The 55023-nt window shown below is 63.9% G+C and carries 57 protein-coding genes, 1 pseudogene and 2 riboswitches; of the genes and pseudogenes, 28 read left to right on the forward strand and 30 right to left on the reverse strand.

Annotated features, from left to right (window positions below):
• Nucleotides 1-105: 105 nt before the first annotated feature.
• Both AC50YM_RS10325 and AC50YM_RS10330 read right to left on the reverse strand, forming a co-directional pair.
• The gene (locus AC50YM_RS10325) at nt 106-633 is read right to left on the reverse strand and encodes a hypothetical protein (protein WP_494956857.1); all 528 of its coding nucleotides are present in this window, start codon (nt 631-633) and stop codon (nt 106-108) included.
• A 41-nt stretch (nt 634-674) separates the two neighbouring features.
• On the reverse strand, nt 675-1232 hold the full coding sequence (locus tag AC50YM_RS10330) for a hypothetical protein (protein WP_494956858.1): 558 nt from the start codon (nt 1230-1232) through the stop codon (nt 675-677).
• Between the two features lie 256 nt (nt 1233-1488).
• Between AC50YM_RS10330 and AC50YM_RS10335 the strand changes: the two genes are divergently transcribed.
• The 4 genes from AC50YM_RS10335 (at nt 1489) to AC50YM_RS10350 (ending at nt 4273) form a co-directional block, all read left to right on the forward strand.
• Nucleotides 1489-1950 (forward strand): universal stress protein, encoded by a 462-nt coding sequence (locus AC50YM_RS10335; protein ID WP_494956859.1) that lies wholly within the window; start codon nt 1489-1491, stop codon nt 1948-1950.
• A 207-nt stretch (nt 1951-2157) separates the two neighbouring features.
• Nucleotides 2158-2478: a GYD domain-containing protein gene (locus tag AC50YM_RS10340; protein ID WP_494956860.1), complete on the forward strand. Its 321-nt coding sequence runs from the start codon at nt 2158-2160 to the stop codon at nt 2476-2478.
• Between the two features lie 347 nt (nt 2479-2825).
• A complete protein-coding gene (locus tag AC50YM_RS10345; RefSeq protein WP_494956861.1) occupies nt 2826-3479 on the forward strand; it encodes a DNA alkylation repair protein in 654 nt (217 codons plus the stop codon).
• A gap of 47 nt (nt 3480-3526) precedes the next feature.
• Nucleotides 3527-4273 carry an alpha/beta fold hydrolase gene (locus AC50YM_RS10350; RefSeq protein WP_494956862.1) on the forward strand — a complete coding sequence of 249 codons (747 nt, stop codon included), beginning with the start codon at nt 3527-3529 and terminating at the stop codon, nt 4271-4273.
• Nucleotides 4274-4424: 151 nt separating this feature from the next.
• Here AC50YM_RS10350 and AC50YM_RS10355 read toward each other — a convergent pair whose 3' ends face one another.
• Nucleotides 4425-5414, reverse strand: coding sequence for a hypothetical protein (locus tag AC50YM_RS10355; protein WP_494956863.1), 990 nt, complete (start codon nt 5412-5414; stop codon nt 4425-4427).
• A gap of 35 nt (nt 5415-5449) precedes the next feature.
• Complete coding sequence (locus AC50YM_RS10360; RefSeq protein WP_494956864.1) at nt 5450-5722, reverse strand: hypothetical protein; 273 nt, start codon at nt 5720-5722, stop codon at nt 5450-5452.
• Nucleotides 5723-5923: 201 nt separating this feature from the next.
• A riboswitch (cyclic di-AMP (ydaO/yuaA leader) is annotated at nt 5924-6093 on the forward strand.
• Nucleotides 6094-6097: 4 nt separating this feature from the next.
• Between AC50YM_RS10360 and AC50YM_RS10365 the strand changes: the two genes are divergently transcribed.
• Complete coding sequence (locus tag AC50YM_RS10365; RefSeq protein WP_494956865.1) at nt 6098-6847, forward strand: hypothetical protein; 750 nt, start codon at nt 6098-6100, stop codon at nt 6845-6847.
• A gap of 68 nt (nt 6848-6915) precedes the next feature.
• Here the strand turns inward: AC50YM_RS10365 and AC50YM_RS10370 are convergent, their stop codons facing one another.
• Nucleotides 6916-7503 (reverse strand): dihydrofolate reductase family protein, encoded by a 588-nt coding sequence (locus AC50YM_RS10370; RefSeq protein ID WP_494956866.1) that lies wholly within the window; start codon nt 7501-7503, stop codon nt 6916-6918.
• Nucleotides 7504-7913: 410 nt separating this feature from the next.
• On the opposite strand from AC50YM_RS10370, the gene AC50YM_RS10375 reads away from it, so the two are divergent.
• Nucleotides 7914-8873, forward strand: a complete 960-nt coding sequence (locus AC50YM_RS10375) for a serine hydrolase (protein ID WP_494956867.1) — start codon at nt 7914-7916, stop codon at nt 8871-8873.
• A 56-nt stretch (nt 8874-8929) separates the two neighbouring features.
• Complete coding sequence (locus AC50YM_RS10380; RefSeq protein ID WP_494956868.1) at nt 8930-9130, forward strand: DUF1918 domain-containing protein; 201 nt, start codon at nt 8930-8932, stop codon at nt 9128-9130.
• On the opposite strand, the gene AC50YM_RS10385 is transcribed toward AC50YM_RS10380, so the two are convergent.
• Nucleotides 9127-10590 (reverse strand): DUF5129 domain-containing protein, encoded by a 1464-nt coding sequence (locus AC50YM_RS10385; RefSeq protein WP_494956869.1) that lies wholly within the window; start codon nt 10588-10590, stop codon nt 9127-9129. The genes AC50YM_RS10380 and AC50YM_RS10385 overlap by 4 nt on opposite strands.
• Before the next feature lie 134 nt (nt 10591-10724).
• On the opposite strand from AC50YM_RS10385, the gene AC50YM_RS10390 reads away from it, so the two are divergent.
• From AC50YM_RS10390 to AC50YM_RS10410, 5 genes are all read left to right on the forward strand, one after another.
• Entirely contained in the window at nt 10725-11381 is a 657-nt protein-coding gene (locus AC50YM_RS10390) for a DedA family protein (protein WP_494956870.1), read from the forward strand.
• Nucleotides 11382-11423: 42 nt separating this feature from the next.
• Complete coding sequence (locus tag AC50YM_RS10395) at nt 11424-12020, forward strand: LpqB family beta-propeller domain-containing protein (RefSeq protein WP_494956871.1); 597 nt, start codon at nt 11424-11426, stop codon at nt 12018-12020.
• Nucleotides 12020-13726, forward strand: a complete 1707-nt coding sequence (locus AC50YM_RS10400) for a DUF5671 domain-containing protein (protein ID WP_494956872.1) — start codon at nt 12020-12022, stop codon at nt 13724-13726. The genes AC50YM_RS10395 and AC50YM_RS10400 overlap by 1 nt, the downstream gene beginning before the upstream one ends.
• Nucleotides 13727-13994: 268 nt before the next feature.
• Nucleotides 13995-14198, forward strand: coding sequence for a PLDc N-terminal domain-containing protein (locus tag AC50YM_RS10405; protein WP_494956873.1), 204 nt, complete (start codon nt 13995-13997; stop codon nt 14196-14198).
• A gap of 436 nt (nt 14199-14634) precedes the next feature.
• The gene (locus AC50YM_RS10410; RefSeq protein WP_494956874.1) at nt 14635-14895 is read left to right on the forward strand and encodes a hypothetical protein; all 261 of its coding nucleotides are present in this window, start codon (nt 14635-14637) and stop codon (nt 14893-14895) included.
• A gap of 270 nt (nt 14896-15165) precedes the next feature.
• Here AC50YM_RS10410 and AC50YM_RS10415 read toward each other — a convergent pair whose 3' ends face one another.
• Nucleotides 15166-15678: a hypothetical protein gene (locus tag AC50YM_RS10415; protein WP_494956875.1), complete on the reverse strand. Its 513-nt coding sequence runs from the start codon at nt 15676-15678 to the stop codon at nt 15166-15168.
• A gap of 270 nt (nt 15679-15948) precedes the next feature.
• On the opposite strand from AC50YM_RS10415, the gene AC50YM_RS10420 reads away from it, so the two are divergent.
• A complete protein-coding gene (locus tag AC50YM_RS10420; protein ID WP_494956876.1) occupies nt 15949-16425 on the forward strand; it encodes an SRPBCC domain-containing protein in 477 nt (158 codons plus the stop codon).
• A gap of 141 nt (nt 16426-16566) precedes the next feature.
• Here AC50YM_RS10420 and AC50YM_RS10425 read toward each other — a convergent pair whose 3' ends face one another.
• A complete protein-coding gene (locus AC50YM_RS10425; RefSeq protein ID WP_494956877.1) occupies nt 16567-17031 on the reverse strand; it encodes a DUF4304 domain-containing protein in 465 nt (154 codons plus the stop codon).
• Between the two features lie 304 nt (nt 17032-17335).
• Between AC50YM_RS10425 and AC50YM_RS10430 the strand changes: the two genes are divergently transcribed.
• From AC50YM_RS10430 to AC50YM_RS10445, 4 genes are all read left to right on the forward strand, one after another.
• Nucleotides 17336-17605 (forward strand): hypothetical protein, encoded by a 270-nt coding sequence (locus AC50YM_RS10430; RefSeq protein WP_494956878.1) that lies wholly within the window; start codon nt 17336-17338, stop codon nt 17603-17605.
• Nucleotides 17606-17832: 227 nt separating this feature from the next.
• Nucleotides 17833-18381 carry a hypothetical protein gene (locus tag AC50YM_RS10435; RefSeq protein ID WP_494956879.1) on the forward strand — a complete coding sequence of 183 codons (549 nt, stop codon included), beginning with the start codon at nt 17833-17835 and terminating at the stop codon, nt 18379-18381.
• A gap of 219 nt (nt 18382-18600) precedes the next feature.
• A complete protein-coding gene (locus AC50YM_RS10440) occupies nt 18601-19230 on the forward strand; it encodes a nucleotidyltransferase family protein (RefSeq protein WP_494956880.1) in 630 nt (209 codons plus the stop codon).
• 134 nt (nt 19231-19364) lie between these two features.
• On the forward strand, nt 19365-19799 hold the full coding sequence (locus AC50YM_RS10445) for a GNAT family N-acetyltransferase (protein WP_494956881.1): 435 nt from the start codon (nt 19365-19367) through the stop codon (nt 19797-19799).
• 91 nt (nt 19800-19890) lie between these two features.
• Here the strand turns inward: AC50YM_RS10445 and AC50YM_RS10450 are convergent, their stop codons facing one another.
• From AC50YM_RS10450 to AC50YM_RS10465, 4 genes are read right to left on the reverse strand one after another with little or no spacing between them, the layout of a single operon-like run.
• Nucleotides 19891-20223: an ArsR/SmtB family transcription factor gene (locus tag AC50YM_RS10450; protein WP_494956882.1), complete on the reverse strand. Its 333-nt coding sequence runs from the start codon at nt 20221-20223 to the stop codon at nt 19891-19893.
• 50 nt (nt 20224-20273) lie between these two features.
• Complete coding sequence (locus AC50YM_RS10455) at nt 20274-20423, reverse strand: zinc-binding dehydrogenase (RefSeq protein WP_494956883.1); 150 nt, start codon at nt 20421-20423, stop codon at nt 20274-20276.
• A complete protein-coding gene (locus AC50YM_RS10460) occupies nt 20362-20694 on the reverse strand; it encodes a zinc-binding dehydrogenase (protein WP_494956980.1) in 333 nt (110 codons plus the stop codon). Before AC50YM_RS10460 ends, AC50YM_RS10455 begins: the two co-directional genes overlap by 62 nt.
• Nucleotides 20613-21275, reverse strand: a complete 663-nt coding sequence (locus tag AC50YM_RS10465) for a zinc-dependent alcohol dehydrogenase family protein (RefSeq protein WP_494956884.1) — start codon at nt 21273-21275, stop codon at nt 20613-20615. The genes AC50YM_RS10460 and AC50YM_RS10465 overlap by 82 nt, the downstream gene beginning before the upstream one ends.
• Before the next feature lie 869 nt (nt 21276-22144).
• On the opposite strand from AC50YM_RS10465, the gene AC50YM_RS10470 reads away from it, so the two are divergent.
• The gene (locus AC50YM_RS10470) at nt 22145-22459 is read left to right on the forward strand and encodes a hypothetical protein (protein WP_494956885.1); all 315 of its coding nucleotides are present in this window, start codon (nt 22145-22147) and stop codon (nt 22457-22459) included.
• A 405-nt stretch (nt 22460-22864) separates the two neighbouring features.
• Nucleotides 22865-24538, forward strand: a complete 1674-nt coding sequence (locus tag AC50YM_RS10475) for a GAF domain-containing sensor histidine kinase (RefSeq protein ID WP_494956886.1) — start codon at nt 22865-22867, stop codon at nt 24536-24538.
• Between the two features lie 56 nt (nt 24539-24594).
• Here AC50YM_RS10475 and AC50YM_RS10480 read toward each other — a convergent pair whose 3' ends face one another.
• A complete protein-coding gene (locus AC50YM_RS10480) occupies nt 24595-25281 on the reverse strand; it encodes a response regulator (protein WP_494956887.1) in 687 nt (228 codons plus the stop codon).
• Between the two features lie 1022 nt (nt 25282-26303).
• On the opposite strand from AC50YM_RS10480, the gene AC50YM_RS10485 reads away from it, so the two are divergent.
• Nucleotides 26304-26618 carry a hypothetical protein gene (locus AC50YM_RS10485; protein ID WP_494956888.1) on the forward strand — a complete coding sequence of 105 codons (315 nt, stop codon included), beginning with the start codon at nt 26304-26306 and terminating at the stop codon, nt 26616-26618.
• A gap of 121 nt (nt 26619-26739) precedes the next feature.
• On the opposite strand, the gene AC50YM_RS10490 is transcribed toward AC50YM_RS10485, so the two are convergent.
• A complete protein-coding gene (locus AC50YM_RS10490; protein ID WP_494956889.1) occupies nt 26740-26967 on the reverse strand; it encodes a hypothetical protein in 228 nt (75 codons plus the stop codon).
• Nucleotides 26968-27816: 849 nt separating this feature from the next.
• Here AC50YM_RS10490 and AC50YM_RS10495 point away from each other — a divergent pair.
• Nucleotides 27817-28533, forward strand: a complete 717-nt coding sequence (locus tag AC50YM_RS10495) for a PAS and ANTAR domain-containing protein (RefSeq protein ID WP_494956890.1) — start codon at nt 27817-27819, stop codon at nt 28531-28533.
• Nucleotides 28534-29413: 880 nt separating this feature from the next.
• Here AC50YM_RS10495 and AC50YM_RS10500 read toward each other — a convergent pair.
• From AC50YM_RS10500 to AC50YM_RS10540, 9 genes and pseudogenes are all read right to left on the reverse strand, one after another.
• On the reverse strand, nt 29414-29806 hold the full coding sequence (locus AC50YM_RS10500; protein ID WP_494956891.1) for a hypothetical protein: 393 nt from the start codon (nt 29804-29806) through the stop codon (nt 29414-29416).
• Nucleotides 29807-30103: 297 nt separating this feature from the next.
• Nucleotides 30104-30781: a class F sortase gene (locus AC50YM_RS10505; protein ID WP_494956892.1), complete on the reverse strand. Its 678-nt coding sequence runs from the start codon at nt 30779-30781 to the stop codon at nt 30104-30106.
• 33 nt (nt 30782-30814) lie between these two features.
• Nucleotides 30815-31585 carry a hypothetical protein gene (locus AC50YM_RS10510; RefSeq protein WP_494956893.1) on the reverse strand — a complete coding sequence of 257 codons (771 nt, stop codon included), beginning with the start codon at nt 31583-31585 and terminating at the stop codon, nt 30815-30817.
• Nucleotides 31586-31764: 179 nt separating this feature from the next.
• Entirely contained in the window at nt 31765-32238 is a 474-nt protein-coding gene (locus tag AC50YM_RS10515) for a hypothetical protein (protein ID WP_494956894.1), read from the reverse strand.
• On the reverse strand, nt 32235-32609 hold the full coding sequence (locus AC50YM_RS10520) for a cupredoxin domain-containing protein (protein ID WP_494956895.1): 375 nt from the start codon (nt 32607-32609) through the stop codon (nt 32235-32237). Before AC50YM_RS10520 ends, AC50YM_RS10515 begins: the two co-directional genes overlap by 4 nt.
• Before the next feature lie 613 nt (nt 32610-33222).
• On the reverse strand, nt 33223-34059 hold the full coding sequence (locus AC50YM_RS10525) for an alpha/beta fold hydrolase (protein ID WP_494956896.1): 837 nt from the start codon (nt 34057-34059) through the stop codon (nt 33223-33225).
• 583 nt (nt 34060-34642) lie between these two features.
• Nucleotides 34643-35791: pseudogene (locus AC50YM_RS10530) on the reverse strand (trans-sulfuration enzyme family protein); the annotation flags it as partial.
• 186 nt (nt 35792-35977) lie between these two features.
• A complete protein-coding gene (locus AC50YM_RS10535; protein WP_494956897.1) occupies nt 35978-37213 on the reverse strand; it encodes an MFS transporter in 1236 nt (411 codons plus the stop codon).
• Between the two features lie 29 nt (nt 37214-37242).
• Nucleotides 37243-38130, reverse strand: a complete 888-nt coding sequence (locus AC50YM_RS10540; RefSeq protein ID WP_494956898.1) for a dihydrodipicolinate synthase family protein — start codon at nt 38128-38130, stop codon at nt 37243-37245.
• A 125-nt stretch (nt 38131-38255) separates the two neighbouring features.
• Here AC50YM_RS10540 and pdxR point away from each other — a divergent pair, with 125 nt between their 5' ends.
• The 4 genes from pdxR (at nt 38256) to AC50YM_RS10560 (ending at nt 41433) form a co-directional block, all read left to right on the forward strand.
• Nucleotides 38256-39653 (forward strand): MocR-like pyridoxine biosynthesis transcription factor PdxR, encoded by a 1398-nt coding sequence (pdxR, locus tag AC50YM_RS10545; protein WP_494956899.1) that lies wholly within the window; start codon nt 38256-38258, stop codon nt 39651-39653.
• Nucleotides 39654-39880: 227 nt separating this feature from the next.
• Nucleotides 39881-40087, forward strand: coding sequence for a hypothetical protein (locus AC50YM_RS10550; protein WP_494956900.1), 207 nt, complete (start codon nt 39881-39883; stop codon nt 40085-40087).
• 725 nt (nt 40088-40812) lie between these two features.
• Nucleotides 40813-41019: an ANTAR domain-containing protein gene (locus AC50YM_RS10555; RefSeq protein ID WP_494956901.1), complete on the forward strand. Its 207-nt coding sequence runs from the start codon at nt 40813-40815 to the stop codon at nt 41017-41019.
• A complete protein-coding gene (locus AC50YM_RS10560; protein ID WP_494956902.1) occupies nt 41020-41433 on the forward strand; it encodes a hypothetical protein in 414 nt (137 codons plus the stop codon). It abuts the gene before it with no gap.
• Nucleotides 41434-41756: 323 nt separating this feature from the next.
• On the opposite strand, the gene thiC is transcribed toward AC50YM_RS10560, so the two are convergent.
• On the reverse strand, nt 41757-43487 hold the full coding sequence (thiC, locus tag AC50YM_RS10565; protein ID WP_494956903.1) for a phosphomethylpyrimidine synthase ThiC: 1731 nt from the start codon (nt 43485-43487) through the stop codon (nt 41757-41759).
• A riboswitch (TPP riboswitch) is annotated at nt 43486-43593 on the reverse strand. It overlaps the preceding gene by 2 nt.
• A gap of 234 nt (nt 43594-43827) precedes the next feature.
• On the opposite strand from thiC, the gene AC50YM_RS10570 reads away from it, so the two are divergent.
• Both AC50YM_RS10570 and AC50YM_RS10575 read left to right on the forward strand, forming a co-directional pair.
• Complete coding sequence (locus AC50YM_RS10570) at nt 43828-45057, forward strand: MFS transporter (RefSeq protein ID WP_494956904.1); 1230 nt, start codon at nt 43828-43830, stop codon at nt 45055-45057.
• A gap of 4 nt (nt 45058-45061) precedes the next feature.
• Nucleotides 45062-45421, forward strand: coding sequence for an ArsR/SmtB family transcription factor (locus tag AC50YM_RS10575; RefSeq protein ID WP_494956905.1), 360 nt, complete (start codon nt 45062-45064; stop codon nt 45419-45421).
• 412 nt (nt 45422-45833) lie between these two features.
• Here AC50YM_RS10575 and AC50YM_RS10580 read toward each other — a convergent pair whose 3' ends face one another.
• From AC50YM_RS10580 to AC50YM_RS10595, 4 genes are all read right to left on the reverse strand, one after another.
• Nucleotides 45834-46250: an ester cyclase gene (locus tag AC50YM_RS10580; protein WP_494956906.1), complete on the reverse strand. Its 417-nt coding sequence runs from the start codon at nt 46248-46250 to the stop codon at nt 45834-45836.
• Nucleotides 46251-46329: 79 nt separating this feature from the next.
• Nucleotides 46330-47202 (reverse strand): DUF2182 domain-containing protein, encoded by an 873-nt coding sequence (locus tag AC50YM_RS10585; protein WP_494956907.1) that lies wholly within the window; start codon nt 47200-47202, stop codon nt 46330-46332.
• 13 nt (nt 47203-47215) lie between these two features.
• Nucleotides 47216-47833, reverse strand: a complete 618-nt coding sequence (locus AC50YM_RS10590) for a DUF1326 domain-containing protein (RefSeq protein WP_494956908.1) — start codon at nt 47831-47833, stop codon at nt 47216-47218.
• Between the two features lie 434 nt (nt 47834-48267).
• Nucleotides 48268-48948 carry a haloacid dehalogenase type II gene (locus AC50YM_RS10595; RefSeq protein WP_494956909.1) on the reverse strand — a complete coding sequence of 227 codons (681 nt, stop codon included), beginning with the start codon at nt 48946-48948 and terminating at the stop codon, nt 48268-48270.
• Between the two features lie 334 nt (nt 48949-49282).
• On the opposite strand from AC50YM_RS10595, the gene AC50YM_RS10600 reads away from it, so the two are divergent.
• Nucleotides 49283-49831, forward strand: coding sequence for a recombinase family protein (locus AC50YM_RS10600; protein ID WP_494956910.1), 549 nt, complete (start codon nt 49283-49285; stop codon nt 49829-49831).
• Nucleotides 49832-50551: 720 nt separating this feature from the next.
• Here the strand turns inward: AC50YM_RS10600 and AC50YM_RS10605 are convergent.
• Complete coding sequence (locus AC50YM_RS10605; protein WP_494956911.1) at nt 50552-50791, reverse strand: hypothetical protein; 240 nt, start codon at nt 50789-50791, stop codon at nt 50552-50554.
• Nucleotides 50792-51404: 613 nt separating this feature from the next.
• Nucleotides 51405-54974: a beta strand repeat-containing protein gene (locus AC50YM_RS10610; RefSeq protein WP_494956912.1), complete on the reverse strand. Its 3570-nt coding sequence runs from the start codon at nt 54972-54974 to the stop codon at nt 51405-51407.
• Nucleotides 54975-55023: the final 49 nt, after the last annotated feature.

Here is a 55023-nt window from a genome sequence, read left to right on the forward strand (position 1 = left end):
CAGGGCGCCTCTGTCCCCGTCACGCAACTCCAATGCCTTCGCCAGATAAACCATGAATCAAGTCTGACAAACAATCAGACCCAAAGGAATCAACGACACGCTACACTAGGAGGAAATGGAGCCGGGACCGGTGTCGGGGGAGCCGGAGCCGGGCCCGGCGTCGATGGCTGCAGCAACCAGCCGATCGAAACTTGCGGCCCCGTTCTCGGGCGGGACCACTGTGAAGACGGCCAACCATTTCTGTGGGGCTTTTCCGTCAGCCACGGCAAGCCGCTCCACCTGAAGGTTCAGCCCGGGCACCCCGCCGACCAGGAGCGGCAGCCGTTCACCGCTCTTGATCAGGCGCTGGAAGTCCCGGACCGACAATGGATCGCCTGGCGTGTCCGTCACCTCTGCGATGGTGTCGTTGACCCGCTGGGTCAGCCCCCGCATGAAGGTCCGCTGGCCGGTGACAGTGGGGATCGTGAGCAGCGCCGCGAAGGAGACCGTGAACAAGGCGGCGGCGCCGACGCTCCTGAGGCCGGGCATAAAGATCATGAGGAACAGGCACAGGACCAACCCGAAGGCGCTCAGGATACAGAACTTGATCCCCGGATTCTCGCCTGGCCGCTTTGTCCAACGAACGAGGGCCACAGAGTTCCTACGGGGCTGGGCGTGCGGTGAACTTTCCATAGTCAGTACCCCTTCACTTCGATCAGCGCTTCGGCCAGGATGACTGCCTCGCGCGCGTCCTTGAGATCGTTCAGCAGACCCAGGTCCGGCAGTGCCGAGATGGTAGCGGTGGAGCCGTTGAAGGCAGCAAAGATGCCGCTTAACTTTTCGCGGTCCTGTGCCAGCAGCCGGGACGCATTGAGTTTGACCTTGCTCAGCTCAAGCTCCAGCAGGGAGTTGTCGATCGCCTCCCGACGGCCCTGCATGACCGACAACTTTTCCGTCACGCGCTGCACGCGGCCGCGGAGCATCGATTCCATCTTGGCTGCCACGTCGTGGAGGTCGCTCAGCGCGGTGTACGACTGCGCCGCCGCGGAGTGCCGGGCGAGCTGCCCGCTGACGTAATGCCGCCGTCGTTCCCATTTCCGTACTGCGGATTCGTACGGTCCTAACAGCAACGCGACGGCTGCCACCGCCCGGTCCAGCGACGCCGCCCGCGTGCTCAGGATCGTTGTTGCAGCGTCCAGCCTCGCAAGGAACGCGTCGTAGTTGTCTCCTGCCGGTGCGCCGGAGTCATTCATGGGGCAGCCGCACACGGTGGCGCTGCCCAGCGCGGACGGTCCAGGCCCGGCTGCTGCGGCTCACTCGCCGAAATGCGCCCCCATCTCTCATGGCAAGAGAATAGTGGCTGGCGGCGCCTTGTCATAGGGTCTGGCTGTCGTCTTCTCCCGGGATTGGGAGTGCCGGGTAGGCCGGACGGTCCTTGACACTCACTTTCACGGGCACAGACACTGAAGAATCCAGGCGGCCCCGCTGAAGCTAGGGAATGGAAAGACAATGACCGGTTCAGGATCGTTCGTGATTGTGGTGGGTTTTGACGGTTCCGAAAATGCTCAGCATGCCCTGAAATGGGCTGTGGACGAGGCCAAACTGCGGGACGGCCAGATTCGTCTCATAACGTCCTGGAGCAAGCCGCCGCTCGCGTGGTATCCGGCAATGCTGGAAACTGCAGTCGGCGAAAAGACCGTGCGAGAGGATTCGCCCCAACAAGTGGCAGAGAAGACACAGGCTGCCGCTCTGGCGATCATCGCGGATGAGGGGGTGGCGGCCACTGGCCGGGTGGTGCAAAGTGATTCGGCGGCGTCTGCAGTGCTCGACGCCGCCACGGGTGCGGATCTTGTAGTCGTTGGCTCCCGCGGACACGGGGGATTCCCCGGCCTCCACCTGGGTTCGGTCTCCGCCCAGGTCAGCGGCCATGCCGCGTGCCCGGTTGTGGTCGTCCCGCCCAGGGACGCTTAGGCGTTTCGCCCAGGGCCGCTCGGGGTGGGTGCGCCAGCGCAATCCCAGTTCGGCATCCGGCTCTGCAGCAGCCGTTGTCAGCGTGTTGCGGAACGCCTACGATGTGCCCACAGCCCCACTCTGGGGACCAACTCCGGGACGTGCCCCTAAGGGTTTCGAAGACACCGTTGTGTGCCCGAGTCCTGGACATCACAGGACGGGAAGACCATGGCCAAATATCTGTTCGAAGCGAACTACGTCGGAGAAGGCATTAAGGGCCTCATGCGCGAAGGGGGCACGAAGCGCCGTGACGCGCTGGTCGAAGCCCTCAAGTCTGTGGGCGGCTCACTCGAGTGCTTCTACTACGCTTTTGGCGAGACCGACGTGCTGGGGGTCTTCGAGGTACCGGGGCCGGCCGACGCGGCGGCGCTTTCCCTCATGATCAATTCCACTGGCTCCGTGAACGTGCGCCTGAAACCGCTTATGGCTCCAGAAGAACTTGACGAAGCAGCCAAGAAGACACCGTCCTACCGGGCACCAGGTCAGTAAAGCGCGAACAGCTGCCGGCCACTCCGCCTGTTTAGGCTGCCAACGGTCTCCTGGAGCGCGAGTGGTGGAGCAGCTTCAGGTGATGAAGGAGCTCCCGACGCTCGCGACTGAGGATCTGTGTGCGCCGGTCCGGGGGCTTGTCGGCACCCCTTGTTCCGGGAATCTTTCCGGACGTCGTTCCGGGCAGGGGTGGTGCGGTGGAGCGGCCAGGGAACGGGCCACCTCGGTGACCACGCCCCTGCCAGCTGCTGCCGGAGCCACGTCGGGCCCCTGATTGCCGTCCACAAAAACAGGCTATCGGGCACCTGCGACAAATACCGGTCCCGGCCATGCGAAAGAATGACCCCATGAGCGTTGCCGGAGAATTCATTGACGAGGCACTCCATCGGGAGTCGTCCTGGAGCCGCGCCGAGGAATCCGAAGCACGGCACGGCAGCGATCACCGCTACTACGGAGCGTCTGTCGGTGCCGTGCGGGGAACGATCCGGGACGCCCTCCGCCGGCACCCGGAACTGACGCACGATGACGTCACAGCGCTGAGCTCCGAGTTGTGGGAGGTGCCCGTCTTCGAACGCCGCCTCGCCGCCGTCGTGCTCCTGCAGTCGAGCGTCGGGCTGCTCACCAACACGGACCTCACCCGGATCGAAGGCTTCGTGCGGAGCGCACGGGTGGGCGTGCTGGTCGATCCGCTCGCCGTCGACGTCATCGGCCCGCTGATTGCCCGGCTCGACGTCGTGGCCCGGGTGCGTGCCGACAGTGTCCTGGACCGGTGGATCCGGGATCCCGACAACTGGCTGCGCCGGGCTGCCCTGCTTTCCCCGCTCCGCGAGCTCCGTACCGGCGCCGGGGACTGGCCCCGGTTCGTGCGCCATGCCCGTCTCGTGCTGAGGGAGTCGCCCCAAACGGAAGCGCCGGCGGGCGACGGCGGCGAGGTTGCCGCCGAAGCGGTCTCCCGGGTGCTCACCGAGCTGGCCAGGCACCGGCCGGAATTGGAATTCTGACCGCCCGGGGAGGAATCGTGATCGTCCCGTTCTGGAAGACTGGCGTTATGAAGGCAGCGTCCGACGGGAAAAGTGCCACGCTCGTGTTCATTCACGGCGGCGGCGTAGGACCCTGGATGTGGGCGGAGCAAATTGCCTACTTCGCTCGTTATTTCACCGTCCTGACCCCTACCCTTCCGGGGCATCATCCGCAGCGCCAAGGCAGGTTTTCCACCCATGTTCAGGCGGCAGCCGCAGTCGCAGAGGAGACCGGCCTTCTGGAACAACCCGGGCCCGTCACCGTCATTGGACATTCCCTCGGCGGTCAAACGGCGATTCAACTGGCGGCGTCCTACCCCGGCCATGTCGAGCGCCTCGTGGTGGTCAGCTCTCTTTTGAGCCCGTGGCGCGGAGCGACGGCGCTCAGCCTGCTCGCCGCGGGGTCCGCACCGCTGTCGAGGAACCGTCGCTTCGCTCACGCCCAGGCGGCGCAACTCGGCATCCCCTCATCGATGTTCGAGGACTACTTCGCCCTGTCCCGGGCCGTGTCCGCCGGAACGCTCAGGCGCTTAATCCTGGCAAATTTCTCGTTCGCCGTTCCTCCTGAGGTCCTGGGATCCTCCCGGCCGGTCCTCCTCATGGCGGGGGACAAGGAGGAACACAGACTCTTACGCGTCATGGAACACTACCAATCGAAATTCCGGAACTGCAGCTTCGAGATCCACCAGCGTGTAGGGCATGGAATGCCTTTCACTCAACCCGGGCGGTTCAACGCCGCCCTTCACGACTGGCTGGACTCCGCCCGGCCGGCCTAGTATTGCCGTCATAACGCCGGCCGCAGCCCTGCCCCTGACAAGCGCTTCCAAGACGAGACGAAGAGCGCGGCCGCGGCCGGTGGTGCAATGAAAGCGGCCATCGTCACCAGCTGGAGTCCGACAATTGAACCGGCGAGACCGAACAGCGCTGTCACGCCGACGCGGAGCAAGGCCCCCCGGGAATGAGCCGTCCGAAAGGCAGCGAGACCGCGAAGCCCATCAGGGTTGCTGCAGCAAGGATGAGCGGCCACTGTGTGGGATGCCCGGCCCCAAGAAATTGAGCGGCCGCCTCCACGACAAGACTCGCGCAACACAGCACTACCGACCACCGCATGATGCCGCCGAAACGCGGGGCGAGCACAATCCCGGCCGCGAGGGTCGCAGGAATGGCCGCCAGCGCGCCGGCGGCCAGACCGAGGTTCATGGCGTGGGTGGAATCGCTAACCATCGGCGCCCAGCTACGCCCGGAGAAGGCAAACACAGCGCAGCCCAGGCCCGCAACCAGCGTCACCAGCGCGGCCGCGCATGCTGCAGCGTCCCTCCGCCGAGTCCAAGCCGCCACCGGCATCAGCGGGGACGGTCGCACTGCTGCCCGGACGGCGTCGCGCCGTGCTGCGGGAGGCTTCGCACTGTCCCATCGCAGAGCGATGACAAGCAGCACGACGGCGCCCAGTGCGCTGGCCAGGGGAGCCATCAGCGTTAGTGCGCCGAGGAGAAGCGCAAAAGGCGCTGCCAGGACTGTACTTTGCACGAGGCGGATGGGCAGGGAGCGCCGCCTGCTCAGCGCCGAGCCGACCGGTGCCACAAGACAGATCGTGCCAGCAATCCACGCGAGAATCAGGAACAGCAGGGTCGACGAACCAAACCAGCTGCGGCCCAGACCCGCATCAGCTTCGTCGAAACCGACCGACCAACTCTTTGCCGTCAGTGCCGCCAAACCACACGCCAGGAAGGCACTAGCCGCAGTGAACGATGCCGCCGGGGCGGAGAGCCGCCCCGCTCGATGCAGGAGCACGACGGCGGAGAGGGCTGCAGCCAGCGGGCCGATGAAGACGGCCAACAAGAGCCGAACCAGGCCGGCTCCGGGGAGCATCATCGCGTTGGTCAACAAGAGCGCGGTGGAAACACTGAACGCGGTCACGGCTGCCGCTGCGAAACCCGCGGACCAGCGATCGATCATCGCTTGCCGGGGCGGGGCTCCACCACGGCGTAGGCCCTTTCATCGAAGAACTCCCAACCGGTGACGACCATAAAGCCCAGGGCATCCACCCGGTCGTTCAGGACATGGACGTCGAAGCCGCCGTCGCGGGGTTCGGCGTCCCACGTGGACACGTGAACTTCCCCGGTGTCGAGCACCAGCAGTTCGGTATTGACGTTGAAGTCCTCCGGCGGCTGAATGCTCAGCTGGCAGATGGCAACACAGTGCCTGGGCACGTCGGGGCTGTTCATTGTCTGGCCTCCGTTTCGGCGGAACGGTGATGGCATCATCCTATGCCTGGGGACCCGTCGACGAAGGGCATTCCTGGCCCGCCAGCGCCCGCATGTGATACCTCGATGTGACTTGTCGTAATCATTCCGTTACCGTTGATGGGTGCCTGTTGTTTCCGAGACAGGTTCTCCCCTGCCGATTGCCTAACTCTGCCGCGGCGTGGGGATAACTCGCAGCAACGTCCGGCAGAGACGGGGAAACCAATTTTGACCCGCTGTTCTCCAGGGGTCTTGGGGTGAAGCCGCACGGCCCGCTATGTCGGGCCCGCGTGCGGCCGGGTGCCTCCCATCCGAATCCGACAGCTCACCTCGCAGGCATTGGGAGAGGCTTTTTCAATGACTTTTAGCAATACCCGTGCGCCCAAACACGCCGCCCTACGCAACAACCGCCGCACCGCCGGCACCGTCGGCCGCCAGGCCGCAGTCCTCGTCGCCGCTTCCGGAATGGTGCTTAGCGGCGCCATGGCCGCCAACGCCGCCGAGGCGCCGGCCCAGCGCGACTCTGCACCCGCAACGTCCGTTGACGTGCAGGGCCAGGTCTCCGCGCCGGTGCTGGCCGACTCGGCCGTCCAGATCACGTTCGAACGCCCGGCCGTTGAGACGTCGCCTGCTCCCGTGGTGGAGGCACCCAAGCCCGTAGCCGCTCCGAAGGCGGCAGCTGCTGTTGCCGCTCCGAAGGCACCGGCAGCAGCTGTGGCCCCCGCGGCCGCTAAAGCAACCGTCAAGGTCCAGGCAGCCCCGGCCCCCGCCGCGGCTCCGGCAGCCGGTGGAGTCAACGCCACGCTGCTGGCCGTGGCCTACGGCCAGATCGGCATCACGCAGGACTGCACCGCGATGGTCGAGAAGGCCCTGAACGCGGCCGGCATCCCGGTCGGTGACATCGGCCCGCAGGCTTTCCTGAAATACGGCTCGGTCGTCGCCACGCCCCAGCCCGGCGACATCATCGTCCAGTCCGGCCACGTTGCCATCTACGCCGGCAACGGCCAGGCCATCAGCGGCGGCATGAACGGCGTCAACGCCACCATGACGCACCCGCTTTCCTGGCTGACCGCCACCGGCCCGGTGACGTTCGTCCGCGCAGGCTAGCACCACCAGCGCCTAGCACCACCCAGCGCACAGTCGGCCGGTCGATCAGTTGCCTTGGGGGCAGCGGATCACCGGCCGTCTGCGTCGCCGGACTCCGACTCTAGTGCGTAGCGAAGCAGCACCACACCGTTGCCAAACGTACGGCTCGCCAGCAGACGGAGCGGCGTCATCGCATCCGTTTCCGGAAAAAGGGGCTTTCCCCGACCGATGAGGACCGGGTGCACATAGATCCGGTACTCGTCGATCAGACCTAGCCGCCTGAAAGCCGCTGCGAGTTCGGCGCCACCGAGTGCGAGGTCACCGCCAGGCTGTTCCTTGAGCCGCACCACGTCCTCGGCGACGACCTCGTGCACCACGTCGGTGTTCCAGTCCGCCGTGGCCAGGGTCCGGGAATAGACGATCTTGGGCTTGTCCCGCCAGATCCCCGCGAACTCAACCTCCGCAGGAGCGCTCGAAGGGTCCTCGTCCGCTGTCGGCCAGTAGTCGGCCATCAGCTCATAGGTGACGCGGCCGTCCAGGAAGGCGCCCATGGTCCGCAGCTCATCGTTGAAGTGGGTGTGCAGTTCGTCATCGACCCGGTGCCAGCTCAGATCGTGCTGCGGACCTTCGAAATAGCCGTCCAGGGATACTTGCATCATAAAGATGACCTTGCGCATGCGGGCTCCTTTGCCGGGCTGCCGGGGTTCCAGCGTACGACGCGGACCGCGGCAGTGGGAGGGCGCCCGACGCCAGGCGGTACGTCTCGCCGCACAACGGCTTTGGCGGTTTTGGGGGCCCGCGGGCCCGCCGCCCCCGGGGGCCGGAAGGCAAATCCGGGATCACTTGGGCGCGGCCGCTTGCGCTAGGCTGAGCCCGGGGCAGAATAAGGAAATCTGAAGCCGCGCCGCGGTTCTGAATCAAGCGCGGTCCCTAGGTCAAGAAGGACAAGCATGCCAGCGAACCAGCCTGCGACGTCAGCCGACGTTGCGCTTCCGTCGATGCTGCGGCAATAGGCCGGATGGATTCCTGGGGTCCCGGCCGACACTACAGCAGCGGCCGTCATACAGCTGAATTCAACCGGAGTCCCTTGCGGGGCCTGCCGGGTTTTCCGGGCGGGATTAGACCGAAGTTCCTGATCGCGCTCGTCACAGTCCTCGGCCTGGTCTCGGCCGCGGGCGTCTACGCCACCGTCCGGGACGGCGTTCCACGCGATGCCGGTGTTGCGCCGGCGACGTCGGCATCCGCGCCAGCGAATGCCGGACCGGCCGACCCGCTGTCCGCCACCGGCGCGACACCCTCCGCGGTAGCCACCGCCACACCGCCGGCCCCGACACCCGCCGTCGCTCCGTCCGACCCGACCATCAGTGCGCTACTCGACGCGGAGATCGACGGCGTCATCAAGGCCAACAGCGCCTACCGGCTGGGCGTGGCCCTGATCGACATGCGCGACGGGGACGTGCACGAGTACGGGGTGAAGACGAAGTTTGTGGCCGCCAGTACGGGCAAGATTCTCGCCGCTGCCGCCTACTACCATCTGGTGGAAACCGGCAAGGCCTCGCTGACGTCCCGGATGGGGCCGTCCACCGCCGGCCAACAGATCCGGCAGATGGTCCAGCAGAGCAACAACGAGTCGTGGGCGTTGATCCTTGCCGCCGTCGGACAGAAGGGCCTGACCGAATACGCCGCCGACCTCGGCATCCCCTATGACCGCACGGTGAACGGCCTGACTCCCGCCGAGATGGGGCGGACCCTGTCCGAGCTGTACAGCGGCCGGCTCCTCAACGCCACCAACACCGCCCAGTTGCTGTCCTATATGCAGCAGACCAATTACGAACTGCTGATCCCGGCCGCCACGCCCCCAGAGGTCAGCGTCTTCCACAAATATGGGCTGCTCGAGGGTTACCTGCATGACGCAAGCGTCCTGGTCCAGGGCGACCGGGCCTACGTGTTTGTGGTCTACACGCTGGGCGTGGGACCGTCGGATATGGCGGCCCGAACCCGCGTCATCCACCAGCTCACCGAAACCGTCACCGCCAGACTCTTCTAGCCGGCCGTTCCCCAAATGGTCACAAAACCGTACGCTGGTGAGCGGAGGTGTAGGCCATGAAAGCAACCCAGGGAGACCGCATCATTATCCGTGGCACCACGGTCGAGTCATCGGACCGTCACGGGGAAATCCTCGAGGTCAAGGGTGCCGACGGCGCCCCGCCGTATCACGTCAGGTTCGACGACGGCCACGAGACAATTCTGTTCCCCGGCGGCGATTTCGTCGTCGAACACAGCAAGAGCGCCGAGACCCGCTAGAAGCTCGACGAACTGCCGGAGCCGGAGAAGCTGCCGCCGCTGCTGCCGTAGCCGGTGGTGCCGCCACCGCCGCCGCCTCCCCGGGCACTGCTCACGCTGCTGACGCTGCTGTTTAGGCCGGAGTTGAAGGTCGGCACGGAGAAGAAGTAGTACGCGGGGTAGACGGTGCCCAGGATGCTGGGCTCGTATGTGCGCCCGTACTTGGCTTTGCTTCCGGCCTGCGCGCTTTCCATCTCCTGGCGCATCAAGGAGGCTTCCTTTTCGTTTTTGGCGAAGCTCTCGATGACCGTATCGGCGTGGTTCTTGAGCAGCTCGGACAGCTGGGTTCGGGCATCCCGAAGCCGGTCCAGGGCGGTCTCCGGCGTGATCGAGCCGTCCGCGAGTTCCGTGGTCCACTGTTCGATGTCGCGATGGCTTTGGTCCCGGAAGGAGCGCAGGGCCGCCGCGGTCGCGGAGTCCCCCTCGGCATTGCGCTTGCTGAGCATTTGTTCGATCGCGGCCAGGTCGGCCCGGAACGGGGCCAGCTGCCGGTCCCAGGCGGGAGCCCAGGCGGAGCCCCGGTTGAGCAGGGCATTGGTGTCGGCAATGACGTCGTCGAGGGCGTCCAGCTCTGTGGCGGCCTCCGCGTAGCTCCTGATCAGCCTCATGTTCACCCGCTTGCTGAGTTCCTTGGGCGACAGGGCATGGACCCGGTTGGCGAGGGCCGTGGCCTTGTTGTACTTCGCCAGGAATGTCCGGTGCTTCTCCAGCACGGTACTGCCATAGCGCGAGGCGTCCGGGATGGTGCTGGCGTTGAGCTCGGTGACCTCGAGATCCATGCTCACGTTGGAGTAGCTGACGTCGCCGCGGGCCAATTCCTTGCGGCTGCTGACTCTGGTCCGCCAGCGGACGATCAGCCAGCCTGCGGCGCCTGCGATGGCGGCACCCGCTGCGCTGAAGGCAGGGACGAGGAAGGCCGCGGACCGGTACCAGGGCTGGTTGATCAGTTCCGCGCCGCGTTGGATCCCGGCGATGGTGCCGTCCGTCCATTGGGCGTCCCGCAGCAGTTCCTTGGCGGCGTTCTGGATGTCCTCGCGCTGTTCCAGCGAGACCTTCCGGTCCTCACCCATATACGTCCCGACGTGCCGGCCCAGCGGGTCCAGAGCGAAAATGAACAGCCCGTCCGCCCACTTCTGCCCGTCCCCGCTGATCCACTCCGGATGCTCGGCCCGGGCGAAACGGAGGACCTCCTCGTTCAGATTGTCCGCGGCCGAGCCGTTGTAGGTGTACACAGCCACCTTCGTGGGCTGGTAAAACTCAAGCGACTGCACTGCCGGCCGAAGGGTTTTTTGGTCCAACACCCCGGCCCGGTCCTCCACCACGATGTCGACCGGCGCGGCGGCAACGGCTGCCGGCCCCGAACCCAGCAGCCCGATCAACATCAGGACGAGGAGGCCTACGACTTTCCGCACAATTCCCATTTCCTGAGCCTAATGCCTCCCGGTCGGAGCCGGCGCGAGCGCACCGATCCGCGCACCTGTTTCGGTTAGGCTGGCCACAAACGACGGGGAAGGGGAGCGACAGTGACCGAGGATCCTCAACGGCCCGGGCAGCCATGACTGCCGCAAGCCCGGTGGACGACATGAGCGGTGTGGCCGGTTTTGCCGCGCGGGCCGTCGACGCCCTGGGCGAATGGGGCGTGGGACTCTTCACCCTGGCGGAAACGGTGTTCCCGCCCATACCCAGCGAGGTCATTCTTCCCCTAGCCGGTTTCCTGACGAGGCAGGGGACCATGAACCTGGTCCTTGTCCTGGTCACCAGCACGCTGGGCGCCTACCTTGGCGCGATGCTGCTCTACTGGCTCGGGGCGCGGCTCGGCCTCGAGCGGTCGATCCGCTGGCTGTCTAGGCTTCCATTGATGGACCGCGAAGACTTTGAAAAGGCCGCCGGCTGGTTCAGCCGCCACGGCCGGTCGGCTGTCTTTTTCGGCAGGCTGCTGCCGGGCGTGCGCAGCCTGATCTCGTTACCCGCCGGCGCCCAAAGGATGAACCTGGGAACGTTCAGCGCATTCACACTGGCGGGCAGCGGCATCTGGAACGGGCTGCTGATCAGCCTGGGCGCACTGCTCGGGACACAGTACCGGCTGATCGACGAATACTCCCGCTTCCTCAACTTCGCCGTCTATGGCGCCCTGGCCGTTGTCGCGGCCTCGCTGATCATCAGAGGCGTCCGACGGCGGCGAAACAGCAGGTCAGGGGCGGATGAGGTCTAAAGACATCGTGACGGCGGCCCCGGTCTGCCACATACTGACGACATGAGTCCAGAGTCAGAGCCCGCGCCGAACGAACCACAGCCGAACGAACCACGGCCGGCCGCTTCAGAGACACCCGCGACCCAGCCGTCCGCGACCCGGCCGTCCGCGGCGTCGGACGCTGAACCAGCCGCTGAAACATCCGCACCGCGTCGGCCGGACCGAACCCTGCTCGCCATCCTCGCCGCCATCGCGGTCCTGGTGATCGTTGCCCTGATTGTCGTGTTCACCCGCGGCGAGCCAGCGCCGTTGGATGAGGCCACCCCCGCCGGGGTAGTCCAGCGGTATTCTGCCGCCGTGATTGCCGGCGACGAGGCGGCTGCGAGGGCCTACCTCTCGGATGCCGCCACAGCAGGCTGCATCAAAGCGATGCCGGGGATGGGAACGGACAACCTCCGCGTCACGCTCGTCTCGACGACCGAGCGGGCGGCGTCCGCGGACGTCAGGGTGCTGATCACCGTCTCCCAGGACGGTGGGCCGTTTGGAAGCTCCGAGTATCAGATGGAGGATTCCTTTGATCTGGTCAAGGCCGGGGACAAGTGGCTGATTGAAAGAGCCCCCTGGCAACTGACGGTGTGCCAGCCCACGGTGGTGAAGTGATGAGTATCGACTCCGTCGTGGGTTCGGCGCAGCGGACGGTCCGCCGCCTGATCACTTATCTGTTGCTCTTCGCGCTCGTTATCGTGGCCGCCATCGGACTGAGCGGGCTGCTGGAACGACTGCTGGTGGCGGGCACCGAACTGGCCTCGGGGGACGTGGCCGGGCTGGCGCGCTCGCTGGCGTTCGCGCTGATCGGCGGGCCGCTCGCTGCGCTGCTCTGGTGGGTGGTCTGGCGGCGCCTGGGTGAGGAAACAGAACGGGCGTCGGTGGGCTGGGGCCTGTACCTGACCGGTGCCTACGTGCTCTCCCTGATCCTGGCGGTAAGCAACCTGCTGAGCACCCTGAACACGCTGATCGGCGGCCAGTCGTTGCAGTGGCGCTCCTCGCTGGCCACAGGGCTGGTGTGGGCTGTCGTGTGGGTCTGGCACCGGTGGATGGGGCGGCATCCCCGCAAGCGGCCCCTGGATCTGGCCGAGGTCCCAACAGTTCTCGGCAGCTACATCGGCCTGGTGATGGGAGTCAGCGGTGCTATCACCGCGCTGTCCATCCTGCTCGACGTTGCACTCCGGGGGGAATTGGCTGCCGGGACAGTGGGCAAGCCGTGGTGGGTTTCGGCGCTGCAGTCACTCGTCTGGGCGGCGGGCGGCGGGCTGGTCTGGTGGTGGCACTGGAAACGCGACGGCGGCCGGCTGCTGCGCGGCGGGCTCGCCAGCGTCGGGCTGATCACCGTAGGAGTCCTGGGCGCCGGGGTGCTGACCCTCGGCGGTGCGGGCGTTACGGTGTTCGTCCTGCTGCGGCTGGCCTTCGACCGCGGCGAACCGATGGCGCAGCTGCTGGAGCCGCTGGCCGTGGCAATCGCCGCCGCCGCGATCGGCTCACTCGTCTGGGTCTACCACCGGGGGCTGGCGCGCGGAAGCTCGGAAACTGTCCGGCAGGGCAGCCGGCTGGTGACGTCCGGCGTCGCGCTGGTTGCAGCTGCCTCCGGGGTTGGCGTGATCGTCAACGCCACCCTCGCCATGGCGGCCACCCCCTTTGTGGGATCCGGGACACGCACGCTCCTGCTCGGCGGCATCAGTTCGCTCCTGGTCGGCGGCCCGGTCTGGTGGCTCGCGTGGAAGCCGCTGGACCGCTCACCCGCGGTTCAGCCCGGCCCGGCCGCTGTGTCCGGGACCTGGCAGGGCGCCCGCCGGGTCTACCTGATTGTGGTGTTCGGGCTCAGCGCCGTGGCTGCCGTCATCACCCTGCTGGTCATCGGGTTCCGGATGTTCGAGTTCTTTCTGGACGACCGCTCGGGCGGGAGCCTGGTGGAGAGGGTCCGTGCCCCGCTGGGGGTGCTCGTGGCCACGGGCCTTGTGGCGGGCTACCACTTTGCGGTCTGGCGCCACGAGCGTGCCATCCTCGCGGCGGCCGCACCTGCCCGGAGGCGGACCATCGGTCATGTCATCCTGGTGACCGGCTCCGATCCTTCACCGCTGCACCGGGTCATTGACGAAGTCACTGGAGCCGGCGTGACGGTCTGGCGCAGGGCCGACGGCGGCGCGCGCCCCGCTGCAGGTGCGGGCCCCGCCGCTGGTGCGGGCCCCGCCGCCGACGCCGGCCAGCTGGCCGGCCAACTGGCGGGGAAACTCGAGGGGGTGACCGGAGCGCGCGTGCTCGTGACGGTCGGCCCGGACGGCAGGATCGAGGTGATTCCGCTGCTGGGTTGAGCATCTGCGCTGTACCGGTCAGGCCTGCCCTCGCTGTCAGTTTCCGAAGTCGCCTGCACGGAATGTCCACACTCGTCTGCACGGCCCACGACATGTCCGTAAGGGGAACCCCTTGAACGGGACGCCGTTGCCAGAGAAGTCCGGCCGGGGTGCGGCCGAAATCCTTTTGCCTCCCTGTCCGGACGAGTACGGTGAGAATGAACGCTGAGGGGCCGACGGTAGCAAAACTTTTTGGGGGAGACATGAGATTAGGTTTGACGAGGTACCCATGTGGCCATTCTTGGTAGGCGTCCTGGGGCTCGCGTTGACGGCGCTGATTATTACCGCCCTCATGCAGATTGCAGAGCACCCGACGATTGACCCTACGGCGCGGGCTGTGTGGATTCTCATCGTCCTGGTTGCGCCTGTGCTCGGGGCAATTGCATGGTTCTGGGTCGGGCCAGAAGAAATCGGCGACCTTTCCCCAAAGTAATCGACATCCTGCTATGTATCGCCGGTGAGTCCGGGGGCCACGCAGTTGCAGATCCTGCTCGGAAAGTTCTGCAAGGGGAACCCTCTACGGGACACTCGGCCGTCTGCGTATAGGCTCCCATCAACGTCCACCTTCAGGGGAGCACAATGAAGCGTAATCGATTGTGGCAATTCACGGTTCCCTTCCTACTTCTCGGCATGCTGTTGACATCTTGCGGAGACACGAAAACGGGCGAACCGGGAACTGTCATACCCACGCCCAGCTCCACCAGCTCGGCTACGTCCACCAGCTCAACCCTTGGCTTGACCAGCACCAGGCCACCCCAAGAAACATGTGCGGCGTTCCTACCAACGACCCAGTGCTCCCGATACGCCAGTGTTTCTGGCACGGCCGGCGGCAATGATCTACCCTGGGTGGCATCCGGCGGCGTCAAGGCATGGTTTACTTCAATCAGCCAACCGGGGCGGACGTGCACGAGATCGGGTTCATATCCGCGGCGGAGGCGGGCAATTACCGGGCCCGGCTCTGCGCAGCAGGCAGGGACGCGGATTACGACGCCGTGGTGGACACGTCGAAGGAACGGCACCTGGTGCAGTTCTGGAAGGCTCCACCCGCGGACACGGCAGTACTGGCTGAGACCTCGTCCGCGGGGAAGGGCCTGTCTCGGCTTGTGAACTTGTGGCAAAGCAACCTCTGACCGGTCCAGGGACATGCAAAAAGGACCCGCAGAGAACACGCTGAACTCCGCCGATCCGGCCCTCAACTCTTCTTGAGTTCCTCGGCGAGCATCACGATGATGCCGCTGGGACCTCGGTCTCGCCAACCAGGATGCTCGAACAAAGCGTAACGAAGGATCTTTTGACCTGTCTCAGTAGCCGGTCCGTTAGAGGAACGTCTAAGGGGCCGTCATTCGTATTGGCGCCATTCCTTCTCGTCTTAATCCATGAAACGTTGGGGTGGGGGTCAGCTACCGGCGATTAACTACCTCGGCGTGCCAGTACCGACCGTCCTCGCTCCCAGTGCGCACAATGGCGTCTGACTGGGGAGGTGCGGGCCACATCTGGAGGAGATAGGCATCGACCGGGTCTTCGGACAACTCGCCTGCTTGCCCCTGATCTCGTCCCCTGGCGCTCACTCGCATCCTGTAGCTGCCCGGTGGGAGGCCGCCCAGTATTCCGCCGTTCTCGCCCGCCCAGGTTTTCCAACGCATTTCGTGGCCTTCGGGGAGAACGAACGATACCTCGACGATGTCCTCCCAAGCGGCGTCATCGCCGGCGGGTGGCGCGCCGATCAGAACGATGCGTACGGGGGACCCACCTGACCGGCGGGCAAGGTTGATGTACACCCCATCGGGGTCGGAAGCGCCGGCCAAACCGTTGACTTGACCAGCGAAGAAGCGGTCGAAGTCTCCGTCGAATCCGCCGTTCTCAGTCCACACGAGGTCGAACTGCCCGTAGTCAGTGTCGATAACTTGGTCCATAAGCACTCGTTCCACAGCAACAGGATACGGCCGCGCTCAGAGTTGCCGGTCAGTAACGGACAACCGCCACGCCGAGGTTGGACGATGAGATGTCCGGAATGGCGGGCCCCCTACGGGACATGTTCTCCCAAGACCCTCGAAATGGGATCGCCGACGAATAACTAGCGAGGTTCCTCTTACCCATCCTTCATCGGACACGATCGTCGTGATTAAACCCCATGCCTTAGCTATATCGGGCAAGATGTCTCCGTAGGGCATTAGGGTCTGGTCATGCCTCTCATAGATTGTTCAATTCAGACGGCAACTAATCGTGTCTTGCACACCTGGTCGATAGCCGTGCCGTCGGATCGCCTTTGGTGGGGCCTCACCGACTCGGAGGCGTTGCCGCAATGGTTAGGGAAACTGAGTTCTGGAAGCTTCGTCATGGGAGATGTCATCAGAATCGAGCATGCAGAAAACTACTTCTGCACCAGTCGTATCAAGGAGTGCCAATCGGGACGCCGGCTGGGCATGACGTGGGAGTTTCCGGACGAACCACTCTCGACAGTCCTCATAACGCTTTCTCCCGAACTAAAGGCGACTCGCCTGACGTTGACGCACGAAGGACTCGGAGACGAAGCACCCAACTACCTGCCCGGGTGGCACACTCACCTTCTGTATCTCGAAGCGCTGCTCCTGGGCCGGCCTCGATCCATGACCAACTTTTGGTCGACATACGACGAGCTCGCCGCAGCTCAGGCCAACTAGCCTCAAAACATCTGCGATAGGGCCTGTCTGAATACCTAAACCGATCTCTCCCTTAAGCCTCGGACGGCTGCCCGTAAGCCGGTCCGTTAGAGGAATGCTCGGCGAACGCCACCGGCGGCTGGAAATCCGTGCGTTTATGAGCTAGCGGAGCGCCAGGAATCGTTGCCCGTCGCCGTCGATCAGTGATTTTGTCAGGAAGCGCTGACCCGCCTCGGTTGCGAGACCACCCAAGGACGTGCCTGTCTCAATCAATGGTTCAAGCTGGACAGCAAGAACACCCTGCAGTTGGGTCCGTCGCTCTTCGTCTTCAACTGCTTGATCAAGGTCGAGCAAGGCCTCCAGATTCAGGCGGAGATCCGATGGGACCAATGCCTCAAGACGGCTCTGAACGTGACAGTGCATTGGCTTGGGGTTTGTTGCGGCGCCGACGCCCAAGAGCCAAAGGCCGACGTTGACGTAGTAACGCGGACCGTATTGGGACTTCTGGAGGTTGAGGACGGCGATGGCTTCAGGCCCCGTGACATACCACGAACCAGACTTCTTCGATCCTCCGAGAGACCTGCCGAACTCGTCGAAGGTCGTCTGGATGACGTTGCACATGCTCATGGGTTGTAGGTTACCGCTCTTCCATTCCAAGGCTCGGCCGGGACGCCTCCCGCCTGAAAAAGGAACCAAGTTGGCATGACACAGCACCCATGGGCTTTTAGGATCGCAATTTCGAGGGGGGTCTTGAGATCCCCGTTTGAGGAACCCCCTGCGGGACGCCCCCGTGTTGGGAACTGAGAATACTGCCGTCAGGTGTCTGATCTCCCAGCATGATCACGTTGATCATGCTCGAGCAGGTGGGACTGTCCAGGATTTTCAGGATGCCGTCCCAGACCAATTGGTCCCGACCTATAGGATCGAGACCATGAAAATCCGTTCGCTGGCAGCAACCCTAATGGGATGTGTTTTTCTACTTCTCTTGGCTGTATTCCTCAGCGCCTGTACGAGCGGACCGGCACCTGATCCCGGTAAACGCGATGCGGTGGTCGCATCGGTTATGCAGGCACTGAATGCTCAAGACAAAGAGCAATTGGTCAAACTTGCACAACCCGGCCCGCAGACTGCGGACTCTAACGCCCAGCTGATGCTTTCGCAGTGGGGCGGGGTCAAAGACTCTGGATACGCCACTGCCTGACATCGCTGGGGTGCGAGTAAGCACCAAGGACCGGTCCGGAAACCCTGTGGACGTTCAATTTTCACTCAGATGGAATGACAATTCCTGGTTGTTGAACCTCGGCCCCGATTTCCGCGGATGAAGTGAGCAGGCGGGAACGGGTGCCAGTCCGACCCCGCCTGGTAAAGGATCCCTCACCGGGGCATCAAGTTCTTCGTCTGATATTTGAAGCGGCGTAAGGTGCAGCTATGGATTTGCCCTTAAAACACATTGATCCCCTCGATCCGTCTTCGGGTGCCATCGTGAAATTCGTTCAGGAGGTTACGGAGAAGACCTGGCCCTCGGTCGCCAGCCGCTACGGAGTGTACTTTGGGGACCTCAAGTGTGATTTCGGCACGTCAGGTGAACTTGATCATGAGGCCTCATCGGGCGTGACGCGGGGAATCTTCGCTCCAACCAGCATTAAGACGGAGAGTGCTTCCTGGGTTGCTTTGGACGGGTCATTATTCAGCCTCAACTTCTTCATCCGAGGAAAGGCTAAGGACGTATCCGCTGCTGTACTTTCCGGATACGACAGCGTGAGGTCCAGTCTCATTGGCTCGTACGGGCCCCCGCCCGATGAGGGGATAGATGAACGTGGCAATCGTGCCTCTACCTGGCTGGTCGGAGACACTCGGATCGAGCTGTACGCACACGTGACAGAGCCCCCCGCATTGCAGGTCGGTCTTAGCCACAACGAACGCAATGCCAGTTATGAACATCGACTGGCCCAGATCGCAGCCAAACCGAAGGCCTAATCCGCGTTCTCGCGGCTGACACAAGTGCCCGTAGGCGGAACCTCTTACGGAACTTTCGCGGACGTCTATATGGGACGTCCCTTGCTGGACGACACCGCAGCCACGTACTCAAGACCTCGCTAAATTTGCGGCCGAGTACCGACCGTACCTAGGCCGGACGGGGTGAAGCGAACCCCGACGCTCAACGGGGTGGGGCCCAGGGTGGGGCAGGATGATCCTGTGACCACAAGTGACGAGCAGCTCTTTCTGGCCTATATCCACAAGAACCCGATCAACGGGCAAATACTTGATCTGGCGCCACTTCTTGGCGTCGCTGACTGGTGGTTGACTGCCGGGGCCTTGTTCCAAACCGTTTGGAACGTGCTGGAAGGCAAAGACCCCCGAGCTGGCATCCGGGACTACGACCTGTTCTACTTCGACGAGGACACCTCTTACGAGGCGGAAAACGCGGTGATTCTGCGGGCGCGCGAGCTATTCAAGGACCTGGGAGTCGACGTCGAAGTCCGCAACGAAGCCCGCGTGCACGTTTGGTACGAGGAGCACTTCGGCGTTCCGGCCATCCCCTTCACCAGCACCACTGATGCGATCGATCATTTCGCCGCGAAGACCTGCTGCTTCGCCGTCACCTCAGATGAGGCGGGCACCCCCATAACGTACGCCCCACACGGCTACGAGGACGTGTTCGCGCGAAAGATAGTGCCGAACCCGGTGCTTGCTCCCCAGGATGTGTACGAGGCGAAGACCAGAAGGTGGAGCGCGCAATGGCCTACGCTGACAGTGCTGCCATGGCCCACAGACAGCTCCTGCAATGAACTACCGCTGCCGTCCACAATGACGGGAAGATTGTGACCACGCCGGGTGTCCTTCAAATGCGGTGGCTGACCACCCCGGTTATGGCCGACCCCATTGTCCGGCAGCAAATTCTGGAATGCTGGCGGGACGTATCCAACGCCGGCGGTGCCGTGGGGTTCCCGTTTCCACCGGTGACTGACGAGCAAGTCCGGTCTTCCCTGGAACGCATGGTCCAGTCACTCGACGAACCGGCCAATCGACTACTGCTGGCCGCTCTCAACGATCAGCTGGCAGGGTGGCTGTTCCTGGCCGGCAATTCCAGCGAGCTCACCGCACACTGGGCACGAATACTTCGTGTCCAGACAGCACTTGGCTTCAGAAAACGCGGCGTCGGGCGTGCACTCATGACCGAGGTAGCCCGTGCAGCCGCCGAAGACCTGGCCCTTGACCATCTGCGCCTTGAATTGCGTTCAGGCATGGGCCTTGAAGACTTCTACAAGTCATGCGGTTGGCGGGAAATCGGGCGTTGGCCAGGAGCTCTCCGGTTCCCGGAGGGTGACCAAGACGAGGTCCTCATGGGCCTGCCCCTAAGCAAGGCCCCCGAACCGGCCGCCAGCGCCCGGTAAGCGATCGGCTAACGAAATCGCCTTCGCTTTACTCTTTCTTAGCATCGGCCCTTGACCGCCGGGCGATCCACTCGTTGGTCGTTAGCCGGTGTTACTTGGGGGTCGTGGTCGCCAGGCCGGCGATGACGGACGGCAGGAAGCCGGGGTAGGCCCGTTCCATATCGTCGATTCGCAGGAGGTTCATCCTGGAGGTGCCGACGTAGTACTGGTGCAGGACACCGGCCTGTCGCAGGGCCGTGAAGTGGTGTGTTGCCGTGGAAGCCTTGACGGGTAGATCGATGGCTCCGCAAGTGAGTGCATCCTGCGCGTTGGCCAGTTGCTTGAGGATGCTCATGCGCACAGGGTCTGCGACGGCGGCGAGGATACGGGCGAAATCGAAGTCGGCGATGTCCGGTTCATCCGTCATCGTGGTAGTTCTTGCCATGGTTGTCCTTCTGTCAGCCTTCGATCCTACTATTCGCCGCCGTCCGCCAGTTAGCTGATCTGGATGACGACCTTCCCGAATGCCCCGCGGGCGAGCTGGTCGTAGGCCGCATGGGCTTCCTCGAAGGGGTAGACGGTGTCAATGACCGGGTGGATGGTGTGTTCGTCGAGGAACGTGACCAGGTCGCGGAAGGCGCGCAAGTGCCCGACCGCTATCCCCCTGGATCTGGGCCTGGTGCCAGATCACGTCCATCAGGTCCAGGGTGGTGCTCTGGCCTTGAAGGAAACCGATGACCGCGACCAGGCCATTGCCCTTGGTGGCGCGCACCGAATCTCGCAACCCGTCGCCACCGACGACGTCGAGCACGACGTCCACACCCTGACCCTCGGTCATCTCCAGGACGGCTGCGGCCCAGTCGGGGGTGGTGCGGTAGTTAATGGTGTCGGTTGCCCCCAGCTCTCGGGCGCGCAGGAGCTGCTGGAGGTCACGATGACCCGGGCGCCGAGGGCCGAGGCGAGCTGGATGGCAAAAATGGAGACACCGCCGGTGCCCTGGATCAAGACAGAGTCGCCAGGCTTCACCTTGCGGTACTCGCACATGACGAACCATGGAGTGAGCGCGGCGATTGGCAGGGGCGATGCTTCGACGTCGGTCATGTCCCGGGGAGTGGGGACGACATTGTCCTCGCCAAGGATCTGGTATTCCGCAAGCCCGCCATTAATGGGCCCGCCGGTCTGGAAGTCGGCGTATTCGTTCAGCCACGGCCCATCGTGCCAGGTGGAGTAGAAGTGCGAGGTCACGCGGTCCCCTACCTTGTATTTCGTCACTCCTGTGCCGACGGCGGCCACGACTCCTGCGGAGTCGGCCACAGGGATCAGCCCCTTGGGCATCTTTTCCGGCGCGTAGATGCCGTCCACCAGGGCCTTGTCCCGGTAGTTCAGCGAGACGGCCGATACCTTGACCAGAAGTTCGCCGGCGGCCGGTTGGGGTGTCGGGATCTCGTGCAGGTTCAGATTCTCAAGGCCGAAGTCGTCTAGCATCCAGGCGCGCATATGTGTCCTTCCGTGGGGCGGGGCACCGTGCCACGCTTCTTCCATCCTGAACGCTATTTCGATCTACGTCAAATATGATGATGGTCGAACAATAGCTGTTCCGCCGCCTGCCCGGTCCTGACGGGCGCCCCTGGAAGGCCTCCATAATCCACTGCGTCGCAATGCTCCTTCTTTGCCGCTGGAGCTGTCAAGGGGTGTCCCACATACACGTAGGCGCGCCGTCCCATAAGCCGGTCCTCCACCGGTCGCACACGCCGTTGAACTGCATCATTGTGTGACTGTTAGCCCGGAATGGCGGTTAAGTCGCAGCTTGAAATGGCGGTTTTGCCGTTCCGTGTGGGGAACCCTGACCGGGACAGCGCAGACGCACGTGGGATCTGGTGGCGCGTCACACTTCAAGGTGCCGTATCTGCCGGTGCTGCTGTCTAGGCTCCCGTGATTGTCAGTACCGCACCCCAGAGAACCAAGAGCAAACCAAGCGAAGTTATGGCGAGGGAGATTTTGCGCCTCGTATCAAAAGGTTCTCCTCTTCGGCGCGGCTTCCTCGCCCCATACGCGGCAGCACTAACTCCGACTACAACGCCTATGACCACCAGTATCAGGTTCATGGTTTGCAGCATTCCACAGACGTCGACGGCTGTGTTCGAAATACTCTTGTTGTCCTGCAGCCTCCCAAGGAAGAGGACCAAAAGGAGCAACCCTGCCGGCGTGTCTGGCGCTTCGTTTGCGGTCCACTCCCCAAACTCCCAGCCCGACCAGTGCCGTAGGCTCGCACCGCAACTTTCCGTGGTTCCGTTTCAGGAACCCTTAAGGAGCTGAGTGCACGGACGGGCCTATCGAACTCCTGCTTTTCGTGCTTCAGTTCAGTCATGACGTCGCAATTCTCGAAAAAGCCGTCGGCAGGCCAGTTGCACGTCAGTGCGAAGCATGAGGCTGAGCGAAGGCTCAAGCTCATCACTTACTACGGCGGCGCCTTAGCCTTAGCCATGATCACCCTGAATTTTCTGCCGATCGAAACCGAGCCGTGGGTTTGGGTGAAGCTTGCCTTCCTTGCCTTGGGAGCTACGGTATTTGTCATCTTGGTGACGTGGTTCTCGCTGTGGCAGCGGCAGGAGTACTGGCGAGAACGTGGCAGGGACCCCAAACATCCTGAGCGTTTTCCCGAAAGTAGAACCCGAGATTGACGATGCCCCCTTTTTCAGTCCTAACTCTCGCTAGCCCCGACCGTTTTCGGCCTGGCTTTTTGGGGAACCTATTTCTAGGCCAGTAGGCGGTCGCTAACCAGGGCGGGGGTGCCCGGCGATGGACATGTGTGCCCGTATTCATGCTTGTAGCAGTGAGCGCGCCTGCCTGAAACCGGTGGCACCTCAGAACCGTGCCCGTTTTGGGCCTTCCCGTAGGGTTGGGAGCAGCATCAGCCTGGGGCTGACCCACAATGAGCCTTCCAGGCCGCCCGGAAAAATTCCGGAGACCCTAGGAGATTCCCGTGAACACCCCTCCACCAGCCCCGCAGCCTCCGCCGAGGCTCCTTCGTCCGGTGTCGGTTCCCGCCCACCGAATCGCTGGCGGCGTTCGGCGGGTGGGCACGGATGTGGCGTGAGTCCAGGAGCCGGCGGATGCATGAACTGGTCGGGGAGTTCACCAACGGGGCCGAGGCGCTGATGCAAACCCAGGAACACATGGAAGGCCTTCTGACCGCGGTTGTCTCGCTCGCGGAGGACCTTAGCCTTGAGGCCGTGCTGGACCGGGTTGTGCAGTCGGGGTGTGACCTGCTCGGTGCCCGGTACGGGGCGCTCGGCGTCATCGGCGAGGACGGCCTGCTGAGCCATTTCATTACGGTCGGCATTGATCGGGACGGCATTGACCTTATCGGTGATCTTCCAACCGGACACGGGGTCCTGGGACATGTGATCCGCGAACCCAAACCGCTGCGTCTTCATGACCTGGGCCAGCACCCAGGGGCCGCCGGGTTCCCGGCAGGGCACCCACCGATGAAGTCGTTCCTGGGTGTCCCGGTCCGCGTGCGCGGCGCGGTCTTCGGAAACCTTTATCTGACGGAGAAATCCGATGGGCAGGACTTCACGGAGGAGGACGAGGACCTGGCGGTCGCCCTGGCCGCGGCCGCTGGCGTTGCGGTCCAGAATGCCCGCTTGTTTGAAGACGGCGCACGGCGCCAGCGCTGGTTGGAGGCGGGAATGGAGATCAGTGAGCGGCTGATCACCGCCTCCCACCCGAGGCCGCCGGACAGCCTCGATCTCATTGCTGAACGTGCCCTGCTCACCTCCGATTCGGTGCTGGCTGTGATCGCTTCCTCCGGGATCGATGGTGCGCTCCGGTGCGGGACCTCGGTCGGTGCGCAGTCACTGCCTGCGGGCCAGGACCTGTCCTCCTCGGCGCTGGCGTCCTCGGTCCTGGAAACAGGGGAGTCTGCCACGGCCCGCGATCCGAGGGAAGTTTTCGGACCCGACGCTGCCGAGAAGCTGGGCCCTGTCCTGGTCAGCGCCCTCGGGCATAAGGGCGCCGGCCACGGCATCCTTGTCCTGGCCCGCGCCGAAGGCGCAGCCGGCTATACACAGTCCGATCTGAGATCAGGTACCGTTTTCGGTGCGCAGGTCGGCCTGGCACTGGACCTGGTGCGGGCCAACCGGCTCCGGGAAGAGCAAGTGCTCTCCACTGACAGGGACCGGATCGCACGGGACCTCCACGACCTGGTGATCCAGCGCCTTTTCGCCGCAGGTCTGAGCCTGCAGACCCTGCGCCGCTACACTGCGGATCCGGCCGCCCACGAACGGATCACAGGCGTGACCCAAGAACTCGACGGGACGATCCGGGATCTTCGGAACACGATTTATTCGCTTCATTCCGCCCGTACGGGCACGGAACGCCTGACTGATCACGTGCTGCGTACGGTGCAGGAAGCGGCCAGGGGAGTAGTCGTCTCGCCTGATCTGCAGCTGACCGGGCCGGTCGATGACGCCGTGCCCGAGGCCGTGGCCAATCAGCTGTTGGCCGTGCTTGCCGAGGCTCTGAGTAACGCAGTCAGACATTCCGGGGCCGATCAAATCAGCATCTCGCTGACGGCACGCGAGGGCGCCGTGGAACTGCTGATTACCGACAACGGCTGCGGATTCGGAAAACCCGCCCGGCTCAGCGGCCTGGCAAACATCAGGCACCGGGCCGAGAAACTGGGCGGAAATTGCGTCATCGACAGTTCCCCGGGTAACGGTACCCGGGTGAGCTGGACGGTACCGACAACCGGCTGAGTCAGTGAAGCGCTGTGCGGCGGACCCCCGGTCGAAGGCCTCCTTCGGTGTGCCCGCTACCTTCCGGGGCGCGGTGTGTCCGTCGAGTTGGCGTATATCGCGGCCTGGGTGCGCCGTTCAAAGCCGAGTTTGGCCAGCAGGGAAGACACGTAATTTTTCACGGTCTTCTCGGCCAGGAACATCTCCTCGCTGATCTGCCGGTTCGTCATGCCCCGGGCGACCAGGCTGAGGACCTTCTTCTCCTTCGCGGTCAGAACCCCCAGCCGCGGATCGGCCGGTGCCTCGGGAATCGCTTCAAGCATGCGTTCTACGACCCCGGGGGCAAAAAGTTTCTCGCCGGCGGCGGCACGCCGGATTTCCTCGACGAGGTCGTTGTTGCCGATCTGCTTGAGAAGATAGCCCGACGCGCCGGCCAGAACGGCTCCGCGGAGTGCGTGGTCGTCGTCATAACTGGTCAGGATCAGGCATTTGAGGTCGGGGTCAATGGAGCGGACGTCCCGGCAGACCTCAATGCCCGTGCCATCGGGCAACCGTCCGTCCAGGACCACGACGTCGGGCTTGAGCGCCGGGATACGGCGGGTTGCCTCGACCGCGGATCCGCTTGCGCCCACGACGTCGAAGCCCGCGTGCTCGAGCAGGTCCGTGAGGCCCTGTCGGACGAGCTCATGGTCATCGAGGATAAAGACCCGCACCGGTGCCGGTGAAAGCCGTTCCGTGCAGGGATCTGTTACCGATGTGGTCATGCAGCTACTCCTTGGATCAGTATCTTCCCGGTCCGCGCCGTGCGGCCGTCCCTGGCGGAAGTCACGGGAGATAATGATCCTCCATCAGGGCGCGGGACAACAGGGACCAAAGACCGCACCCGTCAGGACTCTCAAATGGCGGTCGGCGAGTTGGGCAGCGCAGCTGCAGCCAGAGGACTAAAGATATCGGTCGTATTTGAGATGCCCTGGGGAGGCGACCACAATCGGCTTCTTCCGATGGTCACATGCTGTACGCGGTGTTCATGCTGAACTTCTCTCGGTCCCAGCGAATCTGTTGGGTTTGCTGGGCACATTTTGTCTTGAAGCGTCTACCGAACAGTCCGAACGTCGCAGCAATGATCACGGGAGCTGTCTCTGGAAGAGATTTGGCTGTTGTATTTCAGCGTTGGCGGTACCGCCGGGCTCTTGGAGCTGGAGGCCTTCATCTACGGGATAGAGCTACTGAGTCCGTTCGACCTTCTCCTGCTTGAATGTGCCCTTCATGATGCGCCCGCACCGTAATTACCGCAGCGGATGCGGGGAACCGATCCCAGAGAAGTGGTTCCGGGTCTGGGAACGATGAGGGCGGACTGCCAGATTCTCTCGACACGGGTGGGTGCCGTAGGTAAATTCGAGGTGAGCCCGATCGCGTGTAGATCGGAGCCAGCCTTGCCGGTCGCTTGCAGGACCGTCAAGATGCGCCGCTGTAGCCGAACGGCGGCACCCACTGCAGCTGGCGGAAGGTTGCCCCTGATGGCCGCCTCGCACCCGAACAATTTCTCGATGAAACAACAGCCCCCGGTTTTGACAGGAACTGCACGGACCCGTGGGGTCGGCGTGCTAGAGGCCTATCGTCGGATGAGAGGCCTGGCGTTGGCCGGCTTCCTCCGTGCAGGCCGTCCGGCGGCATAGACATGTCGAAAAAACCAGGACGTCGTCGACCTCTCGGCCCGGATCCCCGGGAGCACCCACTGTGGTGCCTCCATTGCGGCACGTACCGTCAGTTGTTCATCAGTTCCGTCGTGCCTTTATGGCCGGTATCAGAGGGTGCACTGCAGGTGTCCTATACCTGCACCGCGTGCGGCCTGTCCTATGACCACGTAGCCGATGTCAGCCAGTTCGCCGGCATCGCGAACCTCGCTGCAGGACGAGACGATGTCATCATCTTCAGCGGTGAGTACATCCATTGCGGGCAGTCGATGGAACAAACCGCGGCGGGAGGGATCCGGCTGGACAGCCCTGCCGCCGGCGACGAAGAGTCCGGGACCTTGAGCGTGTACCTCGAAATCCGGGTTCTGGAGTGTCCCTGTGGTTTCCGGCTGATGCTCCCGGGCTAGAAGCGGCCGATGGTTTCCGGTAGCCGCCGTCGGCGGATTGCTGCGCCGGCACGGCATGCTTGTCCTGCAAGTCTTATTTCTTGTCCCGCGGAGTTCCCGACGGCTGAGACGGGGATCCGGATCAGACGTCCGGGTGTACCTGGTCCTGTTCCTGCGCGAACGCGGACACGGCTCGCACCGTTAGTCCGGTCGCCGCCGCGACCTCCTCAACAGGAACGCCCGAGGCCAGGGCGGCAGTGATCTGCAGGTCACACGCCGCTTTCGCCTGGTCAAGTGCCCATTCCGCGGCCTCGACCTCGCCGCTGCTGATCACCGCCGCGGCCAGCAGCCGCTCGCGAACCTCCGACATGTCCGCGGTCACCTCAGGGGCGCGCACAGAGGCAAGCCGCGGATCTTTGTCCAGGACCGGATTAACCGGTGCGACAGGCAGAGGGAGGGTGCTTGAATCGGTTAAGTCTTCCACGAAGCCTGCCTTTGAACTGTCCACGGAATACTCCCGGTCATGAACTAACGGTGGTTTCCGGGGGTGAGGAGGTCCCGTTGCTCGATCTACTAGGGTCAGAGGCTACCGCAGTCTTCGGAACCGGGAACAGGCTCAGAGTTCGAAAGCGGGCCTATGGCCCGTGGCCGGGGGACTCGCCCGAGCGCGGCGGGCAGAAGGCGTCCTCGTCAATGAAGCCCCTCCGGTTGGTATCGGCCGGCCGTTTCCGCGCCCGGTTCGCTAAATTCTGCTGCAGCAGCTTTCGGGTCATCAGCTATGTGCGACCAGCGGGAAGGTGTAACTGGCGAGAAGAGGGTGCGTCCGAGCCTGTCGCTTACTCGCCCGTACGCGGCCTCGTCCCTACTGTTAGGGGTGGGTGTGGCTGGGGTCACAGGGGGTACGCCCTCTCCCGTTACCGGGCCAGCCGGGACGCAGCGCTGCGTTTTGGATGTTGATGAGGTCGCCCCGGGTTTTCCGCCGGGCGTGCAGAGGGGTAACTATGACCGGAGCGTTCGAGCTTTTTCACGACGGGAACCTGTCGTTCGGGTTTAGGCTGATGGATCCTGACGGGGCGGTTGTGGCGGTATCGGGCCCGTTCCCGGACAAAGTGTCGGCTGTGGAGGGTATCCGTGTCGTCCGTGAGTGCGCCGGAATGGGTTTGGTCACCGATCTTTGCCCTCTTCCGGGGGATTCCCACGAAGGTTTGGTGCGAACGGTATGAGTCCTTTGGACAGCATGTTCACGTACTCCAGCGCGCTGGAGGCCAGTGATTGCACCGCGGGGGCGTTTCTCATCGATGCTGTGACCGGGGTGATGGTGTGGTCCGATGCGCTCTACCGGATCCACGGATACCAGCGTGGAGAGGTCGTGCCCACCGTTGAGCTGGTCCTGGCCCATAAGCACCCCGGCGACAGGGCGAAATTGTTGGACTTGCACGCCGGCCTGGCCGAGGTCGGGGGGTACTTCTCCAGCTACCACCGCCTGATTGACTCCCACCAGCGCGAACACAGGGTACTGACTACCGGGGAGTCCGTCCTCGACGCGAACGGCAGGCTCGTCTCCATCACGGGAATCATGGTCGACTTGACCTCAACCGTCAACGCCGAAACCGAACGGGCCGCCAGGGATGCCGTCGCTGGAGCCGTCCGCGCCCGCGCCGTCATCGAAAGAGCCCGGGGCATTCTTATGGGACGGCTCAGCATCGGTGCCGATGCAGCTTTCGCTTTGCTCTGTGTTCATAGCAACCACACCAACAAGAAACTGGCCGTCATCGCCTCCCACCTTGTCGGCCTCGCCGAAGACGCCCGCAACGCGCCCGCGCTCACTGTGTTCATCCATGACCTTCAACGCCACACAGTTCATGCCACTGCAGTACGCCAGGACACACCCCGTGAGGATTTAGCTCAGGTATGGGAACCGCAGTCTAGTGGTTAGTGGAGAAGGCTTGTATAGGCGTATAGGCGTATAGGCGACGCAGGGAGAAGTCCCCGGCAACCCGACGACGAGAGGGCCGAGTGTGTGCAAGGCAAGCCAGATACTTCTGTGATCCACAGTCGAGGCCTTGGAGTGTCTCGGCGATCAGTCTTGCAATACACCGCTTGCGAGACATGCCTGTCGGAGTGGATCCGCTTACCCGGTCGGCTTCGGTGGCTTGGGTCCTAGATAGGTCAGCAGCGGGGTGTGGTGCGTGACCGGCGAGGACACACATGGCTGAGCGTGCCGGGTGGGAAGGAACGGAGGTATATGGCAGCTTGGTTCCTCCGTGGAGCTGGTTCATGGATAGTGGCTATCTGATTAGACGGTGCATGGGGACCCGCCGCGGCGTCCGCCGGCGCCGCACTTCTAGTCTTCCCGGGGTTCCGGTCCCATGCTTCCGCCCGTTAGCATCCGCACTTTTACGTGGAGCTCTCAGCCCTGCCCGTCGTTCAGAGCGAGCGAGATGGGCAAGCATGCCGCAGACAAAAGCCATCAAGAGAACTGCCGGAATGAGAACGATATAAATCAGGGTCAGAGGATGCACGTGAGTCCCTCCCCAGGACTTCTCTGTGGGACGGAACGCAGCCGGCCCGGTTGTTTTGGTCCCTCATTCAGGAGGCCTGCTTGAAGGATCTCAGGTTCGTCCCTGCTCCGGAAGTAACCACGTCCAGGTCATTGAAGGCGAGCTCGGCCCATTGCTTCCCGTGCGCATGCCCTTGCGAGCTGCCAGGCCGCCAACCACGGGAAGACCTGATGGGAATGCAGCCGCTCCAGGTCCTTGAGAATCTGCGTCGCTCGGTTGTTTGAGGTGTGTTGAGTGGCGTGCTGAGCATGTGGGTCAGGGGTGTTCGATCCAGCAGGCGAGGATGGTGGTGGAGAGCTGGTAGGCCAGGGCGTTCCTGCTGATGTTGTCCGGTCCCAGGGCCGCCGGCAGGTCGGTGGCGTCCACGTGCAGGACGAAGTTGTCTTTTTGGAACACGGCTGAACCGTCGGCGGTTTCGTAGGCAGGGAAGCCCAGGTTCGCGAGGCCTTCGATGGGTTTGGCGTCTTGCGCGAGGGCCTGCATGGCGTCGAAGTATGTCAGTGCGGAGGCCTGGTCCTTCGCTTCTTGGACGGAGATTTCCAGTGCTCCTTCGGCCAGGTGGTAGGTGCAGGTGAAGGTATTGTCGGCCCAGTCGTTGACGGTGTGCGGGTCTGAGTTCAGGTCCAGGATGGATGTGAGCCTGTCCATTGGCTGGTCCCCGCATACCATCAGGGCAGCGGCGCTGGGACCGTCCGCCGTCGCACCCGGCGGCGCCGATGCCGATGCCGGTGCCTGACTGTGATGCCCGCTGCCGTGGCTGCCGGTGTGACCGGCTTCAGATGAAGCTGCGGGTGAGCTCGCCTGGGCGTTCGATGGCACGGACACGGACGTGGCGCAGCCGGAGAGCAGCAGTGCGGACAGGGCCAAGGAGGCCACTAGTGGCTTGCCGTATTTCACAGCTCTTCCATCCTGGCCGCCGCCGCACTTCCGGGTCAGCGGCCGTTGTCAGGTTTTGAGTTTGGCGTAGATGACGTAGTTGTCATCGAAGAGCCCGGTGGCGGGGTCGTAGCCGTCGCACGTGATGAGCCGGAGCTCAGCTCCCGGGGTGTTGCCGTAGACCTCGAGGGTTGGAAAGTTGTTTTTGCTGTACTGGGCGCCGCGGTCAACGGTGAACACGGCGATGCTGCCGTCGGTTCGGGAGACATTGATCTCAGTGCCGGGTGTGAGTTTGCGGAGGTCAGCGAAAATTCCGGTGGCGCCGCCGAGTGCGTTGACGTGGCCCAGCATGACGGAGGGGCCGCGTTCCCCGGGCGTGGGGGAGCCGTCGTACCAGCTGGCGGGCGCTCCGCTTCCGGTGGGCGGTACATCCAGGGAGCCGTTCTCCCGGAGTCCAAGTTTCAGGAGGTCGGTCCGCACGCCGATCGCCGGGATTTCCAGGATCACCGGCGCGGACCGGGTCAGCACCGCGGGCTCTGCTACGGCAGGGCCAGCAGCTGCACTCGACGAGGGAGGTGCCGGTACGGCGGGACCGGGTGCGGCGGGGGTTGTTGCGGCGGAAACGAAGGGTGGGGAGCCGACGTCCAGCGTTCCGTTGTTTCCTGCACTGCAGCCAGCCAGGGTCAGCAGGAGCAGAACCCCGGCCGCCGTGGCGGCGCGGAGGCCCCCGCGGCGGCCGGAATTCATGAGTATCACAATAGTGATCCGGTCAGCCGGTGCCTAAGCTGCTGCGCCGGCGGTGCGGCGGCGGACAACGTAGGCTCCGCCGGCGAGGGCGATCAGGGCCAGGCCGCCACCGACAGCGAGGGCGCCGGTGTCGGTTCCGGTTTCCTGGGTGACGCCAGTGTCAGCGCCGCCCACGGGCATGCTCATCTGTCCGGCCTTCAAGGTCCCGCACAGGGCGGGGGAGGTGGCGGCCAGCGGGAGCGTCGGGGCCAGGTCGCTCTTGGCGGCCTGGCCTGCCGCGCTGAGGGTGGCGGGGTCAAGGCCGTGGACGACAACCACAGCGGTGCCGGCCTTAAGGGCTGCCTTGGTTTCGGCGTTCAGTTCGAACGTGCGGTCAACGGTGTAGGCGGCGCCCTGGCCGCCGACCTTGAGGTCAAGGCCCGCTGCGGGGCTGGTGTCACCGCTGGTGGACAGGGTGGTCACGATTCCGCCGTAGGACGGGGCGCCTTCGGTGGTGGAGATGACCTTGTCGCCGTCCTTATCGGCCGAGGGCGCCGGGCAGACACCCTGGGCTCCGCCATGGATGTGCTGGACGTGCGGGTACGGGGCGTCCATGAAGGTCGCGGGCATGCCGGAGACCTTCAGGACAACGTGGGCCTGATTGCCCGTGACATCAACAGTGATGGTGCCCGAGCCGGCGCTTCCGTTGAGCTGACCCAGGGTGGACTGGTAGGACTGATCCGCTGCCATCGCTGGGGAACCGGAAAGGGCAACTGCGGCCAAAGCCAGAGTGGGGACCGCCATAAAGCGGAGTGTCTTATTCATTGGATAGATCTCCTCATACACGCGCGTGTGATGTTGGCACCCCAGGGAAGGGGACACCGGTACTTCGGAACCACTCCGGGAAAGGACGGGTGCGGATGTGGTCGGGTTCACATATTTTGGTCAGGCCACTGGCGGGCAGGCACCAGAGGCGCTTATCCGGGCCGGTACACCAGTCCGGGTCAGGCCGTTGAAGCCCTTCGGCGGCGGCCCCTGGCAGCAGGCCCGGGTTCAGGCCGGGTCTTGTGCAGCAGGGCGTACCCGGCCACCGCCAGGCCGCCGGCGGCCGCTTCGGCCACCGCCGTGATGGTCTTGGCCGCATACCAGACGGGTTCATACATCGAGGGCAGCGGCCCGAGTGCAGGAACCTGGACATACCGGTACAGGATGACCGCGGCCAGGGACGAGAACGCGACCACGGCGGCAGCCGCGAAAGCCGCCCGTAAACCTTTCAGCAGCACAAACACCGCAGCTACGACAGCGGCTCCGGCCTGGACCAGAAACAGGGTGCCTTGCCCGAGCCCGCCAGGTGCGGCCTCCTGATAGCCCGGGGCAAGCTGGACATGGACCACGGCACTGACCACCAGGCCCGCAGCGGTACAGACACGCAGCACCCATAAAGACCGTGCCTGCGCTTTTAGGTCCTGGTGGGTCATTTCACGACCAGCGTCCCCGTCATCTGCGGATGAAAGCTGCAGATAATCCCATACTCACCCGGGGAGTCCGGAGCCTTAAAGCTCACCGTTGCACCGCCCGGGACTTCAACATCGAAACCGCCCTTGTCCTTCGCAGTCAGGGTGTGCGGGGCGCTGTCCGCGTTCGTCACCGTCACCATCGCCCCCGGCTTCACCGACGCCGGAACCTCATACGCGAAGCCCCTGATCGTGATGACAGCCTCACCGGCCGAGGCCGATCCACCAGCTGACGGGACAGCGGAACTGCTGGCGGGCGGCGGGGCGGAAGGCGCTCCCTCCTGGGTGGCGCATCCAGTAATGGCCACCAACAACAAGGTGGCTGCTACGGTCAAGACGCGATTGATCGTTCTCATGACATTCCCTTTCCCAGGGACGTGTCCTCCGCGGGCCGGAATGGCGCGCCTATCAGGAAACTACCCACAGACCCTATTCGTCACCCCCGCACTTGCGGACTGCCCGATGTGGACTCGCAAGTGGTGACCCGGTATCCGGTGTCTTGAAGAGCGACGCCTGGGCGCCGTCTTGCCCACGCCTGCATCAGCAAGCCGGAGCCGCTGACATGCATCGCGGTGGCCCCGATGCAGGCCATCACAGCGGATCTGAGATATCACCCGGTGTGGGCGATTTGATGAAGGGCGGCGTGACGGAACTAAGCATCCAGGCCCTCTACCTGGTCGCCAAACGCGGCAACGCTCCCGTGTGTGCTGCGCTGCTGTGCACCTGAAGCGCACGATCCTTGGGCCCCAGATGTGATGGAAACAGGGGTACCGCAGCAGGTCGCGCAGGCCCTGGCCTCACCCCAGAGCCCAACATGCTCCTCCGGCGTCGCCCGGGTAGAAGATTGATCCGGTCTCCGGAAGTGAGTAGCGAGAAGAGGGTGAGGCGGACCTTGTGGCCGCCTCACCCTGCCCCGCTGCAGTGATGTCCCGCTGTAGCGCCGGGCCTCTATTTCTGTAGAAAGGTCAGCAGTGCCTGGTTGAACTCATCGGGGTGGCTCACGTTGCAGCCGTGCGGTGCGCCCTGGAGGACGTGCAGGTCGCTCCCGGGCAGGGCTGCGTGGGTCCGGGCACCGGATCCTTCGAAGGGCACGGTGCCGTCGCCGTCGCCGTGCAGGATGAGGGCCGGGACGGTGACCTTGGGCAGGTCGTCGCGGAAGTCGGTGGTGCCGAACGCTTCCAAACAGGCCAGTGCCGCCTTTTTGTCAGCCTGCTTGCAGAGCTGAAGGGCTTCCTGACGCTGCTGCTCGGTGACTTTAAGCTCCCCGTTGACGGAGAAGAATTGCCGGGTGAACTCGTCGTAGAAGGAGTCTTCGTCCTTCGTTAGGTCGGCAGTCAGCTCGGCTGCTGCGTCCTTGGTGAGTGGCCCGTCCGGGTTGTCCTGGCCTTGCATCATGTACGGGGGGACGGCGGCGGCGAAAACGACGCTGCGCACCCGGTCGGTACCGTACTTAGTGAAGTAGCGGGCCACTTCACCGCCGCCCATGGAGAATCCGACGAGGGTCGTGTCGGTGAGCTCGAGTGCCTCGAGGAGGGCACGCAGGTCTTCGGTGAGGGTGTCGTAGGTGTACCCGGCGTGGGGCTTGTCGCTACGTCCGAAGCCCCGCCGGTCATAAGTGATGACCCTGTAGCCGGCAGCCTGCAGGGCAGGCACCTGGGCTGTGAAGGATTCACCGGACAGGGGCCACCCATGAATGAGGACGACCGGCCGGCCCGTGCCCCCCGTGTCGTCGACGTGCAGGTTCGTGTCCTTGAACAGCCCGTGATGGGCAGTAACTTCAGTCATGAAGAGCCTCCAACTATGAAATGGGATCGGCGTACTGTGCCGACTCTAGCTAATTCGTCAGCAGGCTGCCTTTTGGATGGGTCTTCCCTCGCTACGACGACCAAATAGGTCAGCAACGTCGTGGTGGTTCTGAATCAGGTTGACATGACTGCAGCGTTGAAGCCCAGTCAGCAGTGGAGTGCGGTCGTCTCCCCAGGCATCTCAAATACGATCCATTACTGAGACGGTCGGGTCGTTTTTTCCAAGGGGTGCCAGGAGCTCACGGCCCTCCACGCCGCCTGCGCAGCCCTTTTGCAGACAACGGAGTCAGCGGATCCACGGTGGAACGCCCTCAGCTCTCCAAAGCTCTGGACCCGGTAGAGACCGGTGACTTGCTCACCGTGTAGAAACTCGACCGCCTGGGGTGCGGCACCCGCCACGTCCTGGGCATCATCGAGAACATCCGGGAACAGGGAGCAAGAGCCGGCACCCGCTTGTGTGCCGGCTCTGAGCGTAGAAGTCCGACTGGTTTCGGTGGACCGCTGTTTGACGGGCCCATTACGCAAAATCCACGGTGTCACCACGATGGTCTGTGCCGTCAGGGCTATTGCGTTGAGAATGTTTCGTCGAGCGCGTTGGTGATGTCGTCGATGAGGTCTTCTGGATCTTCCAGACCGATTGACAGGCGCAGGTGGCCGTACTTGAGGAATGGCTCCGGGTAGGTTTCGCTGCCTCCGCGACTCTCTGGGCCGGCGTGAACGATGAGGGTTTCGTCGTGGCCCAGCGACACGGCCGAAGTGATCACGCGCAGGTTGTTCACGAAGTGGTTCTGGGCATCAGAGTCGCCTTCCACCGCGAAGGCGAGCATGGCGCCGTATCCGCGGCCTCCGAATTGCTTGCGTGCCAGTTCGTGTTGGGGGTGCGAAGCGAGGCCGGGGTAGTTTACGTAGGCAACTCGCGGATCTGATTCGAGGGCAGCTGCTACCTTCTCGGCACTCTCAAAGTGCTGCTTCAACCGAAGCGGTAGGGTAACGGAGCCGCGCATGATCATCCAGGCGTTGAACGGAGAGATGACGCCTCCGACAGGGACGATCGAGTCAAGCCTGATGCGATGGACATGTTCCCGGCGGCCGATGACAATACCGCCCATGGCATCGCCGTGGCCGTTGATGTACTTCGTGAGTGAGTGAATGACGAGGTCTGCGCCGTCTTCGATGGGACGGTAGAACGGCGGTGGCGTGAATGTCCCATCAATGCTGAGCAATGCTCCTGCATCGTGGGCAATCTTTGCCAGGCTGGCTATATCGGTGACCTTGGTAGTGGGGTTTGCGATGGTTTCCGCGTGCACGAGGCGCGTGTTGGCTCGGATGGCGGCGCGGACGGCATCGAGATCGGCGACGTCGACGAAAGTCGCTTCAATTCCGTATTTCTGCGGCAGCAGCTCGCTGAATAGGCGCCAGACTGCTTCATAGGTGACGTCGGATACGACGATATGGTCGCCGGAGTTGAGCAGTGTGAAGAACATCCCGTGCAGGGCCGCGACGCCGGTCGCGAAAACAGCCGCTGCTTCACCGCCTTCGAGTGCTGCCAGTTTTGTCTCCAGCGCCTGCTGGTTTGCGCCTGAGTTCCTCGTGTAAACGAGGCCTTCGGCGTTGGACCAGTTCATCGTGGAGGGATCTTCTGGCAACAGGTACGAATTCGCCATGATCAGGGGAGTGCGCAGCGCGCCGGTTCCCTGATCAATGTTGTTACCTCCGTGGACGGCCTACGTGGATTCATGCACCGATGCCGGGAGGTGTTTATCGGGTTGTCGCTTCATGTCTTTGTGTCTTTCTTCTCGTGTGACAGCTATTGACCGATAGGTGCCGAGACGGCTGGTGAGTAGCAACGGCATTGTCGTTGAGACCTCAAGGGAAGTGCAGCCATCATGTGTAGCCCATCAGGCAGGAGTCGGGGTTCGGTTCCGTTCGCGATGGCGGTCAAGGACCGATACGAATACGGCCACGGCGATGAGCCCGGATGCCAGGAGCAGGGGAAGGTGGATTGCGGGTGCGATGATGGCCCCTGCCAGGGCGGTGCCGGCTGATCCGGCGGTGATCTTTAAGGCGCCGATCCAAACAAAAACCTGACCGCGCGCCGCAGCTGGTGCGTACTCGCTGCGGGCCGCCAAGGTTGCTGCGAAGAAATAGGAATTGAGTACTCCGGCGAAGCAGTATGCCGCGGCGGCTATGGGGAAGGTCCCAGCGAAAGCGGCCCCGCACAAGGCGAGCCCGACGGCGGCACCCAGCCAGGTCATCAACGGGTCCGCATCAGTTCGCATGGGCCGGATCATCACCCCTGCGGATCCTAGAAGGCCGCCGAGACCGTATGCCGCTGTGAGGATTCCCGCGGCGGCCGGTTCAACCCGGAGTTCCCCTGTGGAGGCGACCGCGGTGATGGGCAGTGCCGCGACCGACAAGGCGATGACGACAGTCAGGTAGAGCGTGCGCCGCAAGGGGCCGCTTGAGACCATCATTAACAGCGTCCGCCCGGGGCGGGGAACTTCCGAGGGGACAGTTGCAGGGGGCGAGTAGGGCAAAAGCCTGACTGCTGCGGCTGCGATAAACGTTGAGCTTGCGAGGAGCAACGCCGCCACGGCAGGATCCGCCCACGCCGAGACAGCTGCTATCAGGGAAGGCCCAATGGTGCCGCCGATGCCGTAGGTGGCAACGTCCCATCCTTGGGCGCGCCGTTGGCTGGTTCTGTCACTGCCCGCGATCGCGGCCAGGCGGCTGCTGATGCCGCCCGTCAGCAGGGGGCCGACCAGCCCGGACGCTATGAGCAGCAGGCCGGGGACAATCGGCCACGTGACCGGATACAGCAGAACAGCAGCTGCCAGTGTGAGCCCGTGTGCCATGCAGGCCCAGGCGATCACTGTCCGGCCGTCGCGGGCCGTGTCCAGACGTCTGGCAATGAGGGGACCAAAGAGGTGCGGTGCCGTGATGCAGGCGCCGAGAATTCCGGCCAGCCAGCCGGGGGCTCCGCTGGTGGTCACGAGCAGGACGATAGCGACGACGGCACCGCCGTCCGCGCTGCGGGCCAGGGTGGCTGCAAAGACGTACCGGGCAAGACCTCCGGGAGCGGGTGGCCTTCCCGGATCCCGTCCCGTCTGGACTTCGCTGCGGGGAAGACTCACGGCGTCCTCCCTGAAGGAACCGTCATCGTCTATACCTCCAGCCCAATAAGGCGGATGGCGTCGGCTACCTTGTCCCGTCCTTCGCTGTCCAGTCCCCGCAGCGGCAGGGGCAGCGGCGCTGACGAGACGAGTCCAAAGTCTTCGGCCAGCGCTGCAGTGACGCGGAGGCTGCCATAGGTTCGGAAGAGAGACCACAAGGGTTCGAGCTTCGCGGACGCTTCAGATGCCTGATCGCTCCGGCCGGCGACTGCGTGATCCACCATGGTCCTGGCCTGCTGGGGGAGCACCCCTGCGATGACCGAGTACCAAAGGTCGCAGCCGGCAAGCAGCGCTTCAGCTGCGACCCAGTCCCCGCTGATACCTACTGTTGTTCCCTGTGGCAGTCCTGAGCGGAGCTTCCCCAGCCGGGCGGCAACTTCCCGCGCCGGTGGTGGCGGGATCTTGATGGACGCTACTCCTGGAATCCGGGCGATGCGGGCGTGCAGGTCATCAGTGAAGGTGAAGCCGGTGGTGCCGGGGTTGTCATAGACGACGATGGGAAGTGTCGATTCGGCGGCAACGTCTTCGTACAAGCCAAATACTTCCGCCTCGGTCAGTCGCTGGTAGGAGACGGGAGCCAGAAGCAACGCCGACGCGCCGGCAGCTTGCGCGTCCTCGGCCAGCACCAGCACGTCCCGTGTGCGCACTGCCCCTACGCCGGCGAGAACCGGAACACCGGCAGCGGCGTTGACTGACGTCTCAAGGACAGCGTGACGTTCGTCGCGGGAGAGGTAGGCGTAGTTTCCCGTCGAGCCAAGAACACCCAGGGAATCCACGCCGGCCTGGGCAGCGCGGGACACCAGCCTGGCAAGGGCGTCCAGGTCGACAGTTTCCCCGTTCATGGGCGTAAGGGGGAATGCGCAAAGGCCGTTGAACACGGAATCCTGCTTTCTTGTGGCTGCGGAGGCCGGGCGGAACGCAGCGTGGAGATCATTATGCGTTTCATGCTCCCAAACCCTTTGGTCCTACACTAGGTCCAAGAAAAACCAACCCGGGAGGTCCAATGGGTGAAGCCGAAATACCAATCGAACTCGACAGGCAAAGCCCTGTCTCTCTGGCGGCCCAAATGGCCAGCCAACTACGCAGCGCCATCCTCAGTGGACTCCTTCAGCCCGAACACACCCTTCCCGCAACCCGAAGGTTGGCCTCTGAACTGGGTGTTTCACGGGGAGTGGTGGTCCGGGCATTCGAGCAATTGTCCGGCGAGGGGTTCCTTGAAAGCAGCGGAGCAGGCGGGACCAGGGTGGCGGTGCGCCCTGATATTCAGAGCCGGCCTTTGAGCGAGAGGCAGCCAAGGAGCAGCCCGGCCCGCAATGACTTGATTGATCTAACCCCGGGCCGGCCTTCCGCGTCCCCTTTCATGCACAGGGAATGGCGCCATGCGTGGAAAAAGGCCCTTGCGGAGCAGGGAACAACGCATCTGCCACCGGCCCTCGGGACGTTGGCGCTGAGGGAAGCGGTCGCACAACACCTGGCAGTGTCCCGGGGACTCTCCGCGGAACCCGAGGACATCATCATCACCGGCGGCACCAGCGATGCGCTGCACCTGATCGTTGCCATGCTCCGAAGCCAGCGGGATCATCCGCGCATCCTGATTGAGGATCCCGGCTACCCAACAGCCCGTCGAGTCATGAGAGCCGCCGGTGCGCGGCTGCTCAGCGTCCCAGTGGATGAAAACGGCCTGCGAAGTTCACAGCTGGCCAATCTCAGGGAGATACCTGAGGCAGTCCTCATAACGCCCAGCCACCAATACCCGCTGGGAGGCAGAATGGCCGTCCAGGAACGGCTGGGCCTGCTGACATGGGCCGATCAACACGGGGTTCTCGTCCTGGAAGATGACTACGACAGCGAATTTCGTCACAACAGGATGCCACTTCCTGCCGTCGCTTCGCTGCCTACGAATGCTGATGTGGTGCTTCTAGGGACCTTTTCCAAAAACCTGAGCCCGTGGTTGCGCTGCGGATACCTGGTGGTACGGGGTGCTGCCGGACAGCGGCTCAAAGCAGTACGTGAAGCTCTGGACACCCCGGTAGCAGGAGTACTGCAGTCAGCTCTTGCCCACTACATCCAAGGAGGCGGGCTTTCCCGACACATCACCCGTGCCAGGCGGGAGTACTCACACCGCCGCGCCCTGCTCATAGACCGTCTGGGGTCACGCGGGGATCTGGAGCTCTCGGCTCTCGATGGAGGGCTGCATGCGGTCATCAGGTTTGAAAAACCCGACGCCGCAGACCTGGCCGGTGCCGCGCTGAAACAGGGCGTCCGGGTGATACCCCTGGCTGGTTACTACACCGAACGCACCCCCATGAACGGCTTGGTCATAGGCTATGGAGCTGTCACTGACCTCCAGTTGATCAAAGCCTTCAACGTTTTAGCAAACCTGCTGGACTCGGCGTTGTGAGGGCCACTGGGAAGCATTGCCCGGTCCCGAGTCACGGCAACCGAGAGGCAGTCTTCAGGGCACTCTACAAACAACCGTTCAATAACGAACGAGACATGTCGCCCTTCGCGGTTGCCGACCTTGTGGCAAGGGGGAACCACGTGGGAATATAGTAAGCATGCTGATAAAACGCACGAGGCCATCGCCAGCACCGCAGGCCGGCCAGTCCGTCACCCGGAGGGCCACGTGTGAATGACCACGACGCGCGCCAACAAGCCAAACGCTGGGTCGACTCTGGCGAACTTTCCCTCCCGGTGCTTTGGCTTCATTATTGGGGCCAGGGCGGCAGCGTTGGGCTCTGGGAGTTCGATGCGTATATCCATGAGGCCCTTGTCCTTGAGGACTTCGACAACGCAATCCTCGGGTGGGCGCTGGAGGCAGTCGCCTCAGGCTAACCGCTGTCTGACCACATACCTCACCGGGTAGTAATGTCCCATGATCATCCAAGGAAGGCGGATGAGCGCGGCGGAAATAGACGTGCCACGCCCATCACGGTTCTACCGTTTCAGGAACTGCTTGCACCCGGTGCCAGAAGTCGCCTGCCAGTGCGCATGAGCGTGCGGATCAGGGAAGAGTTCGAGCGTACGATGGGCCGATGCCACATGCCCCGGAAGATGATCCTGTACGCCAGCTTCAGTCACTTCTGGTGGGGGCCGGAAATGTAACTGAGTTTCTCTCGGGGCTGTCGACGCTCGCAGCGGCAGCTGTTCAGAAGTTGCCGGAGATGACATCGAGTGCGCGGTCACGGTCAAGGTAAGGCGATAGTCCGCTACCGCCGCAGGAAGCAGTAAACGTGCTCTGCAGCTGGACCAGATAGAGCACGATGTTGGCGCGGGGCCCTGCATTTCTGCGCTCAAAGTGATGTCCCCTGTGGTGATTGGGGACATCGCTTCGGATGTTCGGTGGCCCGAGTTGAACCGGAAGTTCGTTGAGATGAATGTCCGTAGCGCGTTGGGCGTGCCCTTGGAAATCAGTGGTGAGGCCAGTGCCGCACTAACTTCTTCGCGTCGAAGGCTGGCGCTTTCACGCCGACCGTCTACGAAAGGCCGTAGGGTTTGCGGCTGCGGCGCACAACGCTCTCCATCTTTCAGTACGCATTGGCGCCGCCACGGACCGTGCTGTGGACCTGGAAACGGCGATGCAAAGCAGGACCACCATCAGCCTCGCCTGCTGGGTCATTATGGCGCAAAACCGGTGTTCGCAGGCCGAAGCGATGGCAATACTCAATAAGGTCTCCAGCCACCGCAGCCGCAAACTGCGTGACGTCGCCGCGGAACTGATCGAACAATTCCCTGGCGGCGGCTCCATAACGCCCTTCAAGGGATAAGTGACTGTTCTGGAAGTCGCTTGTACGGAGACCACCATCGCCGACGACGACAAGGCCCTGAAGTACAACCCGGCAATCGTCCAAGCCTCCGCCAGCAACCTGTTCAACGAGGCGCAGATCACCGCCGCCCAGGAAGTAGCCGGGACCTTCGTCGCCGAAGAGTTCCTCGATTCCACCCTCAACAACAATTGGATGAACCCAGCGGCCGTAGACGAATGGTGGTCGCAGCACAGCGGCAACGTCCTCCCGGTGAGCCAGCAGGAAACAATGGACTTTCTCAAGAAAGACCAGAGAGCGTCATGCTCGTCGACCGAGGGACCGCAAGGGCGGGTAACTACGAGGTGGCGTACAGCTCAGGCGGCCCTCGATTGGCTCCCGATCCATCACGCTTACAAAGATCGAAGGCGGCACTAACCAGGGATACTCCCTGCTGGGTCTCAGCTATGACGTGTCATGGACGATGAACGCCCAGATCAAGACCGGCCCGGTGCCAGAGAACAACCGCGCTACCTGCAAGTTCACCCTCACGCAGGTGGACGGTACCCGGAAGACCGCAGGCTTCAAGTAAACACCACCGACCCTGTCGGCTAAACGGAGTCAGCCAGCATTTCTGTCGGCGCCAGGAGACCGCGTGCGGATAAGCCCGCGGCGACCCCACTGGCTTTTTCGAACAGGTTTCTTAGTCCGGGGCCGGGGCAGGACCGGGCCCGGGGGACCAGCGCTGCCCCGACATGGTCCTAGCTTCTGGGCAGGACGGGTTCGGGGAGGTAGACCTTGCCGCCGGATTCGCGGAATTCGGTGGATTTGGCGTTCATTCCTGCGATGGCTTCCTGTTCGGACATGCCTCCGAACTGGTCGCGGATGTCCTGGGAGAGCCGCATGGAGCAGAACTTGGGTCCGCACATGGAGCAGAAGTGCGCGGTCTTGGCCGGCTCCGCGGGCAGGGTCTCGTCGTGGAAGGATTCGGCTGTGGCTGGATCCAGGGAGAGGGCGAACTGGTCCCGCCAGCGGAATTCGAAGCGTGCCTTGGACAGGGCGTCGTCGCGTTCGTGGGCTCCGGGGTGGCCTTTGGCGAGGTCTGCCGCGTGGGCGGCGATCTTGTAGGTGATGACACCGGTCTTAACGTCGTCCTTGTTCGGCAGCCCGAGGTGTTCCTTGGGAGTGACGTAGCAGAGCATCGCGGTGCCGTAGCGGGCGATCTCGGTGGCGCCGATGGCTGAGGTGATGTGGTCATAGCCCGGGGCAATATCGGTCACCAGCGGGCCGAGGGTGTAGAAGGGTGCGCCGTCGCAGAGTTCCTGCTGGCGTTCGACGTTTTCGCGGACGAGGTGGAAGGGGATGTGCCCGGGGCCTTCGACCATGACTTGCACGTCGTACTGCCATGCCCGCTTGGTGAGTTCGGCGAGGGTGTCCAGTTCAGCGAACTGTGCGGCGTCATTGGCATCCGCGGTCGCGCCGGGCCGCAGTCCGTCGCCGAGGGAGAAGGCGACGTCGTACTTGGCGAAGATTTCGCAGAGCTCGTCGAAGTGGGTGTAGAGGAAGTTCTCCCGGTGGTGGGCCAGGCACCAGCCGGCCATGATGGACCCGCCGCGGGATACGATGCCGGTGACCCTGTTCGCCGTCAGGGGCACATAGCGGAGCAGCACGCCGGCGTGGACGGTCATGTAGTCCACGCCCTGCTCGCACTGTTCGATCACCGTGTCCCGGTAGATCTCCCAGGTCAGGTCATTGGCCTCACCGTTGACCTTCTCCAGCGCCTGGTAGATCGGGACCGTGCCGATGGGGACGGGGGAGTTGCGGATGATCCACTCGCGGGTGGTGTGGATGTCATCCCCCGTGGAAAGGTCCATGACCGTGTCGGCGCCCCACTGGGCCGCCCACTGCAGTTTGTCCACTTCCTCGGCAATGGAGCTTGTCACGGCGGAGTTGCCGATATTGGCATTGATTTTGACCAGGAAGGCCTTGCCGATGATCATGGGCTCGGATTCGGGGTGGTTGATGTTGTTCGGGATGATGGCCCGGCCGGCGGCGACTTCGCTGCGGACCAGATCGACGTCGCAGTTTTCCCGCACTGCCACGAACCGCATCTCGGGGGTGATGGTGCCCTGGCGGGCGTAGTGCATCTGGGTGACGGTCTTACCCTCGAGGGCGCGGCGGGGCACCGGCTGCGTGCCCTTCCATTCAGCGGACGCGGCGCCCCGGCGCACGGCGGACTTTCCGTCGTCGAGCAGGTTGCGTTCCCGGCCGCCGTAGGGCTCGGTGTCGCCCCGGGACTCTATCCATCCGGACCGGGACGGCTCCAGACCGATCACCGGATCGCTACCAGGGCCGGCCGTCCGGTACGCCGTGAACGGTGGATTCTTCACCCCGTTCGGAGAGTCCTCCAAGGCGATCTCGGTGACAGGGACGCTAATGCCGTGTTCCGGGTCGCGGGCGTACGCGAGCGAATGCGAATTCATTGAGCTCATCAGTGGTTTTCCTACTTCCTTCGCCGGCATTACCCGGACAGGTTCAACGGTCGCGGACTGCATCAGCCCGATCTCAGCCCCTGCAAGGGCACCCGTGTGGATGAAAAAACCCTAGCACCCCGGCGTGCAGGCACTACCGGCATGGATGATTCACCCTCCCGCCCTTTTGCGGCGCCAGAGCTCCAAGCGCTGCAGTAGCCAACGGCGTCGGGTTCTGGTGCGCGGACTGAAGCGGAGTGTAGATCGGGCGCCGTTTCCGAACAGGGGCGGCATCTACTAATCTTATAAGTGCGCATGTAAGCACGTATTGAAGTATCTGTCATAGTTTCGAGGAGTCGCTTTGATTGAAGTTCTGGCCGTTCCGGCCTACCGGAAGCTGTTTTCGGCCCAGATTGTGGCCCTGCTGGGCACCGGGCTTCTGACGGTGGCTCTGGGCCTGCTGGCCTTTGATCTGGCCGGCGGTCAGGCCGGTGCCGTTCTGGGGACGGCACTGACGATCAAGATGCTCGCCTATGTCTTCGTGGCCCCTTTGATGGCGGCACTGGTGGAGCGGCTGCCGAAAAAGGCGGTGCTGGTCGGGGCGGACCTGATCCGTGCCGGTATCGCACTGATGCTGCCGATGGTGGACCAGGCGTGGCAGATCTATGTCCTGGTCTTCCTGCTGCAGAGCGCCTCGGCTACCTTCACCCCGGCGTTCCAGTCCCTGATCCCGGTCATCCTCCCCGATGAACGCCAGTACACCCGCGCCCTTTCCCTCTCACGTCTGGCCTACGACCTGGAGTCGCTGGTCAGCCCGGCCCTTGCGGCAGCTCTCCTGACGGTTTTGTCCTTCCACGACCTGTTCCTCGGGACCGTGGCCGGATTCCTGCTCTCCGCAGCCCTCGTGGTCACCACCCGTCTTCCTGCGGCGCCGGTCGTGAAGCAGGAAGGGACGTTGTGGCACCGGACCACCCTGGGCACGCGGATCTTTGCCCGCAACCCTGAACTGCGGGCCCTGATGGCCCTAAATCTTGCCGTCGCTGCCGCCACCGCCCTGGTACTGGTGAACACAGTCGTCTACGCCCGGGACATGTTCGGCGGTTCCAACGCCGACGTCGCGGTCGCCCTGGCCTGTTTCGGTGCCGGGTCGATGCTCGTCGCGCTGACCGCGCCCAGGATACTGGACCGGGTGCCGGACCGGGTCCTCATGCGTGCCGGCGCCGTACTGCTCTCCGTCGGCCTGGCAGGGGCTTTCGTCCTTTTGGCCGTGCCGGGGACCTGGCCGGTTCTGCTGGGCCTGTGGGTGGTTCTCGGCGCCGGGACCTCGATGATCAACACCCCCTCGGCCCGCCTGCTGCGCCGCGCGGCGACCGAGAGCACCCGGTCCTACATCTTCACCGCCCAGTTCTCCCTCTCCCACGCCTGCTTCATCATCACCTACCCGATCGCCGGCTGGATCGGCGCCGCCGCCGGCCAGCCGGTAGCAGCAGCCGTGCTGGCCATCGTGGCTACAATCAGTACAGTTGCGGCGTTCCGATTCTGGCCCGCAGTATCCAGGCCCGGTTCTGTGCCGGAGACGATGAAAGGCTGAACCGGTGGAAAACGTACAACCCATTCCGGCCGCCAGCTTCCATCACCCCGAAGCACCGGATTCCCGCCGGCTGGACGCAGCCACCGCCACGTTCCGGATGCTCTCGGACCCCACCCGGCTGCACCTGCTCTGGCTCCTGGCCCAGGAGCCCTCCGACGTCGGCACCCTGGTGGAACAGACCGGAGCCTCGCGCACCTCAGTCAGCCAGCACCTGGCCAAGCTACGCTTCAGCGGCCTCGTCACCAGCCAAAAACAAAGCCGCCGGGTCATCTACAGCCTCACCGACGGGCACCTGACCCGTCTGGTCATGGAAGGCCTGAACCACGCCGACCACAAAGTCACCGGCGAACCCTCCCACGACTGACCCGCACGCGGCCGAAGCTTGCCCCGAGAAGACCCCTGCCATCATGCAGCAGAACGTTAGCGGCCCCGGGACGGCGACGGCCGGGTTCGCAGTCTTAACCCGTGCCGGATGAAACGGCAACCCATCAAGCTGCGGGACGATGAACCTGCGGCGCGGGCCGCATAGCGCCGCCGAAGCCCTTCCAATCACCGCTGCGACTTACAGATCCAGAAGTCTCCCCTAGTCCGAACACTTTGCCGAAGTGAGACTTCCTGTTGTCTTATTGCCTTTGAGATAGCGCAAGTCCATGTCGCATCGGGACCCGGAGAGCGGACGTCGCGATCTCAAAGGCCCCACGGATCAGCGAATGCCGGGCAGGGGAGTGCTGTCGTCTGGCACGTTCCATCATCATCTTGAGGGCGTTCCCTGCGTCCTACGCAGGGATGGCGCCGATCTGCTGCATGAGTCCCATGTTGTCGGTGGTTCCCCAGTGCTCGGCGACCTTGCCGTTCTCGACCCGGATTATGTCAGTGCTGCCGAATTCGACAGTCTTGCCCGTTGCTGGAATGCCGGCCATCTCCCCACGATGAGTGCCTGTCAGAATTACGTGGCACGCTTCCATGTCTCCGTTGGCGAGCGACGGCTCGATCGTCTTGACCTTGATGTCCGGGAACGCGGTCCGGACTGCATTCACGAAGAATCGGACGCCGTCTTTGCCGGGCGGCTGTCCAGGAAGTGCCTCTTCGTGATCGACGTAGTCATCCGTCGCCAGCTCATCAATGAGGGCGAGATTTCCGCCCTCTAGTATCTCCTTGTAAAAGCGCATTATCAGTCCAGCCCCGTCAGTCATTTTCGACTCCTTTGTGTATGAGACCGTTCAGGTGTCCCCCTTGTGGTGGGCGGCCGGCGCAGCGTGCCGGCCTCGTCCGTTACATCCCTGGGCCGCTCATGGCCGCGGGCGACAGGACTACACCGAGTCCGATGACAGCCAGTGCCACCGCAACTGAGCGGTTGGCGAGTCGCTTCCACGGGAGCATCTTCTCGCCGGCGATGAACGCCCCAACCAACGCCATCCAGCCGATGCTCATTACACCGAGCGCAAACAGCGCCACCATCAGCGCCCAGCAGCATGCGACGCACCACGCCCCGTGCTCAATTCCCATGCGCAGCGCGCCACGGTATCCGGGGTGCATGCGGTGCAGGATGAAGTCCATGGGTGTGCGGCATTTCATCAGGCTGACGTTCTTGGCGGGAGTCAGCTGATAGACCGCCGCCATCATAATGACCCCGGCCGCTAGGTACCGGCTGCCTTGCTCCGGGCCGAAAATCCCGGGAACCATCGACGCGACCCAGGCGTAGAGGGAATACGCCATCACCCCGAAGGCGGTCCACACGATCAAGTACCCGGCCACGAACACGGCCGTGGATCCCGCCGGCGCATAGCGCCCCATTTTGCGTCGGTGGCTCTGGATTCTGGCGTAGGCCACGACCATTGGCGCCACGGAAGGGAACATCATGGCCGCCAGCATGACAACCCACGTCGTGACGAAGAATCCCAGCGGTCCCGGGTCCGTCCAGCGGCCCATGTCCATCCCGTTCAGCTGCGTGGCGGTAAAAACCCAACTCGCCGCGGCGAGTACGAGCAGGACCGCGATCAGGCCAGCCGCCCGTGGATCGACGCGGGAGGCGGAGGCCGGTCCAGCGGAAGCGGCGGATGAGAAACGCGACGTCGACGCAGCCGAAAAGGCGGCGCGCGCGACTGGTCGCGAGCCGCCTGGGGTGAACAGCTTCCTGTGAAGCATCAGCTGGCAGTGCTCATGCCCGCAACTTGGGGGCGTTATCGGCCATCTCGCTGGCGAAGGTGAAGTCCGCGCTCTCACCGTAGACGCCCTCGAAATCAAGGCCGAAGAGGTCCGAGTGTCCCGGCGCTTTGCCAATCAGGAATTCCGGGGCGAAACCGAACATCGCGTTCTTGACGGTGGTAACACCGCCGTCAGGTCCAGGCAGCGGCTCGAACGTGAAGTTCACGTGCCCCGGCACTGAGGCGGACGGGGTGTCCCCGTCCGAGAACGTAACACTGGCTCGCTCCACTCCCAGCCATTCCCCATACAACGCCGCCAGATCCCCGAACGGTCCGCCAGCCTCACCGTGAAGGATGGTTTCCAAAGCGGTGGCCTGTGCTTCCGACGCGCCGTCGTCGACCACCACTCCCACTTTCCAGCCACCAGCGGTGAGATTAGACGGGAACCAGTTGCAGAATACGAAGTCGACGCCGGACAGATCCGTGTCATCGAGTTTTCCACTCGCAATATGGAACACATTCACGCCGCGACACTCGCCGTCAGGCCCGGTAGGCAGACCGTCGACCGGGCACGGACAGATCAACTGGCAGCTGCAGTTGCCAACATACTTTCCGGACATTTCCCAAGACATGAGGACTCCTTGCCGGCGCCCTAGCCAAGCAGAAGCGGCCCAGAATCAGCGCCGAGAAACTTAGAATTAGGGCAAAATGCCCCGTTAAGGCAGACAGTATTCCGGCGAAACGAGCGTGTCAATATGCCCGCAGTCCGTGGCGAGGGCATCCCCCAATCACATCTACGGGGATAAATAATCCGGCTCCACCCCGAACCCCTGGGACGCCGCGAGGCCCTCGATCAGGTGTGCGACGGAGATGTGATCGTGGCGAAAACCCCGGATCGGCGGGGCCGCAAAGTCCGGATACCTGATTTTCACCAGTGGCGGTCATCATGCCGGGATCCACGGACATCGCGGTCAAAACCTCGCGGGGATCACCCTCAAGGCAACAGTTGTAGCACCTGGCGGAGGGCGGCGACGATGCCCGGGGCGTCCGGGATCCGCGGATCTCGTCAATACGTTGCTGTCAGGGCCGCGGGAAGCTCGGTCAGCGCGGTGACTGTGAAATCAGGCGCCTGAAAGTAGTCGGGGTAGCTTTCCCCTGTCCTGTTCAGCCACGCCGTGCGCAGACCGGCGCGGGTGGCGCCGTGGATGTCCCAAGGATGGACGGCGACCAGCACCATGTCGGCGGCGTCGGCCCCGCAGGTGGCGGCGGCATATTCGTAGGACGCACGTGCCGGCTTCCAGGCGGCCGCGTCTTCGACAGAGAGCAGTGACTGAAACTCGTCACGGATTCCTGCGTCGCTGAACAGCTTCGCTGCGATCTGGGCCGAGCCGTTGCTGAGTGTGATGAGCCGGAATCCGGCAGCGGCGAGTGCCCTAATTCCATCCGGGACGTCCTGATGTACGCTCAGGCCCGTCAGGCCGCCCATAACATGCTCGACCGCTGCCTCAAGTGGCCGGTTAAGCCCCACACCGGTAAGGATTCCCCGGAGTGCCTCGGACCCCATGGCGGCGAAGGATCCTTTGTCGCCGCTGGCGGTGAGTGCGAAGCCGTCGCGCAGCAGTGTGGCGAACCAGAGTCTGGCCAGTTCAGCCGGCGCGCCGATCTCGCTGAAGCGTTTGCCCATGGGGGACATGTCGGAAAGAGTTTCGTTGACATCAAAGACGATCACTGGACTGGCGTTGGTCATGGAAACTCCTTGTTATGGTGTGCAGTTTCTTCGTTCAAGTGTCCTCCTTTCCTTGCGTGAGGGAGTGCCGCAGGTTCTATTGGGCCTCCAAGGTGCTGGCACGCGGGACATTTGCGATTTCGTAAGCGTTGTAGTGCCACCGGCGGAGGCTTGGTGGTTGTTTGGTTCTCAAAAATGATCCATTACTGAGACGGTCGGACCGTTTTTGAGGCGGCGTCAGGAATGCCGAGGATCGCGCGGTTCGACACGGACCTTCGATGTCTCAAAACCCGTCCAACAACAGATAATCTCACAACGGCAAATTGTTCGGGATTAAGAGAAGTGCGGGGCGACCATGGCTGTGATCGGGTATGCGAGGGTTTCCACCGCGGAACAGAACCTTGATCTGCAGCTCACTGCACTCAAGGCCGCCGGCGCAGCCCGGACCTTCGCCGACAATGGTGTCAGCGGATCCACGGTCGAACGCCTTCAGTTGTCCAAAGCCCTGGACCGGCTGGAGACCGGCGACGTACTCACCGTGTGGAAACTCGACCGCCTGGGCCGCAACACCCGGGACGTCCTGGACATCATCGAGGACATTCGGGATAGGGGGGCGGGTTTCCGGTCCCTGACCGAAGGACTCGACACGACCGGGCCCATGGGCACCGCCATGCTGACGATCATGGCAGCGTTCGCGCAGCTGGAGCCCGACACGATGATCGAACGGACCAGAGCCGGTCTGGCTGCCGCCGCGGCTAACAACCGCCACGGCGGAAGACCCCGCAAAGTGGACGACGCTGCCGCTGCTCGGGCCAAGGAACTCAAAGCCAAAGGAATCAGCGCGTCCGACATCGGCAAGATGCTCGGAGTCTCCCGCGCCACCGTCTACCGATACCTTATTTAGGTAATACGGCGAGCGGTTCCGACAGCCCGACGATGACATCTAAGAGGTCGGGCAACCGCAGCGGATACCAAGCGTTGTCTGTTTCAGGTGCCCGGCGGACGGCGTCCGTGTGCGAATACAACCAGGTGGAGTCGGGTGCGGAGTCCCAGCCTGTCCAAGACGCTGCGCAGGTGAGTGCTGATTGTCGGATTCGTTCCGTGCACCCGCACGTTACGCGCAGTGCAGTCCGGACATGACGGCGCCCCCGCACGGACCTCTCGGGGGAGGCCCACGCGGGGGCATTCCGGCCGTTCCGTACCGTCGCAGATGGGGGATGCGGCGGGACCCACAAACCATAGGCGCGATGAAAATTCAAGTCAATGGCAGGTATTGTCCGACGGGCCTGCCCCGCATACTCTGACCAGGGGAATGGCCCGGGAACCAAAGTCGGGGGCGGGCCAACCGGCATGCGCGTCATGCCGATTCCGCTAAGGCTGGCTCCACGGTCTCAACAACGCGGAGCCAGCTTGCGCGGTTCTCGATTGTCGGCAGCGATGAGCGCGTTGCTGGGGCGGCCGGCCCCATCTGGCCGCGCGCAGGATCTTCACGGACCGGCCCAGCAATCCTTGCACAACCGATCCCCGCGACCAGACAGCTCCCGAATGCCAGCGACAAAACCCGAATCCGCCCCTCCTTGTTATTGGAGATGAACGGCGGGACTGAAAGTTGAGTGTCGCGTCCTTAGCCAGAGCGGTAGGAAGCGAGGTGCGGCATGTGGAGTTCGGTCAGGCGCTCATTGAGGACCAACGCCAGCAGATCGCAGTCGTAGGCGGGCAGCGGCATCATTGAGTTTAGATACGCGTCGACGGCCCACAGATCCTGGTTGCCCCCGGAGCCGAAGTACACTAACCAGACTTCACTGACCTCGAGGTCAGCGAGCAGAAAAGCAATATGAGTGAATTCCTGCTGGTATTTAGCCATTCAAAACTCATTCCCCCCGGCATCTCGCACTTCGCAGAAGTCCGCGATGCCAACCCTCGGTTTGGCCGCTGGAGAAGCATCTCCGCGCGCTCATTTTGAGGCAACGACTGCGCCGCACGGCGGCCCCCGTCTCCATGTCAGCCTACCGCGCACTGCTGCGGGGCACTCCGGCCAGACCTGTCAGGACGATTCATGCCACGGCCACCACGGCCGCCGAAACTGTCGGAGCGGGACCGGGAACGCTACCCGGGCTGGACGGAACAGAGGCGGGGTCGGGACGGAATATCTACCTTTCAGCGGACGCTCGTGCAGGTCAGCGTCGAAGGTCAATGCAAGCCACGTAAGCCGCGTCCGGATCGGGTGTGGTTGAGTCCGAAGCGGTCAGACGGGCAACGGCGGCGGTCTCTTGAAGATGACATCGCTAGGGACTGTTCTCCGCTGCCGGACATCGGAAGGCTGCAGCGACCAGGCGGTCGGCTGATCCGCTTTTGCGGTCTTCGCCCATTTTTATCACATCGGATCGAAGACGGAGAAGGCCGGGATGGGGCACCTGGGCCGGGCCGTTTCAAGAGGTCTTTGAGCGTAACGGTTCAGGGGACGCGTCCTGTGTGGTCTAGGTGATGTTGAAGAGTGCGCTCACCGCGGCGGTGAGGGCACCGGAGGTCGCGGTCAGGGTCTCGTTTGTTGCCTTCTTGTCGATTTTGCAGCCGGCAAAGGCCGCCACGCCTGAGCCTGAGGGCGTGGTCAAGGGGTTTGTCGTGCAGGTCAGGTTGGAGGAACCTGCGGGCGGGGTGATGCTCAGTGTGATGGTTGCGGTGCTGGTGACGGTGTTACCGCCGGCGTCCTGGACGGTCACCACGGGCTGGGTGGCGAAAACGCCGTTGACCGGTGCGCCGGAAGGCTGCGTGGTGAAAACGAGTCTGGCCGCTGGCCCGACGGTGATGGTGAAGCTGGCACTGATGGCGCTGGTGAGTGACCCTGAGGCCGCGGTCAGGGTGTAGGTGCCGGTTTTGTTGATGGTGCATCCGGTAAAGGCAGCCACGCCGGAGACGGCGGTTTGGGGGTTCGTGGTGCAGGCCAGGACCGCTCCGGCGGGAGTGGTGATGCTCAGGGTCACTGAGGCGGTGCTGGTGGTGGTGTTGCCACCGGCGTCCTGGAGGGCCACCACGGGCTGGGTGCTGGAGGCGATCCCGCCAGTGGAACCGGAGGGGCTGGTGCTGAACGCGAGTTTGGTGGCCGGCCCCGCTGCGATGGTGAAGCTGGCACTCGCGGCGGGGGTCAGTCCGGTGGAGTTCGCGGTCATCGTGTAGGTGCCTGCTTTGTCGATGCTGCAGCCGGCAAAGCCGGCCACGCCGGAGGCTGCGGTCACCGGGTTGGTTGTGCAGCTCAGGGCCGCGCCGGCGGGTGTGGTGATGGCCAGGGTGAGGGTCGCGGTGCTGGTGGTGATGGTGTTGCCGCCGGCGTCCTGGATGGCAACGGCGGGTTGGGTGGCGAAAACATTGTTGTAGGTGGCTCCGGACGGTTGCGTCTCGAATCCGAGTTTGGCGGCGGGGCCGGTGGTGATGGTGAAGCTGGTACTCACTGCGGCGGTTAGTCCGGTGGAGGTCGCGGTCAGGGTGTAGGTGCCGGGTTTGTTGATGTTGCAGCCGGCAAAGGTGGCAACGCCGGAGACGGCGTTTTTGGGGTTTGTGGTGCAGGCCAGGACCGCGCCGGCGGGGGTGCTGATGCTCAGCGTGACGGGTGCGGTGCTGGAGGTGGTGTTGCCGCCGGCGTCCTGGATGGTCACTGCCGGCTGGGTGGGGAAGGCGATGCCGCCGGTGGACCCGGAGGGGCTGGTGGTGACGGCGAGTTTGGTGGCCGTGCCGCCGGTGATGGCGAAGCTGGCGCTGACGGCGGCGGTGAGGGTTCCGGAGGTTGCTGTCAGGGTCCGTGTTCCGGTCTTGCTGATTTTGCAGCCCGCGAAGGCGGCCGCCCCGGAGACCGCATTTTTGGGGTTGGTGGTGCAGGTCAGGTTTGCCCCGCCGGTGGGTGCCGTGATTTTCAGCGTGACGGGGGCGGTGCTGGTGGCGATGGTGTTGCCGCCGGCGTCCTGGATGGCCACAACGGGCTGGGTGGCGAAGGCCGCGTTGACGGCGGTGGTGGAGGGTGGGGTGGTGAAGGCGAGTTTGGTGGCGGGCCCGGTGCTGATGGTGATGCTGGTGCTGACGGCGGCGGTGAGGGAGCCGGAGGTCGCGGTCAGGGTGTAGGTTCCGGGTTTGTTGATGTTGCAGCCGGAGAGCGCGGCCACACCCGAGATGGTTGTCAGGGGGTTTGTGGTGCAGGCCAGGGTAGCGCCGGCCGGGGTGGTGATGCTCAGGGTGATGGCCGCGGTGCTGGTGGTGATGGTGTTGCCGCCGGCGTCCTGAATGGCGACCACGGGCTGGGCGGGGAAGGGGATACCGCCGGTGGAGTTGGCTGGGTTGGTTGTGAAGCCCAGTTTCGTGGGGGTTCCCAGCGAGACGGTGAAGTTCAGGCTGGCCGTGGTGTAGCCGGCGCCGGTGGCGGTCAGGGTATAGGTTCCGGCTTTGTTGATGCTGCACCCGGAGAAGGCGGCGACGCCAGCGGTGGCGGTGACAGGGTTCGCCGCGCAGGTCAGGGTGGTCCCGGCCGGGGAGCCGGTGATGCTCAGGGTGAGGGCCGCGGTACTGGTCGTGGTGTTGCCGCCGGCGTCCTGGACGGCCACCACGGGTTGGGTCGCGAAGGGGACGCCGGCCGTGGATGCGGACGGCTGTGCGGTGAAGCCAAGCTGTGTGGCGGCGCCGGCGGCGATCGTGGCGGTGTTGCTGATCGTGAAGATGAGCCCGGCCGACGTGGCGGTCAGGGTGTAGCTTCCGGTCTTGTTGATACTGCAGCCGGAGAACGCGGCGACACCCCCGGCGGCTGTGATGGCAGTCGAGGCGCAGCTCAATACGGCGCCGGAGGAGCCGGTGAGTGTCAGGTCGACGGTGGCCGTGGACGTGGTGATGGTGTTGCCGCCCGCGTCCTGGATGCTGACGGAGGGTTGGGTGGCGAACGGGACGCTGCCGGTTGACCCGGATGGTTGCGTGGTGAATCCCAGTCTGGCGGCCGGTCCGGTGGTGATGGTGAAGCTGGCGCTGATCGCGGTGAAACCCGCTCCGGTGGCGGTCAGGGTGTAGGTGCCGGCCTTGTTGATGCTGCAGCCGGTGAACGCCGCGTTGCCGGCCGTGGCCGGCAGCGGGTTCGAAGCGCACCCCAGCGTGGCGCCGGCCGGAGATCCGGTGATGCTCAGGGTGACGGGGCTGGTGCTTGTGGTGACGGTCCGGCCGGAGCCGTCCTGGACGGCCACGACCGGCTGGGTAGCCGAGGCCGTGCCGCCGGTGGAGTTCGACGGCGAGGCGGTGAACGCGAGTTGGGCGGCGGGGCCAGCGACGGTGAACGTTGTGCTGACGGCGCTTGTCAGTGGCGCGGAAGTCGCAGTCAGCGTGTAGCTGCCGGCCCCGGTGACGGCGCAGCCGGAGAACGTGGCCACCCCGTTCGCGGTCGTTGAGGACCCGCATCCGATCAGGGTGCCGCCCGAGGCGGTGAGGGTGACCGGCGTGGGTGGCTGTGCGGTGACGATGCTGCCGTTGACGTCGGTGATGGCAACGACGGGCTGGGTCGGGAGCGCGACGCCGGTCGAGGAATTGGCGGGCTGGGTGAGGAAGACGAGCTTCGTTGCCGTGCCGGGCGGAGTCACTCCGACGGCGCTGCTCAGGGCAGTGGACGCGGTCCAGGTGCGGTACACCGAGGTGGCGGTGTACCGGTAGATGCCGGCAGCCACGGTGAGGTCATCGCAGGAGGTCACCGGCGTCGTGGTAGTTTTGCTGGTGCCGCAGGCCGCGGCGGTCGCGCCGTCGCTGGTCCGGGTGCGGGTGATGAAGTAGCCGGTGGGCTTGGGTGTTCCGGTGGCCGCGGTCCAGCTCAGATGCACCGTTCCGGTGCTCGTTGCCGGGACCGTGAGGTTCGTGGGCGGCTGCACTGTGCCCAGGCTGGCGGAGCTTGTGCCCGAACCCGGGCCGGTGGAGAACGGAAAAGCCGGCCCGGCCCCTGGCGCCAGGAGGGCAACGAGGACAAGGATGATCACCACCACGGCACGCTGTGCGCGGTGAAGTACTCCCGCGTCACCCGCGTCGACGAAATGCACGTCAGTCCTCCATTAGCTGCAAGCGGTCCCGACCTGCCGGGCACACAGC

The organism is Pseudarthrobacter sp. RHLT1-30-1, assembly GCF_059383415.1.

Excerpts from the sequence above, each read along its gene's own strand:
- AC50YM_RS10330 (WP_494956858.1), bottom strand. The coding sequence starts at position 1,232 with ATGAATGACTCCGGCGCACCGGCAGGAGACAACTACGACGCGTTCCTT.
- AC50YM_RS10335 (WP_494956859.1), top strand. The coding sequence starts at position 1,489 with ATGACCGGTTCAGGATCGTTCGTGATTGTGGTGGGTTTTGACGGTTCC.
- AC50YM_RS10340 (WP_494956860.1), top strand. The coding sequence starts at position 2,158 with ATGGCCAAATATCTGTTCGAAGCGAACTACGTCGGAGAAGGCATTAAG.
- AC50YM_RS10345 (WP_494956861.1), top strand. The coding sequence starts at position 2,826 with ATGAGCGTTGCCGGAGAATTCATTGACGAGGCACTCCATCGGGAGTCG.
- AC50YM_RS10350 (WP_494956862.1), top strand. The coding sequence starts at position 3,527 with ATGAAGGCAGCGTCCGACGGGAAAAGTGCCACGCTCGTGTTCATTCAC.
- AC50YM_RS10360 (WP_494956864.1), bottom strand. The coding sequence starts at position 5,722 with ATGAACAGCCCCGACGTGCCCAGGCACTGTGTTGCCATCTGCCAGCTG.
- AC50YM_RS10365 (WP_494956865.1), top strand. The coding sequence starts at position 6,098 with ATGACTTTTAGCAATACCCGTGCGCCCAAACACGCCGCCCTACGCAAC.
- AC50YM_RS10370 (WP_494956866.1), bottom strand. The coding sequence starts at position 7,503 with ATGCGCAAGGTCATCTTTATGATGCAAGTATCCCTGGACGGCTATTTC.
- AC50YM_RS10380 (WP_494956868.1), top strand. The coding sequence starts at position 8,930 with ATGAAAGCAACCCAGGGAGACCGCATCATTATCCGTGGCACCACGGTC.
- AC50YM_RS10385 (WP_494956869.1), bottom strand. The coding sequence starts at position 10,590 with ATGGGAATTGTGCGGAAAGTCGTAGGCCTCCTCGTCCTGATGTTGATC.
- AC50YM_RS10390 (WP_494956870.1), top strand. The coding sequence starts at position 10,725 with ATGACTGCCGCAAGCCCGGTGGACGACATGAGCGGTGTGGCCGGTTTT.
- AC50YM_RS10395 (WP_494956871.1), top strand. The coding sequence starts at position 11,424 with ATGAGTCCAGAGTCAGAGCCCGCGCCGAACGAACCACAGCCGAACGAA.
- AC50YM_RS10400 (WP_494956872.1), top strand. The coding sequence starts at position 12,020 with ATGAGTATCGACTCCGTCGTGGGTTCGGCGCAGCGGACGGTCCGCCGC.
- AC50YM_RS10405 (WP_494956873.1), top strand. The coding sequence starts at position 13,995 with ATGTGGCCATTCTTGGTAGGCGTCCTGGGGCTCGCGTTGACGGCGCTG.
- AC50YM_RS10410 (WP_494956874.1), top strand. The coding sequence starts at position 14,635 with ATGGTTTACTTCAATCAGCCAACCGGGGCGGACGTGCACGAGATCGGG.
- AC50YM_RS10415 (WP_494956875.1), bottom strand. The coding sequence starts at position 15,678 with ATGGACCAAGTTATCGACACTGACTACGGGCAGTTCGACCTCGTGTGG.
- AC50YM_RS10420 (WP_494956876.1), top strand. The coding sequence starts at position 15,949 with ATGCCTCTCATAGATTGTTCAATTCAGACGGCAACTAATCGTGTCTTG.
- AC50YM_RS10425 (WP_494956877.1), bottom strand. The coding sequence starts at position 17,031 with ATGAGCATGTGCAACGTCATCCAGACGACCTTCGACGAGTTCGGCAGG.
- AC50YM_RS10430 (WP_494956878.1), top strand. The coding sequence starts at position 17,336 with ATGAAAATCCGTTCGCTGGCAGCAACCCTAATGGGATGTGTTTTTCTA.
- AC50YM_RS10435 (WP_494956879.1), top strand. The coding sequence starts at position 17,833 with ATGGATTTGCCCTTAAAACACATTGATCCCCTCGATCCGTCTTCGGGT.
- AC50YM_RS10450 (WP_494956882.1), bottom strand. The coding sequence starts at position 20,223 with ATGGCAAGAACTACCACGATGACGGATGAACCGGACATCGCCGACTTC.
- AC50YM_RS10465 (WP_494956884.1), bottom strand. The coding sequence starts at position 21,275 with ATGCGCGCCTGGATGCTAGACGACTTCGGCCTTGAGAATCTGAACCTG.
- AC50YM_RS10470 (WP_494956885.1), top strand. The coding sequence starts at position 22,145 with ATGACGTCGCAATTCTCGAAAAAGCCGTCGGCAGGCCAGTTGCACGTC.
- AC50YM_RS10475 (WP_494956886.1), top strand. The coding sequence starts at position 22,865 with ATGTGGCGTGAGTCCAGGAGCCGGCGGATGCATGAACTGGTCGGGGAG.
- AC50YM_RS10480 (WP_494956887.1), bottom strand. The coding sequence starts at position 25,281 with ATGACCACATCGGTAACAGATCCCTGCACGGAACGGCTTTCACCGGCA.
- AC50YM_RS10490 (WP_494956889.1), bottom strand. The coding sequence starts at position 26,967 with ATGTCGGAGGTTCGCGAGCGGCTGCTGGCCGCGGCGGTGATCAGCAGC.
- AC50YM_RS10495 (WP_494956890.1), top strand. The coding sequence starts at position 27,817 with ATGAGTCCTTTGGACAGCATGTTCACGTACTCCAGCGCGCTGGAGGCC.
- AC50YM_RS10500 (WP_494956891.1), bottom strand. The coding sequence starts at position 29,806 with ATGGACAGGCTCACATCCATCCTGGACCTGAACTCAGACCCGCACACC.
- AC50YM_RS10505 (WP_494956892.1), bottom strand. The coding sequence starts at position 30,781 with ATGAATTCCGGCCGCCGCGGGGGCCTCCGCGCCGCCACGGCGGCCGGG.
- AC50YM_RS10510 (WP_494956893.1), bottom strand. The coding sequence starts at position 31,585 with ATGAATAAGACACTCCGCTTTATGGCGGTCCCCACTCTGGCTTTGGCC.
- AC50YM_RS10515 (WP_494956894.1), bottom strand. The coding sequence starts at position 32,238 with ATGACCCACCAGGACCTAAAAGCGCAGGCACGGTCTTTATGGGTGCTG.
- AC50YM_RS10525 (WP_494956896.1), bottom strand. The coding sequence starts at position 34,059 with ATGACTGAAGTTACTGCCCATCACGGGCTGTTCAAGGACACGAACCTG.
- pdxR (WP_494956899.1), top strand. The coding sequence starts at position 38,256 with ATGGGTGAAGCCGAAATACCAATCGAACTCGACAGGCAAAGCCCTGTC.
- thiC (WP_494956903.1), bottom strand. The coding sequence starts at position 43,487 with ATGAGCTCAATGAATTCGCATTCGCTCGCGTACGCCCGCGACCCGGAA.
- AC50YM_RS10580 (WP_494956906.1), bottom strand. The coding sequence starts at position 46,250 with ATGACTGACGGGGCTGGACTGATAATGCGCTTTTACAAGGAGATACTA.
- AC50YM_RS10585 (WP_494956907.1), bottom strand. The coding sequence starts at position 47,202 with ATGCTTCACAGGAAGCTGTTCACCCCAGGCGGCTCGCGACCAGTCGCG.
- AC50YM_RS10590 (WP_494956908.1), bottom strand. The coding sequence starts at position 47,833 with ATGTCTTGGGAAATGTCCGGAAAGTATGTTGGCAACTGCAGCTGCCAG.
- AC50YM_RS10595 (WP_494956909.1), bottom strand. The coding sequence starts at position 48,948 with ATGACCAACGCCAGTCCAGTGATCGTCTTTGATGTCAACGAAACTCTT.
- AC50YM_RS10600 (WP_494956910.1), top strand. The coding sequence starts at position 49,283 with ATGGCTGTGATCGGGTATGCGAGGGTTTCCACCGCGGAACAGAACCTT.
- AC50YM_RS10605 (WP_494956911.1), bottom strand. The coding sequence starts at position 50,791 with ATGGCTAAATACCAGCAGGAATTCACTCATATTGCTTTTCTGCTCGCT.